This window comes from Lentibacillus saliphilus (assembly GCF_019093865.1).
GTDB classification, from domain to species: Bacteria; Bacillota; Bacilli; order Bacillales; family Amphibacillaceae; genus Lentibacillus_B; species Lentibacillus_B saliphilus.
This window is the reverse complement of record NZ_JABJXD010000013.1, coordinates 1-48,810: the sequence shown is the minus strand read 5'-3', so window position 1 is coordinate 48,810 and position 48,810 is coordinate 1. Positions and strand designations below refer to the sequence as shown.

Here is a 48,810-nt window from a genome sequence, read left to right as displayed (position 1 = left end):
TTTTCCCCACCAACGTCATTTATTGTACAACCGTTTTTACATACATACAAAAATGCATTTATGCGGTTTTGGCTTCGCGTTTTTCCTCTGATGAATCGATCACAACACTTGCAGACGCGTCACCAATGACGTTAACAGAAGTTCGCATCATATCTAGTATTCTGTCAATACCAGCGACGAGTGCAAGTCCAGCAATCGGTAGGTCGATTGCAGTTATAACCATTGTCAGCATAATCAAACCAGCACCTGGTACACCTGCTGTACCAATCGATGCAAGTGTCCCAATCAAAACAACGGTAGCGAGGTGGGCAAATGTTAATTCCATACCAAAATATTGGGCAATAAACACAACCGTAATGCCTTGATAAATTGCTGTGCCATCCATGTTAATCGTTGCGCCAAGCGGTAGGACAAAGCTACTCGTTTCTTGAGACACCTTCAAATTTTCCTGAGCGCATTTCATCGTGACCGGTAATGTGCCTGAACTGCTACTCGTACTAAAGGCGACAGCCGCCGCTGGGAATATCCCTTTTAGGAATGTAATGGGGCTCATCTTGCCGAGTGTCTTGACGGTAATGGAATAAACGATAATAACATGAATTAAACAAGCAATAAGCATGGCAATAATGAGCTTGATTAAAGGGAGGAGCACTGAGGCACCATATTTACCAACGACCGGTGCAAGCAATCCAAAAATCCCAATCGGTACAATTGTCATAATCATAGTCGTTACTTTGTACATCACTTCCGCAAATCCATCAAAAAATTGTTGTACAGGTTTAGCACGTTCGCCAACGAGGGTAATCGCAATCCCGATAAAAATAGCGAAAAAGATAATTTGCAGGATGTTACCAGTTGCGAGTGCCTCGAGTGGGTTTGTCGGAATGATGTTCAAGAGTGTTTGGACAACACCTTCTGTTTCAGTAGGTGTGACGTCATTTGCACCATCGAGTGTCAGTCCTGTTCCTGTTCCGGGTGAAAATACATAACCGGCCGCTAAGCCAAGTGAAATGGCAATGAGACTCGTTGCCAAATAATACGTGATCGTCTTACCGCCGAGCCTTCCAAGTTTTTTGACATCACTCGTACTTGTGACACCGACGACAAGTGTTGCTAAAATTAACGGCACGATAATAAACTTGATCAACCGTAAAAATAAATCTCCAAGTGGTGCAACGACTTCGATTTTTTCACCAAAGATGATACCAGCGATAATTGCAAGAATAAAAGCACCGATAATTTGCCAGACTAAACTCTTTTTCATAATATCCTCCTTCGCGTTAAAAGATACTGTACGGTCCTCCTTTTTTATTGGCATTCGTATCAAGTAGGCACGAATAAGCGCGACCGCTTTCAACGCAAGCAAACATTTTTACATATATGACTATCCTATTAGAAACGGCATAAAAACTCAAGAGTTATTTTTTTGCTTTTCACTGTATTGCAAAAATAGCGCTTTCGTTGACTTTGCCAGCATTCAATAATAAACTGTACGTAAGATTAATAGCATAGAGGTGATACTTATGGTAGAAACGACGCTTATGGTAGGCGCTGTGATGCTAGCTATTTTACTTGTACTTGCATTTATTATGAATAAAGCTACGTCAAAAACGAGCTACGTAGCGTATTATCCTTCTTTTGTACTGTTTGCCACTGGATTAATTTTTCTGTTGATGGCAACGTTGACAAAGGTTGACATCATGGGCATGGGAGCCGGCTATGGTGGATGGGGCATCGCAGCTCTATTTGCATCAGCCATCACAATGATCGTGTTATCAATTATGCAAGTCGAGCCCGATGCAAAAGGGTAATGAAAAAAAGAGCGGCACACCGCTCTTTTTTGTTTGGGGCAATTGTTGTTTCAAGGTGCTTAAGGCGCTTGAAACGTATAAAATGCAATTCTCCCGCATATATCAGGAAACTCCCGCATATATTCCGAATGAGCCGCATAAATTGAAAAAACGCCGCATATATTCAATTCTAGCCGCATACCCGTTTATCCGACCGCATAAAGCCAAAATCAGCCGCATAAAATGCCTCTCCCATCCGTCTTAAAATCCCGAAAGAGCGAATTACACCTGTACGGCATAATAATACCTCTCACGCGTCGCTCAGCTCCACCGAAAAACGCGACATTGCCTAATAAAACGATGTTTGCAACGCTATTTCAAAAACGTCCAGCCATCACGCTGTTCGATGTATCCATCCTTCAGCAACTTACCGAGTGCTCTTTTAAAAGCCGCTTTACTAATGGAAAATGTGCCACGAATATCATCGGGGTCACTTTTGTCACCGAACGGCATTTGCCCGCCATTGTCTTTAAGATAAGCAAGAATCTGTTCAGCATCGTCACTCATACTATGCTGTTTTAAAGGACGAAGTGAGACATTAATCGTGCCATCTTCTTTGACTTCAATCACGCGTCCAGTTACAAATTCGCCTAAACGCGGCTCGTCTTTTCGCTCTGTATGATGAATGAAACCGCGATAGTGATCACCCGTAATAAGGGCTGTACCTTCTCGACTCGTATGGTAAACGTATCCGGAAACTGTTTCGTTGAGAAGGTCTTCAGGTGCGTATGCCATCATGTTCTGGATAACACCTTCAGTCGCTGGCAAAGCCAATAGCCGTCCTTTACGATCAAGACCGAGCGTAACATATAATTTATCGTCTGTTTTTGGCCAAGCACGTTCAAATAACGGCAAATCGTCTTTGGATACGAGCATATCCTTTGTCGTTCCAATATTAACGAAAGCACCGAGATTTGGAATAACTTCAACGACGTTACACCAGCCATACGCATCTCGAGTAATTTTAGGCAGTGTCGTAGTTGCCGTCAATTGTCCTTTTTTATCAATATAAAGAAAGACGTCGACTGCATCATTTTCGGAGAGTTCTTGATCGGATTCAGCAAGATGAAGCAGGGCTTCAGTGTCCTCATGATAGAGCACGTATCCGGTATCAATTACACGTTTAACTGTCATAGTTTGAATAAATCCAGCAAGTGTTTGAGTCATATTATGCCTTCTTTCATTTTAAAATTTATGAGCGTCCTTTCAAAAACGCTTATGTATTGGAAAAGAGGTACCCCATTAATGAGCGTACCCCTTTGATTGGTAAAGTAACATATAAGTTTTATCTTTTTTCCTATAATATAGGATGGGAAATTTTAAAGTTATTAGGGCAGATCACCGATGCCCTTACGTTGTCTGTTTGTTAGTGCTCAAGATATCGAGCACACTCATTTCCTCTTGCCGCTGCACTCACTCCACTGTAAGCCCTCTAACCTAAACAACGCAAGCCCTACCTGCTCTTGCGTCCTTGCGACTCTGTAATCGCGCCAGTGTGAATAAGCATCGTCAAAAACTTTGCAGAATGCCAGCATCTTAAATGTTACTTTATGCTGCAACGCTCTTTATCATCTCACACATACAAGTAATTGTCAAATTTATACTGAAATACGTGTATTATGACCGCTCAGGAGACCGCTTTTTCCCTCTGAAGAACATATAAACCATGGCACTTAAAATGACCACATAGCCGATGAAGCTGTATATGTCTGGTACCTGTTCAAAAAAGACGATACTGATGATCGTTGAATACAACACAGTCGAATAGAAAAAGATTGAAATATCTTTTGCTGGGGCGAATTTGTATGCGAGTGTAATCCCGAACTGGCCCAACGTTGCAAACACACCTGCTAAAAGAAGAAATGTTAATTGCTTTCCTGTCATTGGTTCAAAAAAGACAATGAGAAATGGTAGCAACACAACTGTTGAAAAGAATGAAAAATAAAATACAACCGTATAATATTTTTCGCGATTTCCTAGAACACGGAGGAACGTGTAAGCTGCTGCCGCAAAAACAGCAGATGAAAAGCCCATTAAATAAGGGATAATATCAACGGAAAACGCAGGTTTAATAATAAATAACATACCAATAAAAGCAATGACAACTGTTACAACTTGAAATGGCATAACCTTTTCCTTTAAAAATACGGCCGAAAAAATAATGAGCAAAAATGGACTCATTTTATTCAGCATATCTGCATCAGACAAGACGAGATGATCAATCGCATAAAAGAAGAAAATGATGCCGAGCGTTCCGAAGAAAGCTCTAAGCAATAGAATCGGTTGATTTTCCTTTTTACCGAATAGACTTTCACGGTTGTACATAACGAAGCCAAATGCAATAATAGCTGAAATTAAATTACGGAAAAATGTTTTTTGAATTGAAGGCAAATCGCCTGCTAGCTTAACAAAGGCCGCCATCACAGAAAATCCAAAAGCAGAGATTAATAAAAGCATAATCCCCTTCATCGTGTTGTTCATATAAAAACCACTCCTAGATGCGTAAACTCAATCTAACTATTCATTATGCCATGTGCATAGCGAGATTACCAAGAAAAGGATCAACACGAGTCGGTTGAAAGACTGACCATAAAAACCTCCGAGTCTTTAGAGGACTCGGAGGGAGATAACAATCTAATGATCCTGACGAACAAACCGCCACTCAGTCAGCTTCATAGACAGGAAAAACAAGGTAAATGATATGACAGAGAGCGTTATAAACGGAGAGAAGGGAATATATGCTTCAACAAGCTTGACGTAGCCCTGGTCAATTTCGTTAAATGTAAAGCCCCCATCTGGCATAACTGAAAAGAGCGCGATAGAGCTAACGAAAACGAAGCTAAAAAACAATACAAATATAATGATAGTCGATAAGTTGAAAGAGCGAATAAAGTGGAAAAATGGAATGATTACCGCTGTAACAATCGCCACACCACTCAAAACAACAATCATATCCTTCCATGTATAAACGAAATAGGTAGAAGGATATTCAGCAAATTGAATGATTAATATTGAGACCCCCCATTGGTATAACATGGCTACAGCACTTATGAAGAACAAATATATGAAACGGCTTCTAATGACGTGCTTTGGAGAAATGGGAAGACCGTGCAGAAACTGATAGATTTGCGCCTTATGATCATTATAAAATAAATTAAATGCTAATGGCAGATAGATAATAGCCCACAATGTATATATTGGCGGGAATGTGATGAAGAAAAGAAAAGGAACCCCAATCACAATTAAAAACAACTGTGGCTGCCAATTTAATCTCAAATCACGCTTGATAAGCTGCATCATGATGCATGCCTCCTAATGCTCGTTTTTTCGATAAGTAGAACATGATGTCTTCAAGAGTTGCTTTCTCAACAACAATATCGTCCCCAAAATCAGTAAATAGGTTAGAATCTCCTTCATACAACGCCTTAAAGCCAACATCAGTTATCTCTATGCCACTAAATAACCCTTTCGTATCAGCATCAATCATTTGACGTCTACCTTTAATAATGTGAAACGATTCGCTAATCTCATCCATGCTTTTGTTAAGTATAAGATCACCGTCATTCATAAAAATAACATAATCTGCAATTCGGTCGAGATCAGATGTGATGTGGCTCGAAACTAAAATCGTTCGGTTTGTTTCGGTCATTAATTGCTGCAGCATGCCAAATAGCTCACGTCGGAATACCGGATCAAGACCTGCTGTCGGTTCATCCATAATAATAAGCTCTGGGTCATGTGACAGGGCGAAGAGGAGGCTACATTTCATCTTCATGCCTTTAGAAAATGTTTTGAGCTTTTTCTTTAACGGAAGATCAAAAGCCTGTAAATACGTTTGAAACACATCTTCGTTCCAAGTGTTATACAGTGGGGCGATAAAGGCTTTCATCTTTTTAATGTTAAAGTGCTCATACATATATAAATCGTCATGGACAAAGCCAATTCGTTGCTTTTGAGTCGCATCCTCGTTTGGATTACCGAATAAACGAATACATCCTGAATCTGCTTTAATAATATCCATTAACATATGTAGTGTCGTCGTCTTGCCACTTCCATTCGGTCCGATCAGTCCGGTAATATAACCGGTCGGCACTGTGAAACTCATATTTTCGATAGAAAAGTCCTTGCGTTTTTTAGATACGTGCTGAAGCTCGATTGCATTCATGTTATTCGTCTCCTTCATAAAAAAATGTTAGACGTTCGATCATATCAGCTTTTGTTAAACCGATCTGTTTTCCTTTTGCAATGACGGCTTCAAGCTGGTTTTCAAATTCGCGTATCTGCCATTCTTTTAAAACATGGGGCTGCTGCCCTGCAACAAACGTTCCTCTGCCAATAGCAGATACGAGATACCCTTCCTGTTCTAGATCTTCGTATGCTCGTTTCGTTGTAATGACACTCACCTGTAACTCTTTTGCCAAAGCTCTCATAGAAGGAAGAGCATCACCTTCCATTAATGCGCCGGAAAATATGTGTGATTTAATTTGTGTTTTGATTTGACTAAATAACGGCTCTTTACTTGTGTTAGAAAGTATAATATCCATTATTTACCTCGTTTCTTGTATTTGTGTATATACAATATATACAATATATACATAAGCGTCAAGAAAAAGCTCGTCTTTTATATTTGTTTTTCGATTAAAAGGGATAGGTTTAAGCAAACCGAGGTGTCGACAGTGACATCTATATACAATTTCTGCTATTCTTGTTTTTATGGAATATAAATCGAAGGAGTTTAAAATATGAGACAAGAGCTACATTTACGTGTAATGGAAAAAGATGATTTGGAGTTTCTTCATCAATTGAACAATGATCCAAACGTTATGGATTTTTGGTTTGAGGAGCCATATATGTCCTTAGAAAAATTGAAGGATTTCTATGAAAAAAACCTAGAAAATGATAGACATAGACAGTTTATCCTAACAGAAAACGGAGAAAAAATAGGTTTTGTTGGGCTGTTTAGTATGAATCAACGTGACCGCAATGCTGAGTTTGCAATTATGATAGATCCGGCACAACAAGGAAAAGGGTATGCAAAATCAGCGACCCGCCTAGCGCTTGATTACGCATTTAGCAGACTAAACCTTCACAAAGTCTATTTAATCGTTGATAAAGCAAATGAAAAAGCTGTTCATATTTATGAGAAAGCAGGTTTTCAAGTTGAAGGGGAGTTGAAGGAGCATTTCTACGTGAATGGAACGTATCATGATGCATATTCAATGTACATGTTAAAAGATGCGTTTTTTAATAGAGGTTAACGTTCAATCATTTCTGTGAATAAGATAGCCCGGTGCCTTGCTGGCACACGGGCTATTATATAACTATTATGCGACAATGCATCTCCATTTAAGCATCATCACGTTTTATTGAATCTTCATAGGAGCTGTTATTATGGGGTTGTTTTTTTCTGTTATTTTACCAATCGTTTCGGTCTTTGGAGCAGGCTATGTATTGCAGCGTATTCGCATGCTAGATGTAAAGTCAATCGCGCCATTGTCGATTTATATTTTTTTACCAGCACTCGTGTTTACATCTTTGTATGAATCAACATTCAACCAAGGCTATTATATCATTCTTGTTTTCGGTTTCTTTATTTTGTTTGCCATCATTTTAATTAATAAAGTATTAGCTAAGCTGTTTCACTGGTCCCCTTCTGTTGAAAGTGCATCGATATTAACGACAGCCTTTATGAATGGTGGCAATTACGGTGTGCCGGTCATTTTGTTTGCTGTCGGTTCTGAGGCAATGCCTTATGCCATCTTTTATATGGTTGTGATTACGTTACTGATGAACTTCTTTGGTGTTTATTATGCATCCAGAGGTGTGAACGGTGCGCTGTATGCGCTCAAAAAGGTATTGAAGATGCCGACGACGTATGCGACCATTGCGGCTTTCGTGATGCAGCAAATTCCTTGGACGATTCCAGAGTCCGTCTACGGTATGCTCACAATGCTAAGCGATGCTGCAATTCCAATCATGATGGTTTTGCTCGGGATGCAGCTGGCATCAATCACATCACTGAAATTAAATTGGCAAGTGATCTCATCCGCGGTTAGTATTAGAATGATCATTTCACCATTGCTCGCTTTTTTATTTATTTCAGTTCTAGATGTTTCACCGATCATTGGTTCAGTTTTGTTAATTAATGCTGCGATGCCAAGTGCAGCAACAACGACAATGCTGGCGATCGAGTTTGATACAGAGCCTGACCTTGTATCGAGCATTACTTTAGCAACGACACTGTTTAGTGTTGTGTCTGTGACGGTCTTATTACAGTTTATAGCTTGATATAGAGAAAAGGAGAGCGAGATCTTGTATAGTTATCCTAAATGCTGCGCAAAATTAATATAAACCGAAAGCAAGGGTGTGGCGTATGGATATACAAGAGCTGCTTGTTCGATTAACGCTCAGTTTTTTTATAATGCTTCTTTTAACACGTATTATGGGACGAAAAGAAATTAGCCAAATGACCTTTTTTAATTTTGTGTCGGCGATTGCACTTGGCTCGTTAGGGGCGAACTTGGTCGTCAGTGACAATTTGTCGATCAGAAATGGCGTCATTGCGCTCGTTGGTTGGAGTGCATTTACATTAATAATGGGCTTTATTGACATTAAATCGCGGCGAGGAAGTCAAGTCATTAAAGGAGATCCATTAATCGTCATCAAGGGTGGTCAAATTATTGAACCTGCATTAAAGAGAAGTCGCCTTGATATAGAATCATTAAAAACAATGCTTAGAGAAAAGCAGGTTTTTTCTATGGCGGACGTAGATTATGCGATTTTTGAAACGAACGGCAAGCTGTCTGTAATGAAGAAACATGTGAAGCAGCCGGTGACAAAGCTTGATATGAATATTGAACTTGGAAAGCAGCATAAAGTTCCCATTGCGACTGAGGTTATTTCAGACGGTGAAGTCATCAAAGACAATTTGACCGCTTTAAATATGACTGAAGGCTGGCTTGTTCGCGAGCTACATAAACAAGGCATAGAACATATTACTGATGTCCTCTATGCTGAAATTCAACAAAATGGAACGCTATATATATCGCAAAAGGCACACGCTCATGAGTAGAGTGGGTACCTTTTGCTTTTTAATAGGATCGCCGTTGACTTCATATATTATTTTATATATGATCAACGTATGATGAAAGAGAATAAAACGCAAATGGCTTATCGCATTATTAAATCAAGAATTATTGAACGTGTATATGCACCTGGGCAGCGGCTCGTCATTGATCAGCTGGCAAAAGAATTGCAGACGAGTTCAATTCCTATTCGCGAAGCAGTTAGACAGCTTGAAGCTGAAGAACTCGTTGTTTATCAACGGAATATTGGTCCAGTCGTTGCAACCGTCCATGAAACGGACTACACAGATACGTTGAAGACATTAGCTGTATTAGAAGGCTATGCAACTGCATGTGCTTCATCTGACTTTCCGCGGGAACGGATAGACTCATTAAAAGAGAAGCAATCACTCATGAAGGAGGCTTTGGAAAACTTTGATATATTGGCGTATGCGAAGCTGAATGCCGAATTTCACCGACTTATATCCGATGCATGTGGTAATGCACACTTAATAAAAATGATCAGAGAAACATGGCAGCGCCTTGATTCGATTCGTGGTCCAGGCTCAATGATGTATTCAGGCCGCGTAAAGGCGTCAATTGCCGAGCATGATCAGCTTATCACTTTGTTGGAAACAGGAGCATCTCCTGGAACGCTAGAAAATTTGGCGCGGGCACATAAGCTTCGTACAGCAGAAGATTTTGAAGAACGTCGAATGAAGCATCAAGAGAACAAACACGTTTTTGATAGCTGATTCACTATGGAAAGCATGAGTGGATCAGCTATTTTTGTTTGGACTTTTAGCGGGTATGATGACTGAAGATGATAGCAATCTACAGCTCTATTAGGGTCAAAGCTTAGTATAAAAAATATACATCACGAGGTTGACATCATATCTGAAATCATATATGATCTACCTAAGTTTGTATTATCAGAATATTAATATAGCCATAAAGGTTAAAAATGTTTGAAAGGAGGCAGTCAGGATGAATATGTCTGATGCAAAACAGCGGCTAAGAGGGTCCATTGCGCCTGTCATAACGCCTTTTCATGAGGAAGAACAGATTGATTTTGAAAAGTTTACGGAGTTGATCAATTGGCAGATCGATCAAGGGAGTCATGGCATATCTGTTACAGGGACATCTGGTGAGCCAAGTTCGATGACTGTTGAGGAGCGAGAACAGGTGATGGAGGTTGCTTGTAAAACAGTCAATAAGCGAGTTCCATTTGTGCCGGGAACTGGTTCAGTGAATCATAATGAGGCGTTAAGACTGACAAAAGCAGCTCAAGAAATGGGGGCAGACGGTGCACTTGTTATCGTGCCGTACTATAACAAACCGAATCAGCATGCATTGTACAAACATTTTAAAACGATTGCTGAAGCTGTTGATATACCGCTCATTTTATACAACATACCCGGTCGTACAGCGATTAATTTGGAAGCGGATACAATTGCGGCACTCGCAAAGGATTGTCCGAATATTATTGGCGTCAAGGAATCAAACAAGGACTTTGAACATGTGAACAAGGTGCTCCTTAAAGCAGGACGTGATTTTAACTTGTATTCGGGTATTGAAGTGTTGTGCTACCCGATGCTTGCCATTGGAGGCGCGGGTCATGTGAGTGCAACAGCGAATGTCGCACCGGCCGAAGTAGCTGATCTATTTAATAAATGGGAGGCTGGTGATGTAGAAGGGGCGCAGGATTTGCATTATCATATGATGCCACTCAATGATGTTTTATTCCGTGATACAAATCCGGCTCCCGCGAAAGCGGCTCTTGGCATGATGGGCAAAATACAACCAGTCTTACGTAAGCCGCTCGATGTGCCTTCAGAAGCGATACAAGATGAAATTCGCACCGTCCTTCAATCCTATCATTTACTTGATTTAGCAAAAAGGTAGCGTAAATTTTTCAAAAAAGCAGGTGATCATTTGACGTCTATCGAAATGGAAAATATCCAGCTGTATGTGAATGGTTCATTTGTACCGGCTGTCGATGGCCGCACGTTTGACAATGTCAATCCTTTTACGAAAGAAGTCACCAATCAAGTGGCTGCTGGTGATCAAGCTGATGTAGAACAGGCATGTGAAGCAGCTGATTCGGCATTTAAGACTGGACCATGGGGCCACATGCCGCTTAAAGAACGCATGACTTACATTGAACGAATCGCCGATTTAATTGATGAATCTGTTGCAGACATTGCCGTAATGGAATCACTTGATACGGGACTACCAATCTCTCAAACCAAAAAGATGGTCGCACGTGCGGCTGAGAATTTTCGCTTTTATTCCAGAATGGTGCAAACCCATTTGCATGGGGATGCGTATCAAGTTGACGATGCTTTCATTAACTATACGGTTTATCAACCGCTAGGCGCTGTTGGGCTGATCACACCGTGGAATGCACCGTTTATGTTAACGACATGGAAGGTTGCTCCTGCGCTCGCATCAGGCAATACAGTTGTATTAAAACCAGCAGAATTGTCTCCTTTATCCGCAAATAAACTGGCACAAATTATTGATGCGGCTGGCGTACCTAAAGGCGTGTTCAACGTTGTTCATGGGTATGGTGAAACAGCTGGGGCAGCACTCGTTCAAAACGATAAAGTGAAAGCGATTTCATTTACAGGTGAAACTGTTACGGGTAAGACGATTATCAAAAACGCTGCAGATTCATTAAAGAAAACATCTATGGAGCTCGGGGGCAAATCACCGATCATCGTGTTCGACGATGCGGATTTTGAGCGGGCGCTTGATGCAGCGGTTTGGGGAATATTTTCATTTAACGGAGAACGGTGTACCGCTAATTCTCGTCTGTTCGTGCACACGTCCATTAAGCAAACATTTACTGAAGCCCTCAAAAAACGTGTTGATCAAATAAAGATGGGCGATCCAATGGATAACCAAACGGAGCTGGGGCCACTGATTGATCAAGCTCATTTTGAAAAGGTATCTCGTTATATTGAAATGGCTGAGAAAGAAGGGTGTGACGTGTATCAGGGGCAACAGCCGTCTGGAACGTCCGACGGGTATTTTGTGCCACCAACTCTATTATTAAACGCAACGAACGATATGCGCGTATCACAAGAGGAGATCTTTGGCCCTGTAATGTCTGTTATTGAATTTTCCACTGAACAAGACGTTATTGATATGGCTAACGCGGTTGAATATGGCTTAGCAGGGTATGTTTGGACGAATGATATAAAACGAGGACATCGGGTGGCGCAGGCTGTCGATGCAGGTATGCTTTGGATAAATGCACAAAATGTCCGTGATTTACGCATTCCGTTCGGAGGCATGAAGTCAAGTGGCATAGGTCGTGAAGGTGGCCATCACGCGATACTTGAGTTTTATACCGAGCCGAAAGCGATTCATGTTGCACTTGGTGATCATCCAATTCCTCAATTTGGTAAACATGATTAAACGATTGAACACACTCATATATTTTCAAGGAGGGACCATTTATGCCGGCTAAAACAGGAGCGGAGTATATTCAACGGTTAAAAGAGGCACAGAATAATGTGTACATTCATGGTGAAAAGGTCACAGACGTTACAACACATCCAGCCTTCAAAAATGTTGTGCAGTCTATGGCTGTGCTTTACGATTTGCAGCATGAAAAGAGGGACAAGATGCTTTACACCTCACCGACGAGTGGTGAAAAAGTCGGCATCACGTTTATGCAGCCTAAAACGATTGATGACCTCATTAGACGCAGAGAAGCGATGACTGAATGGGCTAAAACGAGTGGCGGTATGATGGGGCGTTCGCCCGATTATTTAAATGCTGACGTCATGGCCATGGGGACGAACAACCGAATTTTTGCTGAAGCAAGTCCTTATTTCGCTGAAAATGCCCGAAATTATTATGAATACGCCCGGGAAAATGATATCAGCTTAACCCACACACTCATCCACCCTCAAGTTAACCGGGCCAAAATGCAGCATGAACAGAAGGATGCAAACGTCGCACTCCACCTTGTTGAAGAACGCGAGGACGGCATTATCGTCGATGGCATCCGGCTGCTTGCCACACAAGGTGCCATCACCGATGAACTGCTCGTATTTCCATCAACTGTTAAAAAATCAGGAGAACAAGATGACCCATATTCATTAGCATTTGCCATTCCAAACAACGCCCCAGGACTTAAATTTATTAGCCGGGAGTCTTTTGACTATGGAAAAAAACCTTGGGACCATCCGCTCGGTGCGCGTTTTGAAGAAGGCGACACAATTGTGTCATTCGATCACGTCTTCGTTCCATGGGAGCGCGTATTTGTATGTGGTAATTCATCTGTTTGTAACCGTACATTTACCGAAACAAACGCTGTCGTTCATATGGCCCATCAGGTTGTTGCTAAAAATATTGTCAAAACAGAATTTGTCCTTGGTGTCGCCTTAAGCATGATGGATGCAATCGGCATTGATCAGTTCCAGCATGTGAAGGATAAAGGCACAGAAATTATGCTGACGCTTGAAACGATGCGCTCTCATTTATATCGCGCTGAGCATAACGCCAGTATAGACGCGTCTGGCACGATGACACCTGACTTTACGGCCTTGAATGCTGCTCGCAACTGGTATCCACGCGTTTACCCCCGACTTGCAGAGATTATCCGAATTCTCGGGGCATCCGGATTAATGGGGATCCCGACAGAAGCAGATTTTCAACATGAACAGATTGGTCCGATCATCCACCGTGGTTTACAGGGGAAGCATCTTGAGGGCTATGAACGTGTCCAATTGTTCCGCCTTGCTTGGGATATGACGTTAAGTGCTTTTGGATCTCGCCAAACACACTATGAATATTACTTTTTCGGTGATCCGATTAAAATGGGAATGGCTTATTTTGACAGCTATGATAAAGAACCGTTTAAGGCGTATATTCAGGACTTTTTGCAACAAACACGGGTTAAAGTATGATGAATTGTTTGTATAAAGAAGAAAACAGGAGAGTGGAGAATGCTGGCTTGCCACTCTCCTTTAAAACAGGGGGATGTTATAGATGGACGTAAATATTATCCGCTGTGCCCGGGCGGTGTTGTATGTGACGGATCTTGAGGCGTCACGCCGATTTTATGTTGATGCCCTCGGATTTATTGAAACCGATTCAGATGACACACACCTATTTTTGAGAGGCCTTGAAGAACATACACATCATAGTTTGGTGTTGAAGAAAAGCGCTCAGCCAGCTGTTGAGACACTTGGATATAAAGTGTCATCTGATGCTGACCTTGATCGGCTAGCCGCGATATTTTCTGAAAAAGGCTACGCTGTTAAATGGCTTGAAAAAGGGCGTCAACACGCGTTAGGACGGACGCTTCGTGTGATGGATATAAGCGGCATGCCTCTGGAGTTTTTTTCGGAGATGGAAAGCGTCGAGCGCATGCTACAACGGTACGACATGTACAAAGGGGCACGTGTGCAACGGATTGATCACTTTAATTGCATGGTTCCTGATGTGGAAGCGGCGTATGACTTTTATCAAGATGTTCTCGGCTTTGCCTGCTCGGAATATACCGATACACCTGAAGGAGATATTTGGGCTGCTTGGCTTCATCGTAAGCAAACCGTACATGATGTGGCGTTTATGAATGGGCTCGGTCCTCGTCTTCACCATGTTGGCTTTTGGCTCCCTGACCCGCTTGCCATCATACATGCATGTGATGTTCTTGCCTCAATGGGCTATGGGGCGCACATTGAACGTGGCCCGGGACGACACGGTCTTTCAAATGCGTTTTTCCTTTATTTACGTGATCCTGACGGCCATCGGATTGAGCTTTATAACGGAGATTATTTGACGAGTGATCCTGACTTTAAACCGATACGTTGGGATATTAATGATCCGATGCGACAAACGTTTTGGGGGCATGCGGCACCAGACAGCTGGTTTGAAGAAGCAGCGCATGTCTTAAATATTGAGACAGAAGAGCCAGTAGAGCAGAGTCCAGGTAAATTGAAGCAACACAAGCCGACATTTGTCATATAAAAGATGTCTAACTTAAGCACGTAAGAAAGGAGCGGTTGACTGGTGGATGACCGATTATTTAGAAAGGCGATGGGACAATTTACGACTGGGGTAACAATTATAACGGCTCAGGTCGGTGAAGAAGTGCGCGGAATGACGGCTAATGCATTTATGTCGGTATCGATGAATCCGAAGCTCGTCCTCATTTCTGTTGATGAAAAGGCAACGTTAAATCAATATATTCAAGGCTCTGGACAATTTGCTGTCAATATTTTAAACGATCATCAGCGAGATATGTCTGCTTATTTTGCTGGACAGAGTGACAATATCCGTTCAATTGATTTCCAATGGTTTGCAGGAATGCCAACGATTGAAGGGGCAATCGTTAAACTAGCATGTGATGTATATGACATGAAGACTGCGGGAGATCATCTGTTATATATCGGACAGGTGAAGGATATCTGCCTCAATGACGGTGATCCTTTAGTGTTTTATGGCGGACAGTATCATCAGGTGACAGAATCCGTTCAAGCGAAGTCATCTGATGTGTAATCAAAGGGGGGAGATACATGCAGCTTGAGACGTTACGACCACAAGAAAGTACGCGTGATATTTTTAAAATGATTGCTTCCCATGAGCAGATCGTCTTTTGCAACGATCCTGCCAGTGGGCTTCAAGCGATTATTGCCATTCACGATACGACACTTGGTCCGGCACTAGGTGGAACACGGATGTATCCTTATAAGACTGTTGATGATGCTTTGGTCGATGTTTTACGACTTTCAGAAGGGATGACGTATAAATGTGCAGCCACAGATATCGATTTTGGTGGCGGAAAAGGTGTCATTATTGGTGATCCTAATCAGGATAAAACCCCAGCTATGTTTCGTGCCTATGGTCAGTTTGTTGATTCTTTAAATGGCCGTTTTTATACAGGGACAGATATGGGCACAACGATGGATGATTTTGTTCATGCTGCTAAAGAAACGCCATTTATTAACGGATTGCCTGAAGTCTATGGCGGTGGCGGTGATTCATCTATTCCGACAGCAAAAGGCGTCATTTATGGATTAGAGGCGACCAATATGTTCTTGTATGGCACGAAGGATTTTGTGGGACGTACCTATGCGATTCAAGGACTCGGTAAAGTCGGTTTTAAAGTCGCAAAGCATCTGCTTAAGACTGGGGCAAATATATACGTTACGGATATTTATGAGGAAACGGTAGCTCGGCTTCAAGAACAGACGAAGGATTTGCCAGGGGTTGTGTATGCAGTAGAGAAAGATGCCATATATGACGTGGCAGCTGATGTGTTCGTTCCCTGTGCAATGGGTGGCGTTTTGAATGATGAGACAATTAATCGGTTAAATGTAAAAGCGGTCGTCGGATCAGCTAATAATCAGTTACAAGCGAAAGCACAAGCCGATCAGTTGGACAAAAAAGGTATATTATACGCACCTGACTATATTGTAAATGCTGGCGGTTTGATTCAGGTTGCGGATGAATTGTACGGTCCGAACCCCGAGCGTGTCATGGCAAAAACAGAATCAATCTATGATGCAGTTCTCGCCATTTATGATACAGCGCGGCGCAAAGGGATTACGACGAATGAGGCAGCAGATATGAATTGTCAACAGCGCATAAAAGAGCAGCAGGCCAGAAATAACTTTTTCACGCGTGGCCGCAGTCCGAAGTGGACGATTAAGTCATAAAACGTAATAAGGAGTGTTGCTAAACATGTACCGGGCTATGGCACGATTCAATGGTAGCCAGCATAATGAAGAAATTTACATTGATGCTAAAAACTCTATTGAATGGAATGGAACACACTATAATCAAAAGGCATTTAACTGGACATCCCCTATAGATGGAACGGTATACGGGACATTGTTTAATTTTCATGGTGACAGGATGGATGCGCGTTGGGAACAGCCGCCTTACACGAAGCCGCCTGAGCATGTCGTCATGTTCATTAAGCCTCAAAATACATTGAACGGGCATATGCAGCCGATTTCACTGCCAAAGGACGTTGATACGGTTGAAGTTGGTGCAGGCCTTGGGGTTGTGATCGGCCAGACGATGTCATGTGTATCGGATGCTGTGGCACTCGATTACGTGTCAGGTTACACGATTGTCAATGATGTAACGGTTCCACACGATAGCTTTTACAGACCTGATATAAAAAATAAAGTCCGTGATGGCTTTTGTCCAGTAGGCCCTTGGGTGATGGATAGATCTGCTATCGAAAATCCTAATCAACTAGATATGTACGTGTATGTCAATGAAGAGCAGGTATATACAAACAATATGTCTAACCTTGATAGGCCTATTGAGAAACTGCTCGCTGATATTACAGAATTTATGACCTTATATCCCGGTGACGTCATCATAGTAGGGCGCCCACTTCAAGCCCCCCTTGCTAAAGCTGATAATCATGTGGTCATTGACATTCCTGGTGTAGGACGACTCGAAAACACAATTATCGAGACCGCAACTATATCAACGGGAGGTGGTCGCAAATGAAGCACGCACGTGTTGCTTGCTATGGTGCCGTTCATGATGCAATTGAACAGAAAGGTCAGTTGAAGCTGGCTGATGGACGTCTCGTCAACTATGATGATGTCGTTTGGCTGCCACCGATTCACGTACGCACCATGTTTGTCCTCGGCCTCAACTATGCCGATCATGCCAGTGAAATTAGTTTTAATGCGCCCGAAGAACCGCTCGTCTTTTTAAAAGGACCGAATGCTGTCGTTGGTCATAATGCCTATACCCGTAGACCGAAAGACGCTACCCATATGCATTATGAGTGTGAACTCGCCGTCGTTATTGGCCGTACAGCGCGCAACGTGAGCCGCAGCGATGCTTATGAATACATTGCTGGATACACGATTGCGAATGACTACACGATCCGAGACTATTTAGAAAATTATTATCGCCCCAATTTACGTGTGAAAAATCGGGACACACTGACGCCGATCGGACCTTGGTTTGTTGATGCGGCCGACATCTCAGATCCAATGAATCTTACACTAAGAACCTATGTAAACGGAGAGTTGACACAGGACGGCTCTACAAAAGACATGGTATTTGATATTCCTTATCTCATAGAATACTTAAGTAGCTTTATGACGTTGAGCCCTGGTGACGTCATTTTAACCGGGACGCCGAAAGGAACCGTTCATGTTTACGAGGGAGATGAAGTTGTGACAGAGATAGAAGGTATTGGTGCACTGAAGAGCACGATTGTTGGTGATGACGCTTTTGCCAGGATTTAATTCATCGTAAAAAATTGATTTGGCGAGAGGGGAGGATGGACTTAAATGCCTCATATCATTGTTGAATATACAGATAATCTAAAAGCAGACGGACACATCCCTGAGCTGCTGAAAAAAATAAATGCAGCTTTAATTCATGAAGGCAATGTATTTCCGACTGGTGGCATTCGATCGCGGGCCATTGAACTGAGAGATTATGAGATTGCAGATGGGCAAGGACAGGATGATGCATTCGTACATGTGACCATTAAAATGGGCGCAGGAAGGCCCGATCACGTTAAAAAAGCGGTATGTGACAACCTATTTAAGGAGATCGAGCAGCATTTCGAACCTGTATTTAACGCACGTCCTCTCGCCCTATCGATGGAACGGTATGAATTTAGCGTTGGGACGTATAAAAAAAATACCATTCATGAACGGTATCGATAAGTTTTATCTCATGCTTCAGAGACATACGTTTCTGAAGCATGAGATTGTGATGCACGCATATATCGCAGAGGGCCCGCATAAATTGAGAACGAGCCGCATATCCGCCCGCCGAGCCGCATAAGTCATAATCTAGCCGCATATCCGCCCAACGGCACGCATAAGTCAGAATCCAGCCGCATACCCGCTCACCGAGCCGCATACATCATAATCCAGCCGCATATCCGCCCGCCGAGCCGTATACATCATAATTCAGCCGCATATCCGCCCACCGAGCCGCATAAATAAGACAGCAGCTTGCCCTCCTATCCCACCCATCTTCATTCGTCACTCACTTTCCAAGAAATACCCCTTCTTTGTCGGCCGGAACACATTGAATACGATCAACAATGCGACGATTAACATACTACTTGCCAAACCAATGATCGTACTACGAAGCGGTATGATATCTGCTAGCGCTCCGACAGCTAAGACAAATATGATTTGCAACAGACTTTGTAGTAGTTGCAAAATGCTCGTCACCCGTCCCATGAGTTTAACAGGGATATTATTTTGATAAAAGGTTGTAATTCCTGCATTCAAAAAAGCGTTGAAAAATCCGAGAATCGTAAACCCTACTGCAATTGACCAAAAGGACCAAGAAAATGCGTAAATGAGGTATCCTGTCGTCTGCATCAAAATCCCAACAGCAATTAAGCTCCGTAACGATGTTTTTTGAAAAAAGACGGCTAATAAAAACGCCCCCACAATAGAGCCAATCCCTGTAATACTAATGAGCAAGCTGTAATCTATTTCTGATAATCCGATGACACGCTGAGTAAAGACAACTTCCTGTGCATCCATCGTAAAGGAAAAGATGGTCGTGCCTAAATAGGCAACATAAACAAGGGTTACATATTTCAAGTCATGCAATAACGTCAATACAATTGACCAGTCTTGTTTGATTTGTTTAATGGATAAAGTCGGAATCGCCTGTTTATCCAATACTTCCTTTTTAGGCAAAAAATAAAGCAATAAAGCCGCAATAAAAAATGCGAATGCTGTGATGATAAGTGTCATCGTTAAATCCGTTAGCATAATGAGTGTTCCAGCAATTGAAGGACCGATGATAAAGGCACCAGACGTCGTTAATGATTGAATTGAATTGTAACGTTTTCGAATGTGGCGTGGCACTAATTGTGTCATATATGTCATGGAGGAAGGGATGAAAAATGCTTTCGCTGTACTTAACAAAATTAAAATGCCATAAACAAACGTAATATGAGGCAAAAACGGTATTACAAAAATGAGGGTACCACGAGCAAGATATGTCGTCATCATGATGTTTCGTTTACTGCGGTAATCAATAAAACTACCTGTCCAAAATTTGGTCAACACATTAACAAGTGGACCAATCACCCATAAAGCCGCCACAGCCGCAGCTGATCCCGTCATTTGGAAGACAAGTATGTTGATCGTAACCAAATAAATAAAATCACCAACGCCAGCAATGCCAACAGATACAAGAAGAACTGACGGATCCTTCCAAGTTGGCGACAGATTTGGAGACATTCAGTAACCCCCTCGAATACAGAAATCACACTTACGTACGTTAAACAAAATGATTCACTGTGTAATGGTTAAGAAGTACATTACATTATTCGACAAATACACTAAAAATTCCTGCTTATATACCTGATGTGGCCGTTATAGTAATTTTTAAAACGATCCGTCAAACCCAACAAACGCATAAAACTAAAACACCACGCATATCCCCTTAATTACACGCAAATATCGCAGAACCACCGCATATATCAGGGTTCCGCCGCATATATCGAAATCGAGACGCATATCACAAAAAACAGCCGCATATCGAAGTCGAGAGCCGCAAAATCGAAGAGAGGTTGAGTGGTGAACAACTCCCCTTTCTTAGATGGAAGGCTTATTCTATTGCTATAATGTAAACAAGCCTGACATACGTGTGAAATACACCACAAACAATAAATAGTAAACCAATCGAAACCCGCTCCCCCACCCTCCTCCTATCGCTGTCTTGAAACACCATGAGTTCTCCTCGTTGACATGTGATTCCCTTCATTTTATAATTTTTCCATATTTGATTATTTTTTCATCACATGTTTTACATGCATTGAGTATTTTCGAGCATCATAATGAGACGAGCTTAGGAGTGAGCAACATATGTTTGATGCATTATTGAAATATGATCCTATTATACTGGCACTGATCGCGACACTTTTTACGTATGGCATGACAGCACTTGGTGCGGCAGTTGTGTTTGCTAAAAAACAGATGAGCCAAAAGTTTTTAGACAGCATGCTTGGCTTTGCTGGTGGTGTTATGATAGCTGCGAGTTTTTGGTCACTGTTAGCACCAGCGATCGAAATGGCAGAAAAAGGCCCTGTGCCATCATGGATACCGGCAGCGGTCGGCTTTTTACTCGGTGGCTTTTTCCTAGCTGCTGTTGATAAAATATTACCGCATCTGCACCCTGGTTTATCAATTGATGAGGCTGAAGGGATTAAACCGAATCAAAAAAAACGTAGCACCTTGCTTGTTTTGGCCATTACGCTCCACAACATTCCTGAGGGACTTGCTGTCGGCGTCGCATTTGGAGCCGTTGCGGCTGGATCTGAAACGGCGTCACTTGCTAGTGCGGTCGCATTAGCAATCGGAATTGGTTTACAAAACTTGCCTGAGGGCGTGGCTGTGTCACTCCCATTAAGACGAGAAGGCATGTCACGTCGTAAAAGCTTCATGTACGGGCAATTCTCAGGAATGGTAGAGCCATTTGCGGCGATTGCAGGCGTGTTAGCGGTGACTTATGTGGAACCTATTTTGCCATATGCCCTTAGCTTTGCAGCGGGCGCGATGATATTCGTCGTTGTTGAGGAAGTTGTGCCAGGCTCACAGGAGGAAGGCCATAAAGACCTAGCCTCCATCGCCTTAATGATTGGATTTACCGTGATGATGATTTTAGATGTTGCCCTTGGATAAAGCCAAATTCAAAATAACTATTTAAAAACATTGATCACACCTAGCATCACTAATAACACTGGGGGCACGTAAGTTAAATGCTTTAACACCCTTTTCTGCGATAAGATGATGCCAACCGTGATGCCTGCGTAAACAAAAAGGCCACTCATCACACCGATCAGTGTAGCTGTCAACCAAGGGGAATAGCCGATAATGGCTGCACCAAGTCCTGCCCCGAACGCATCAAGCGCAAGTGCAGCACCTAACAAAAGCGCTTCATTGGGTGATATAGAGCCTGATTGATCAAGATCCGCATGACTCGGTTCCTCTAAAATGGACCGAATCATATGCGGTTTTTTTTTCGATTCAGTCCGTTCGGATTTTGGTTTGCATCGCAAAATGTTAAATAAGGAAAAAGAACCAAGGGTAATGAGGATAAATCCGCCCAATACTTTTGTATAGCTTGGAGGAATAAAAGAAGCAAGCACATCACCAATGGTCATGGATAAAAGAACGGTCAGTCCTGAGCATAGCATAATAATCACTGTTCCAAGAAAAGGCAGGCGAATTTTTTGCATGCCATAAGTGATACCAACCCCAAAGCCATCAATGCTAACAGCGATGACTAAAAATAGTAGACCAGTGAAAGAGAGCATTGCGGATCATCCCTTTGCATGTATTCTCAATTATTGTATGGTTAAGCAGACTATGTGTGAGAAAAAAGCTTGTGGACGTCGAATAAAGTCAAACTGTGGAATGACTGTTTATTCTCCGATGGTCCATCTTATGTTAAAGTGGAGAGAGGAACTTTTGAAAGGAATGTCATAAATGAGTAAAACAGTCGTATTAGCCGAAAAACCTTCTGTTGGTCGTGACCTGGCACGTGTCTTGAAATGCACGAAAAAAGGAAATGGCTACATGGAAGGCCAACAATATATTGTGACGTGGGCGCTTGGACATCTCGTCACCCTTGCAGACCCAGATATGTATGATGATAAATATAAAACATGGAAGCTGAATGATTTACCGATGCTGCCGAACCATTTAAAGCTTGTCGTCATTAAACAGACAGGCAAACAATTTAACACCGTAAAAGCACAGTTGAATCGGAAGGACGTTAAGGATATCGTCATTGCGACTGATGCTGGTCGAGAAGGCGAGCTCGTTGCCCGTTGGATTTTAGAAAAAGCACGTATTCAAAAGCCTGTTAAACGGTTATGGATATCGTCCGTAACAGATCAGGCTATACGAGATGGCTTTAAAAAGCTGAAGCCTGGTAAAGCTTATGAAAACTTGTATGCATCCGCTGTTGCTAGATCTGAAGCGGATTGGTACGTTGGCTTAAATGCAACTCGCGCCCTTACGACCAAATACAATGCACAGCTTTCGGCAGGCCGGGTGCAAACGCCAACTCTAGCAATGATTGCTACCCGTGAAGAAGACATTAAGACGTTCAAACCGAAGACGTTTTACGGCTTGAAATTAAAAGCACAAAAAGGCCTAACATTTACATGGCAGGACAGCAAAAACAACAGCAGACTTTTTTCAAAAGAACAAGCAGACGAAAAAATGGCTGCAGTACAAAATAAGCCTGCAAAAGTTGCCGCCGTTCATAAAAAACATAAAAAAGCATTTGCCCCTCAGCTTTATGACTTAACAGAGCTGCAGCGAGATGCGAACCGTATTTTTGGTTTTTCTGGAAAACAAACATTGTCCTTAATGCAAAAATTGTATGAACAGCATAAGGTTCTTACATACCCGCGGACAGATTCACGAGTTTTAACATCAGATATCGTCCCAACTTTAAAAACGCGTGTAAAAGCATGTGGCATTGATCAATATGCTAAATACGCCACGCCTATTTTAAATAGGGATTTAAAGCTGGGCAAGGCTGTCGTTGATAATGCGAAGGTGTCTGATCACCACGCTATCATTCCGACAGAAGAGCCTGTGCGACTTGCGGAACTTGGCAGCAACGAACGCAAAATTTATGATCTCGTCGTGAGCCGCTTCCTAGCAGTGTTATCCGATCCTCAAGAGTACGAAGAAACGAGTGTTACGGTTACAGTCGCTGGTGAAACATTTACGACCAAGGGCAAGGTTGTTCTAAAGCAAGGCTGGAAGGATATATATCGTCATACGAACTTTAACGATGACGACGATAAGGGCGACCAGCTCCCGGTTATGAAAGAAGGCGATGTGCTTAAAGGTGTTCAAATCGAAATGACGCAAGGAGAAACGCAGCCACCTGCAAGGTTTACAGAAGGGACGTTGCTCCAAGCGATGGAAAACCCTGTCCGCTACATGGCGTCCGATGAGCGTCATCTAGCCGGAACGTTATCTGAGGTTGGCGGACTCGGTACCGTTGCGACCCGTGCCGACATTATTGAAAAATTGTTTAACACGATGTACATCGAAATGCGCGGCAAGTACATTCACCTGACTTCAAAAGGCAAACAGCTTCTTGAATTGGCACCAGAAGCATTGCGCTCACCAGCATTGACAGCCGAATGGGAGCAAAAACTGAGTGCAATCGCGAATGGACAGTTGAAAAAAGATCACTTTATCAAGGATATGAAAGACTATGCCAAGGAAATCGTCCAAACTGTTAAAGGCAGTGATGCAACCTTCAAGCATAATAATTTAACCGGAACGAAATGTCCTGAATGCGGTGAACTGATGCTGGAAGTTAAAAATAAAAAAGGCCGCATGCTCGTCTGCAAGGACCGCTCATGTGGTCACAGAAAAAACATTGCTAAACAAACAAACGCCCGCTGTCCGAACTGCCATAAGCGAATGGATTTGCGTGGGGAAGGCGAGGGACAAATTTTCACGTGCTCATGTGGTCACCGTGAAAAACTGTCGACCTTTAACGCCCGTAAAGACCGGGAGAAGAAGCATAAAGTATCGAAAAAAGACGTTAATAAATATTTAAAGAAACAAGACGATGGCTTTAAAAATAATGCCCTAGCTGAACAACTGGCGAAATTGAAAAAATAGGGTAAACAATAAATCCCATGCTGAGATAGGCATGGGATTTATTTTAAGCGTGTATAGTTACCGGTTACCCATTGAAACTATGCATGAATTTCCTTATACTGTAATTAAGATTTAATGAGAGGGTGACACTGGGCGGATGGACAACTAATCCTGTTTTAAACGTGTATTGATAAAAGTGCATCAACGGGCATAGGCCTGTTTTATTAGAGATGCATGATGTTATCGGACACAAAGAATAGGATTTGCTCTGCCTTGTTTGTCATAATGAGATCATTAAAAACAGACGGAACCCTAAACGCTATCTATAGGCCATGGTTCAGTTTAGTTTGTTTTTTCTCATTCTCTGTACGACAAGCGATCCACTTCCTATTCTTTGAATGGGGAGTTTTTTTTATTGCCCCAACTTAACGATTAAAGGAACGGGGGCTTATGATGTCTATCATGTATATTGACAATGTTACTTACGATATTGCTGAGAAAAGTGTGCTCAGCATCGATCATCTCCAAATTAATAAGGGTGATCGAATAGGTGTGGTCGGTAAAAATGGGAGTGGCAAAACAACTCTTATTCGCTTGTTATCCGGGGACCTTAAGCTACAATCAGGCGTCATTAAATCATTCGGAAGTCGTAAATTGCTGCCACAAATAAAAAAAGACCATCCTTTTAAAAGTGGGGGTGAAGTCACACAACGTTATATAGACGAAGCGTTAGCGGAAAAACCAGACATTCTTTTCGCTGATGAACCGACAGCAAATCTGGACACCGATCATATTGAAACATTAGAACAACAATTTTCACGCTGGCCAGGTTCTCTCGTAATTGTCTCACATGACCGAGCGTTCCTCGACACGGTATGTCATAAAATTTGGGAAGTGAAAGATACCGAGGTCATCGTGTATAAAGGCAATTATTCAGCATATGAATCCCAACGAGATCTTGCCATTGCGACACAGGAACATGCTTATCAAGACTACGTAAAGAAGAAAAAACAACTGGAGCAAGCGCTAGAACTCAAAAAAAGGAAGGCTGCCCGTGCGACTAAAAAACCACTTGAAAAGGGTGATTCGGAATACAAAATAGGTGAGGACTATTTCGCCAAAAGGGGAAAAAAGCTCGAAGCGACTGTGAAGGCTATGGAATCACGCATTGATAAATTGGATAAAGTAGAAAAAGTTAAAGAAGAACCACCTTTAAAGATGAGCTTGCCAGGTGCTGACACATTACAAAAACGCATCATCATACGCATAACAGATGTGCCGGGTATGGTTGAAAAACGAAAGCTCTGGTCAAAAGCGACTCTGCACATTAATGCTGGTGATAAAATAGGCATCATTGGTCATAATGGCTCGGGAAAAACGACATTTCTAAAGTATTTACTCGATGACGTATCAGGTATTCAAATTTCCCCTGCTGTTAAAATCGGTTACTTTAGCCAAAACCTAGACATATTAGATCCACACCAATCAATTCTCGAAAATGTTAAAGTGACCTCACCTCATGCTGAGGCACTTATTCGCACTGTATTGGCTAGACTGCATTTTTTTCGTGATGATGTCTTTAAGTCCGTTTCAGTGTTGAGTGGCGGTGAACAGGTTAAAGTCGCCTTCGCAAAGATTTTTTTGAGCAATATAAATACGCTGATCCTTGATGAACCGACTAATTTTCTTGACATTCAAGGTGTTGAGGCTTTGGAATCATTGTTAAAAGCATTTCCCGGAACGGTGTTATTTGCGAGTCACGATCGGCGGCTCTTAGACAAGGTTGCCAAACAACTGATTGTCATTGATCAACAGAGGCTGGTGCTATTTAATGGTTCATATAAAGATTATCAAACCAAAAATCCTGATAAAGAACAAGATTCGACGACGGAACAAAGAATGATCATCGAAAATAAAATAACAGAGGTGCTTGGCAAGCTTAGTCTTGAGCCAACACCAGAATTAGAAGAGGCGTTTCAAAAATTGTTAGAGCAGAAGAGGAAGTTGAAAGACAGAGGTTAGCTTTAGTTGAAACGAATCACAATTGCAAACGGTTTACTTGTATTGCCTATATCATGTATCATTTATATGAATGTATTATTTCATTTACATGTATAAGGAGGTTTCATATATATGGCATTTGTAATCTTAGATCCGTGCAGGAGTGAAAAATCAGGTGAATGTGTGACTGTTTGCCCGGTTGATTGCATAGAGGAAGGTCCAGATCAATTTTATATAGATCCAGATATTTGTATTGACTGTGCAGCATGTAAGGCGGTATGCCCAGTTGATGCAATTGAAGAAGAATATGACCTGACACCAGATCAGGAAGTATTTCTTGAAAAAGCGGAAGAATTTTTTGCGAATCGATAACATGATCAAAACGTCCTCTCTTATACACATAAGTGAGAGGACGTTTTTAGTTTTCCTTAGAAAAAGCATTATAATAATGTCTGTAGCTATTTATTCCGCTGCTTCTTCATTTACTTCTTCAGCGAGTTTCGATGTAATCCATTTCTTAGCGGTTGCTTCATCAATTTCATATACTTTACCAGCACGTAATAAATCGCCATGATAAGCGGTTTGCACGTTCATTTTCACCTTAATCATATAAAGGACTCCTCTTCATTAAAGATCTCCGTTTCATTATAATATAAACGAAGGGAGTCTGCTTGAAAATTAGCAATTACTTTAAGGGGGAATTTTCATAGGCATAAGCATGTATAGTTTACCGTTAAAACAGTCTATGAAACGACATGCCCGTCATATTTTAGACACATTACACCCTATTAATCCATCATTTTATTGATCATCACAAGCAATTTGACTATGATATATAAGAAAACTATACGAGAAGCGTGGGATAGATATGGCCGATATATTAATGATTTATGCCAGTACGACTGGTAATACAGAAATGATGACGCAAATAATAGCCGACTATTTGGAGGCTCATTATCATACAGTTGAAATTCGTACATTTGACTTTGATCCAGTTGATGTTGAGGACCTTTCGCAGTACGACGCGGTATTAATTGGGACACATACATGGGATAATGGCAGTCTGCCTTATGAAGTAGAGGATTTTGATGAAGAACTAGATGATGCCGATATTTCAGGACCTGTTTATGGAGTTTTCGGATCTGCCGACTCGTTTTACGAAACCTACGGAGGTGCCGTTGATACGATATGGCTGCATCTTGAAGAACTTGGTGCTACCCTCGTCCCCCAGCGGCTAAAGGTAGATTTGACACCTGACGACGAGGATGTCGAACGGTGTAGAACTTTCGCCGCGGAACTATGTCAAATGCTTGAATAAAAAGCATATAGGAAAATGAATGCTTTTTATAAAGGTATTCCCACTAATTCGTCCGTTGTAGCCTAACGCTCAATTAAATTGACTGACACTCTTTTTCTTGTGCTTTATGTAGAAACGATACTTTGCATTCGAATTTTTGTGGACGTCTATTAATTTAAAAGCTCCTCTTCTCAAAAGAAAAGGAGCTTGAGATATTCTATTTTTTTATTTAGATTCGTTTTCCAGCGCATCCTCTTGCTGGTCTGACGCTTCGGGAGTTGCAGCAGTTTCTTCATCAGCAATCATTTGTTCCTCAGTCTTGACTTGCTCCTGAATAACTGTATGTGTATTGCCCCTGTTAACCAGGTCTGTCAATAACTTGGATACATCGATGCCAGTTGTTTCTTTGAGTGTTTCTTGAACCTGAGCCATTGTATTAACAGATGTTCCGTTGTACGAACCCAATCCTTTTCCATTGCCGGTATCAATTACTTTAACCGAATCAATGTTTGCGAGTGGTGCAGAGATCTGCTTAGCATATTCTGGAAGCATATCAATCAGCTTTTCAATAATGACGACTTCTCCATGTTCAGCAATCGCTTCGGCTAACTTCTTCTTCGCTTCTGCTTCAGCTTCACCTTTACGGCGAATAACGTCAGCTTCCGCAAGACCTTGTTCACGTTGAACTTTTGCTTTTGCCTCACCCTCGATTTGGGACTTACGCGAATCAGCCTCAGCACGCTTCGTTGTTTCGTAGTAATCAGCATCGGCCTTTTCTTTTCGAACCTTAGCCTCTTCTTGCTCTAGTTGAACCAAGCGTTCTCGCTCAAGGTGCTTCAAGCGAAGTTCTTCTTCTTTTTGTTGGGCGATCAGCTCGAGTTCGCGTTCCTGGACTTCTTTTTCCAAAGACGCTTTTTCAAGATTATACGACTGTTCGGACTTAGCTCGAGCTCTTTCAGTTTCTTCTTTAATCGCTGCATCTTTTAAATCTTTATTTTTTCTTGATTCTGCAATTTCACTCTGGCGGATAAACTCTTGTTCCATTGCTTCCTTATCGTTATTTGCTTTATGGATACGGGTTTCTTTGTCAGCATCAGACTCAGCGAGTTCCGCGCGTTGTCTCGCTTCAGCAATACGCGGGCGGCCTAAGTTGTCTAAGTAGCCATTTTCTTCATCGGCGTCCCTAAGGTCTTGGAGTCCCAAAGAAGTGATTTTAAAACCCATTTCATCCAACTGTTGTTGTGCGACTGAGGTTACCTGACGATTAAACTCTTCGCGGTCCTCATTAATTTGTTCCACAGTCATTTTTGATAAAATCGCACGGAGATTAGCATTTAAAACCTCGGAAATTTCTTCTTCTTGTTCTGATTGTTTTTTACCAAGGAATTGTTCGGCGTAAAGCGCAATACCTTTTAATGTATCAGCCACTTTCACCATCGCAACCGCATCCGCAACAATTGGTACACCACCATTCGTATAAACACGAGGTGTGGTTAATTTTAATTGGAACGCATTAAGGTCGACCGGTGTAGCTGTCTGGTGCATGCGCAGCAAATGTCCACCGCCACGAATAATTTTCATTGAACGGCCTTCTTCATCGGTAAATATGTTTGTTTCTTTTTCCGGATTACCGAGCTTAGGACCAGCAATGATGAGTGCTTCATTCGACTTAGCTGTGCGGTATCGGAACTTCATCCATACCCACCAAACTAACCCAAGAATAGCTGCGACAATTAATACTGGAATAAGAATTGTCAAAAAAACCATAATTTCCACATGCATTTCCCCTTTTCTTATTATTCTATGTCTATGTTAACAAGAAAAAAGTATTCTGAGTGAATTTTTATTAAAATTTTTACATTTATTTACTTTTGTGAGGTAATAAAAGCTAAAAAGATAGCTTATCGACCGATTTATACTAAATATCGTCTGCTTCTTAGATTGACGGAAGTTCTGTATCGAATGAAGAAGATGTTTTGTACCAATCATTTATTGTACTTAAAGTAAAAAGGTGCATATCAGCACCTTTTTACAAATTATTTCTTATGATCACCTTGTTTCTAACTGAATTCCTTGATAATAATGCTTTAAAATGTTGTCATACGAATATCCCTTTACAGCCATACCCATCGCTCCTGTTTGAGACATGCCAACACCATGTCCCCATCCACCACCGTAAACTTTATAGCCTTCCAATTCCTTCGTTTTCTTGTTTTCTATCGGTTCAATATAGAATAGTGTACTCAATAGAACACTTTGTGATCCAGATGCATTGATATATTTTAAGGCCCAACGTATTCTGTCTTTATACTCATAAAATGTTCCTTTATCAGTGATAAATTCAATCTCTAAAGCTCTTCCAGAATCAGATCTCCTCGTAACATTAATATCATAAACCGTTTCTATATCTTTATTAAAGTATGTTCCAACAACGTTACTGATCTCATCCATTGACCATTCAAATGTCCATCGGTGATATTTAGACCAGTCAGCTTCAAAATCCCCTTTTTTTATTGCACGTAATGATTTCGGGTTTGCATGGTTTTTAAAGACGTTAAGATTTGGAACATAATCAAACGCTTTGCCATTTTGCGAGTCAGGGACCCCTCTCAGATAAGGGACGGGAGGAGCGTTCCATACATCTTCATTATTCGCTGTGTATCCGCCACTAGTAGAATGATAGACAGCTGTAATTAAGTCACCATTATAAGTTGCGACGACACCAAATGTATCTTCAACAGCCTGCGTAGAAACAGGGTGTTCTCTCTCGAATCCGCCATAAACCTGATCAGATGTCGTTGGCAAAAGATCGTACCCGTCAGCATTTCTCTTTCCAAGGTTTGCATATGCATAAGTTCTTGCCGCAACAGCTTGGGCCTTTTGAGCTTCTAATTCACCATAGGGAACAGGGGGGAGCTCTAAAGGAACAACACCATATAAGTAGCTTTCTAACGACAGTTCATTAATACCGACTAATGTTCCGCTACTGTTAAAAGCAATTTCTCCTGAACCTCGGTATGTCTTGCCGTTTAACTTCACCAATCCATCATCTGAAGTTATTAATACAGGACTGGACGTAATGATATCTCCATGAGGGGTTAGCACTTTTATTTGTGATTCACCAGAAGCAACAGTAACGAGCTTCCAAAAGGAATCATTTTCCGCAAGGCCATTGGCAATTACTTCATTTCTAAATGCGTTTCGCTCTGACCAAGACGCATCTTCAGGGAATTCACCTAAAAACAATCGATAACCATCATTAAAAGGCTTAACATAAGTCGTGTATCCACCGATCTGAGCACGATTAAGCCAATCCTCGATGTAAGCATTACTCGTTGTATAGGCAACCTGGAGTCTATAATTGGTTTGAATTTCAGCTGTTGATTCTAACGTGACTTCAATGCTGTCATTGAATCCGGTGAATAAAACGTCTCCACTTTCCTTATCATGAAGTTTAAATGCTGAATCGCTACCAATCATAATCGTTTCTGCAGAAGGAACAACACCAATTCTGATCATTTGCTCTCCCTGTGTATCGGCATAACTTGGTTTAATGCTTGTAAAAGCCATCGTCAAGAGCAGGATCAAACCTATTGATAATGCTTTCTTAAACAACGATACCACCTCCGAATATAATAAATGCTACATCAATAGATTCGACAAAGGGGTAAAAAAACCTTTTAATTATATAAAAAATTATTGAAATTTAGTTTCAGAAAGCAATAATGAAATTAAAAAACATTTTTTTGTATAAATTTATGATTTTATATTTCATTTTATTGTTTTTGTTGTATAATGAAGATGTTCACATAAAAGCGGTTACATTTTCTTGGTTAATAAGAATTGATAATGTGAGCGGCTTCTAAAAGATGAGAGGTGAGCATAATGGCAAATAAAGTCCATGTGATGATTGTAGGTGCGCATTGTGGTGATGGTGAAATTCAAGCAGGCGCAATAGCTCACAAATACGCAAAAGCAGGGCATGAAGTGACATTCTTACATTTAACGGCTGGGGAAAAAGGAACACCTCCACAAATGTCTGTAGAAGAATATAGAAAGCAAAAAGTGGATGAGGCTGAACAAGCAGCAAAGATTTTGGGAGGTAGAAGTATTACGTTGAAATATAAGGATGCAGAGTTAAAAGCAGATGATGAAACGATATCTACTGTTGCTACTTTGTTTCGTAAGCTAAAGCCAAATGTTGTTATTACACATTGGATAAATAGCATGCATCCAGATCATGCGCTATGTCCGAAAATTGTAGAGGGTGCATGGTTAAAAGCAGCATTACCAGGTTTTGATCTTGAAGGATTACCACCACATTCATTAAATAGAATGTTTCACAGTGAAAATTGGGAAGACATGGAGGGTTATGAACCAGATGTTTTTGTAGATGTATCAGAGGAGTTTGACACCTATTTAAAAGCGTTGTCAAAGTACTGGTTTATTAAGAACTCGTCAGATTTTCGCTATTACGATTATTATCAAGCACTTGGAACCATGAGAGGTTGCGTCTCAAAGCATACATATGCACAAACCTTGAAATTTGCCACAGGCATGAATGTGCGTAAAGAAACAGCTATACCTGGGTTTGAATTATAGATTTAGAATATATGAGTTTAATATAAAAGGGAGGGATAAGATGCAAATAACTGATGTAAAAAAGCAGATTGGGCAGCTAATGGTTTGTGGTTTTAAAGGAAAGACAATTACACCTGAAATCAAAAAACTAATACGAGAGCACCATGTAGGCGGAATTATCCTTTTTGCGAGAAATATAGGTACACCCCAGGAGGTGTACCAGTTAACGACAGATTTACAGCGAGAGGCAAAGGTGGCTGGTCATGAGCAGCCATTACTGATTTGTATTGACCAAGAAAATGGTGTCGTCCGACGTCTGGGAGAGGGAACAACGATTTTTCCTGGGTCAATGTTAATCGGTGCTACAGGGCGGTATGAAAATGCATATATTGCTGGTTTAGCGACAGGCAGAGAATTAAAAGCGCTCGGTATCAATTGGAATCTCGCACCGGTGCTTGATGTTAATAATAACCCTGATAATCCGGTTATAGGTGTACGTTCTTTTGGAGAAGATCCCGATAAGGTTTCAAAATTTGGCTTGGAATCAATGAAAGGTATGCAAGCCGCGGGAGTGATTACCACCTTAAAACACTTCCCGGGGCATGGTGATACAAGTGTCGACTCACATTTGGATCTTCCTGTTATTTCTCACGACATGAATCGTCTAAAAAATATTGAATTAAAGCCTTTTATTAAATGCATTAATGAAGGCGCGGATACAATTATGTCGGCCCACGTTTATTTTCCAGCTATTGAAGGAGAAGCAAATGTACCAGCTACGCTCTCCAATAAAGTCATAACGGGACTATTACGGGAACAGTTAGGCTACAAAGGTGTTGTAACGACAGATTGTATGGAAATGAATGCAATATCTGAGACGATCGGTACAGCAGGAGGAGGCGTTGCTGCTCTGAAAGCAGGTGTTGATTTGATTATGGTATCTCATCTTCAATCAAGGCAGTATGAAACGATGGATCAAATTGAAAGGGCTGTCATTTCAGGTGAAATTAAAGAAAACACTTTAAATGAAGCCTTTAATCGTGTGATGCAACTTAAGAAAAAGTATTTATCATGGGAAGATATTTCGTTTGAAAGCCATTTAAGTAAATCCACAAATTTAAAGAGCAAGCATCATGAAGCTGAGGCAACAGAAATTTATAAACAAGGCATAACTGTTGTGAAAAATGAACATAAGCTCTTGCCTCTTAATATACAGCCAGAGGATAAGGTGCTAGTGCTTTATCCTGAAAACAAGTATGCCATGCAGGTTGAGGATAGCAGGTATGCGACATTTTCACTAGGTGAGTCTATAAAGCGCTATCATTCGTCGACAGATATTTTACAATTATCGAATCCGCCGACTAAAGAGGAAATTGACCAAGTTGGTGTTGCATGTAAAGGTTATAAAGCTGTCATCATCGGTACACTATCTGTTCAGCCAGGGGATGCGCAAGCAGAACTCGTACATACGGTTACACAACATCACAAAACTGTTATCGTTGTTGCGACGCGAAGTCCTTATGATTTGGCATATCTTCCAGATGTTCAAGCCTATATAGCAACCTATGAATTTACCAAACCAGCACTGGAGGTTGCGACACAGGCTATTTTCGGAATAACACATGTTAAAGGTCATTTACCGGTGACACTCCCACGACGAGAGGAGGGGTAAGATGGATTTGGATCATCAATCCGTATATGCGGTCGGACTTATGTCAGGAACGTCCTTGGATGGTGTTGATGCAGCGATAGTAAAAATAACTGAAACTGATACTTTTGACATGCAGCTCATCCATTTTGAGACGGTTCCATATGATACAACATTAAAAAAAATTATTCTCGAACAGTGTAACCCGGAGACGTCGAGTGTCGATCAACTGTCATCATTAAACATGCACTTGGGATATGTGTTTGCTGAGACAGCTTTAAGAGCGATTGATCATGCAGGCTTAAAGCAAGACGATATAGAATTTATCAGCTCTCATGGTCAGACCCTTCATCATCAACCAGTACCAGTTCCTTTAGGAAATGTTGAAGTGTCATCGACACTACAGGTTGGAGATATTAGTGTTATTGCAGGCTTAACTGGAATTACGACGATTGGTGATTTTAGAACTAGGGATATGGCTGTTGGAGGGCAAGGAGCGCCTTTGGTTCCGTATGCGGACTATCTATTATTTAAAAAAGAGACTTATGGCCGGGTACTTGCGAACATCGGAGGTATTTCCAATATAACTGTCTTACCTAAAAATTGTACGGAAACAGAAGTTCTTGCGTACGATACCGGCCCAGGAAACATGATAATAGATTATTTTACTGAACGCGTGACTAAAGGAAAACAAGCCTATGATAAAAATGGGTTATTGGCGAAGCAGGGTAAAGTCCACGATCAGTGGTTGAAAAGCCTACTCGAGCATCCATACTTTATAAAACGGCCACCTAAGAGTACAGGTAGAGAAATGTTTGGCGTTGATTTTGCTAAACATCTTTGGAACGAAGCAAATACTATGTCAATCGATCATTATGATCGATTGGCCACTTTAACGGAATTAACGGCGGTTACCTTAGCTGCAGAAATAGAACGCTTAATCAAAAAGGCAAATATAGAGGAAGTGCTAATTAGTGGAGGTGGGAGATACAATCCAACATTAATGGCCCGTATAAAATCTAGATTGCCAGCTGATGTCATAGTTGATGGAATTGACAAATATGGTATGTCTGCTGACGCAAAGGAAGCGATGATTTTCGCACTCCTTGGCTATCAGTGTTTGAATAAACGTCCAAACAATTTGCCTGCAGCAACAGGTGCACAAAAGCATGTTGTTATGGGCAAAATAGCTTGGTAGTTTTCTGAAGGAGGTGACGCATCAACCACGTCCATCATTGTTTACCATTTATTACATTTTAGGGGGTAAGAAAGTGAAAGGTCAATTTAAATTAGTTTACGTATTGATGTTGGTTATGTTTGCCGGGATTTTGAGTGCATGTAGCGACGATGCTGGTAGCAGTAATTCAGGTGAGGAATGGACGGGGAAAATCACCATATGGGATGGACCACGTTGGGCTGAAGAAGGTGATGATTCGGGTGAAGATGGCGAAGGTAATAAATACTTCTGGCTTGAAGAAAAAATAAAAGAATTTGAAGAAAGTCATGAAGGTGTTGAAATTGAACTTGTTCAAGTACCTTGGGCAGAAATGCCTGATAAGTTAGGTGTATCGATCGCTGGTAAATCATGGCCTGATATTGCGCCAGTAGACATTAGTGGAAGTGCTGTTAGCATCGAACATATTGAACAAGGTGTGATCGAATCCGTAGATGAATTTTTTACAGACGATGAAATGAATGACTTTTATGAAAATGCTCGAGAAGCATATACGTTCGATGGTGAGCTGTATGGGATTCCTAACTCAATTACAGTGCATAGTATGCTATTAAACTTAGATTTATTTGAAGAAGCAGGCGTTGAACCACCGGAAAACGGTGAATGGACTTGGAATGAATTCGCTGATGCAGCCGAAAAATTAACGTTTGACCGAGATGGTGATGGCGAAATAGACGTTTATGGCTTCTCAACTTATATTCTTCCAGGCTATTATGAAGCTTGGCCATTCTTCTACATTAATGGCGGACAGCCATTGAGTGATGATTTGTCTGAATTTACCTTTGATGATCCTGCTGCGGTAGAGGCCATTCAGCAATTGGCTGATATTAAGCTAGAGAAAGAAGCAGCACCTGTTTCGATGGGGGGAGCCGATGTTGGTGGTACGTTCCAAGCATGGGCTAGTGAAGAACAAAGAACAGTAGCGATGGAGCCTTGGGCAACTTGGGCTATTACGTCCGCACAGACCGCTTATCCAACCAACTTTATGGTTGCCAACTATCCAACCGGCGAGAGTGGTGAGCCAGTCACGATTGGTGGTGTAGGAGGATGGACAATGTTCCATCAGGATAATGATGCTAAAAAAGAGGTCGTTGCAGAGTTTATGAAGCACATTTCTTCAGCAGAAGAACAGTATGTTATGTCTAAAGAATATGGTATTTTCCCAGCACTCAAAAGCGCTGCGGACAAAGACCCATTTGCTGATAATCCGGAAATGGCTCGGGCACAAGAAATGTCTTCACAAGTGGTCATGCTACCACGTCATCCAGAATGGAAAAAAATTGATGAAGTGATTCAAAGAGAGCTTCAACTTGTCTTTAACGGAGAAAAAACCGCCAAAGATGCTATGGATGCTGCTAAAGCAGGCGTTCAAGATTTACTTGAGTAGAAAATAAATGATAATTATGCTGGCTGATGGATCCTGATAAAGCACATACGAAAAATCGGTGGCTGTTTGCTCAAAGTAAACTGTCAGGATCCGCTTGGTCAGCTTTACTATTTCTTTAAAATTGAATCAAGAGTATTGGAAACAACACAATATTAATAGATTTTTAACGATCGGGAGGTATTACTGTGAAAACGTCTACTGGAGTGAAGAAACACGGGACGCTCTTTTTAATTAAAAAGAACTACTCTGCCTACCTCTTTTTGCTTCCCAAATTAATTCTATTCATTACATTTATAGCAATTCCCGTTGTTTGGGCATTTATTCTATCATTTCAAGAATATAAAGTTTTTGGAAGTGTATGGGCAGGGCTAGATAACTATAAGGCTGTCTTTGAAAGCGAAGCTTTTAGAAAAGCACTCTACAATACAGCGATCTATACAGTAGTTACAGTACCATTTAATGTGGTGAGCGCGCTGGTTATTGCTTCATTAATTCACTCTGTTTCGCGTACGGCCCAGAATTTCTTTCGAGCCGCCTTTTATTTGCCTACAGTCGCATCGATGGTGATTATCGCGATGGTATGGAGATGGATGTATAATTATGAATTTGGATTATTCAATTATATTATAGGGTGGTTTGGTGCCGATCCGATTAACTGGCTGGGACAAACAGACTCCGCACTTTGGGCAATTATTATTATGCAATGCATGATTCCGTTTGGGGTTGGCATTATTTTATATTTAGCTTCAATGGGTTCAATATCGGAATCATTATATGAAGCAGCAACCATTGATGGTGCGAGTTCTTTTCAAAAATGGGCACGGATTACAATCCCTATGCTTAAACCATCTACATTGTATTTAGTGCTGTTAAGTACGATCGGTTCCTTCCAAGTATTTACTCAAATTATATTAATGACAGGTGGAGGACCAGGATTTGCAACTGAGACAATCGTCCACTTAATCTATAAAACAGGCTTCCGAGACTTTGAGTTCGGACTAGCAGCAGCTCAATCCGTCATATTGTTTGGGATTATTCTCATTGTATCTATTTTCCAATTTAAAGTCTTACAGCATGATGAATAGGAGGGAAATACGTGAAAACTACAAGTTTTAAAATGAAAAAACCGATTGTCTATACACTACTCATCGTATTCTCGGTCGTTTCCCTTTTGCCACTTTATTGGGTATTCAGCACATCATTACAGCTCAGCAACTATCAGGATGAGGAACTTGACAGGCCAGTCTCATATGTAAACTCCAATCCACCGAAAATGTATCCAATGGGGATACCGGAGTATTTTGAGCATTGGAAGAAGGCACGTGATGCTGAAGAACAGAACGATATGGAACAGGCTGCTTACCACCGTGAAACAATGAGTCATATTGTTGATAATACATTTTCAGGCTTTAAAACATTATTTGAAAAAAATAATATGGGCCGATGGTTTTTTAATAGTTTTTATATCGGAGTTGTTGTAACAGTAGGTATTCTACTGTTTGATTCCATGGCTGGCTACGTCCTAGCTAAAAAACGCTTTCCGGGACGGAATCTCATATTTTGGCTGATCATTTCAACGATGATGATCCCAGGTCAGGTTACGCTTGTCCCAATGTTTATAATGATTCGGGAGTTAAATTTGATGGATACGCATTGGGCCTTAATTTTCCCTGATTTATCAATGGTGTTCGGTGTGTTTCTCATGAGACAATTCATGTACTCTATTCCGAATGAATTATTAGATGCTGCTAAAATAGATGGTGCGAGCGAATGGAAGACATATTGGAAAATCGTTATGCCATTAGCAAAGCCAGGATTGGCAGCACTAGGTATTTTTACATTTATGAACGTTTGGAATTCCTTTTTATGGCCAATTATCGTATTGAACAACTCTGATTTATATACATTACCAGTTGGCTTGAAAACATTGCAGGATGCAAATCTTGCCAGCTTTAAATTACTGATGAGTGGTGCTGCAATAGCGGCAATTCCTATGATTATCGTATTCCTCATATTCCAGCGTCATTTCGTCAAAGGGCTGACCCTTGGCGGTGTCAAGGAATAAAAATGATGCAATAAGAAGGGAGTACCATGATGAAACTTGGTCTCGACATCTTTTTAGAACGCGCGTATAAAAGCTTTGAAGGTAAGCGTATTGGTTTAGTGACGAATATGACCGGCGTTAACCAAGTGCTTGTGCCTTCTATTGATCTTTTTTATGAACATTCGGGTGTGTTCCTAACTGCGTTATATGCACCAGAGCATGGTATAAGAGGAGATGCAAAGGAAGGCGAAACAGTCAAGTCGACAACAGATCCTTATACAAACCTTCCCGTCTTCAGTCTGTATGGAGAGACAAAGAAACCTACCGAAAATATGCTTGATATGGTTGATGTCCTTGTGTTCGATTTACAAGATATTGGCGCCCGATATTATACGTTTATTTATACGATGGCGTATTTAATGGAAGCCTGTCAGGACCACGGAAAACAGTTCGTTGTTCTTGACAGACCAAATCCAATATCGGGTGAAGCCCTGGAAGGTAATTTAGTAGAAGAAAATGTTCGATCATTTGTTGGTCTTTTACCTATTCCTAATCGTCACGGAATGACAGTCGGAGAATTGTCATTACTTTTCAAGTATGAATTCGGATATTCGTGTGATTTAACTGTTATTCAGATGGAGGGATGGAGAAGACATATGTATTTTGACGATACAGGGCTTTTTTGGGTATCTCCTTCACCAAATACAACGAACATTGATATGACAACCTTATATCCTGGTACATGTTTATTTGAAGGGACGAATCTATCAGAAGGAAGGGGCACAACGAGACCATTTGAAGTTGTAGGCGCACCTTTTATGGATGGTTATAAGTTAGCAAGAGCCTTTAATGAAAAGAACGTACCTGGAATATTGGCACGTCCCACGTCATTTATACCGACATATCAAAAATATAAAGATGACGTTTGTAATGGCATTCAGCTTCATATAGCCAATAGATATGAGGTCAATGCGTTTAAGACAGGTGTTTTGTTATTGGAGATCGTTGCACAATTGTATCCAAATCAATTCGAGTTTACGCAACATACAAATGGTAAGTATTTCTTTGATCTTTTGGCTGGAACAAAAAAACTAAAGGACGATATTGTGAATGGTCGTTCAACCGCGTTTTTCAGTGAATGTAATGAACAACTGAAAGGGTTTCAAGAAAACAGAGAACCATATCTTTTATATAAATAGGATGGGGAAAATATGAACAAACTATCGACATTGACAACGGAAATGCGTAATAGCAATTCCAGTAATATAGACACCAAGTCTACAATGGAAATATTGAAAGTGATTAATGCTGAAGATATGACAGTTGCTCAAAGTGTGCAGGCTGTTCTTCCGCAAATTGGTGATGTCGTTGAAGCAGTTTATGAGTCTTTAAAACAAGGTGGTAGACTATTTTATGTAGGCGCTGGCACGAGCGGTCGCATAGGTATACTAGATGCTGTGGAGTGTCCACCGACCTTTAGCACAACGCCTGATGTTGTTCAAGCTGTTATGGCAGGTGGCACACAAGCTTTTATAGAAGCGGTTGAAGGTGCAGAAGATGACGAAGGCTTGGGAGCAAAGGATTTAGAAGAGCGCGGTTTAACTGAGTTGGATGTCGTTATAGGCATTGCTGCAAGTGGCAGAACGCCATACGTAATCGGTTCATTAAATTATGCTCGACAGCTCGGTGCTAAAACAGTAAGCCTTTCAAGCAATACGGGTTCTGAGATTTCCAAATGTGCAGATATAAGTATTGAAGTGATGACTGGTCCAGAAGTGTTAACGGGATCTACACGTATGAAGGCTGCGACCGCTCATAAAATGATATTAAATATGGTGACGACCGCATCTATGATTAAAATAGGTAAAGTATATGAGAATTTAATGGTAGACTTAAAGGTAAGCAATCAAAAACTAAAGGAACGCGCTAAAAATATTGTTGCGACAATAACACATATTTCATATTTTGAGGCGGAACATATACTTGAACGATCAAATTATGAAGTGAAGCCAGCTATTGTTATGATTAAAACTGGTGTACCCTATAAACAGGCTGTTGCAGTGATAGATGAAGCAAAAGGGTTCGTTCGTCAGGCTATAGAATTGGCTGAGAAAGGCAGCAGACGGTAATGATCACCTACAGAACGTACCAAACAGGAGATGAAAAAAGGATTGTACAGCTGTGGAATGCAAGCTTGCCAAAAGATCCTATCATGCCAAACCGATTTAGAAATGTAGTACTGTTAGATGGGAATTTTGATCCAAAAGGCATGTGTCTTGCCTTCGATGGAGAGCGTCTTGTCGGTTGTGTTTTTGCAATTAGAAGGTTAACACCGATGACAGGAAATGATCTTGAGCCTGAAAATGGCTGGATGACATTCTTTTTTGTTGACCAACAGTATAAACGGTGTGGAATTGGTAGGGAGCTTTTACAGAATGCCACAGCGTTTTTGCACTCACATGGCATAAAGCATGTTTTTTTTGCATCTTATGCACCGAATTATATATTGCCGGGCATTGATGAAGAAACCTATTCAGAAGGGTATCAATTTTTACTTGCACATCAATTTGAAAAATTATATTCACCAGTGGCAATGGATTACAATCTTGTCTCTTATGTACGACCTGAATCCATTTTACATTTAAAAGAGAAAAGAATGTTAGAGGGCTATACATTCACCCAATGTCATGATAAGGATTTATATGAAGTCATTCAATTTGCCAATTTGACATTTAATCCTGATTGGGGTCGAGCTATTCGAGAAGGTATTCTTCAAGGTTTACCGTTACATCGTATTCTCGTTGTCAGAAAGAACGAGAAAATTGTTGGATTTTGTATGTATGGCGGTTATGAGGGTGTCCCTGATCGCTTTGGACCTTTTGGTGTCGATCCCGATCAACAAGGAAAAGGACTTGGGAAAATCATCTTGCATGAGTGCTTGTATCAAATGAAAGCAGAAGGCTTACATGGTGCATGGTTTTTATGGACGGGCGAGGCAAGCTCTGCAGGCTATTTATATAAAAAAACAGGCTTTAAAACGACTAGACGTTTTCATGTGATGAGAAAAGATATTTGAAATTTTAAAGGAAGAGAGCTGAACATCATGGCTTTTATGACTGGTGGACTTGTTATGTTACAAGAAATGTTGCCTTTACTTCCACCTTCAGAAAAAAAAATCGCCACATATATTATTAATCAACCGCATGAGGTCATATCATTAACCGCTAATGAATTAGGTAAAAAAAGCTCAACAAGTGGAGCTGCGGTGATTAGATTATGTAAGTCACTTAATTTGAAAGGTTTCCAAGACTTGAAATTGAGAATTGCAGGTGACCTTCAAAAAACACCTAGCCACGGATTTCGGGATATTGAGCCTAATGAATCAACGTTGTCTATCATAGAAAAAATGACGAACAACAGCATCCAAACCATACAAGAAACCGCTGATTTGCTTAATACAGATGAATTGGAGGAAGCCGTCAGTGCTTTAAGAGATGCAAGGCGTATTCATTTTATTGGTGTAGGTGCTTCAAGTATTATTGCACAGGATGCTCAACAGAAGTTTTTGAGAATCGATAAAACGGCATATGCATTTGAGGATATGCACATGGCTGCTACGTACGTTGCTAATGCAAAGGAAGATGATGCGGTTGTCGGTATCTCCTTTTCGGGTGCGACACCTGAAGTGGCTAGGATACTTCAACTTGCCAAAGAAAACAATGCGAAAACAATTAGTCTTACAAAATATGGGTCATCTCCTGTAATGGAACAAGCCGATTTTAAACTATATACATCGGCTACTAGAGAGCCAACATTCCGAAGTGGTGCCACCTCTTCGCGAATTGCACAACTTCAAGTCATTGATATTTTATTTATGTGCGTAGCCTCAAAGCAGTATGAGGAGACAGTGAAGCATCTTGATGCAACAAGAGCCGCAGTCGACTTTTTAAAACACAATGGGAAAAAGTAAGTTTTTGATAGCCGTGACAACTAGAAGCTGACTCTCCAAAGGTGAGTCGGCTCATTTTATAAAATCGTCAAGGGGATGAAATACGATGACATATGTACTTGGAATTGACGGAGGCGGAACAAAAACAACAGGTACCGTAGTACATGAAAGTGGCAAAATTATCGCTCGCTCAACAGTCGGTGCATGTAATCCTAATACCATTGCTTATTGTGACATAAGAAAATCACTATTAAATCTCCTCTTGAATCTCCAGCATCAGGCCAATGACATTTGGTCAGAGATTACATATGCTTTTGCAGGAATATCGGGAGCTGGGAACAGTGCAGAGCAACAAAAGTTAAAAGAATTATTAACGGAATTATTGCCTAATCAAATGATCATATCGGTTGATCATGATGCTGTTATAGCTTTGTATTCGGGTACGTTAGGTGCCCCAGGAATTGTTCAAATATGTGGAACGGGATCAATCACATATGGGATTAATGAGCGATCTTCTTTCGCCCGCGTTGGAGGGTGGGGGCATTTGATCGGAGAGAGTGGCAGTGGATATGCTCTAGGAAGCAAGGCTTTACAAGCTGCTTTTCTTGCCTACGACAACATTGCGCCTCCAAATGACTTATCTGAAATTATCCTTCATCATTTTCAGGTTAGAACTTTGCCTGATATTATTCCGATTATTTATCAAGCAAAAAATCCAAAAGAGGTGGTCGCTTCTGTCAGTAAACTTTTATTCCAGGCAGCTGATAATGGAGATAAAACGGCCATTAATATGCTATATGAAAGTGGCACCGATATTGGGGCGTCCATTGCAGCGCTTATCAAACACCTCTTTAATCATCAGCTCGTGTCTGATGTACCGGTTGTATTAGCTGGAGGCATCTTTAATAGACTAGATCTCTTTAAGGAGAGTATAAAAGCATACTTAAACCAAATGAATATTCCTTATACACTTGTGAAGCCTAAACTAGATCCAGTTGGTGGCGCAGCTGTTGCTGCCTTCATAGAAGCAAATATCGCTATTAATCATCAATTTTCTGATGTATATGTTCAATCATATAAGTCGAGGTGAATAGATAATGAAATTAATAGAGTTGGATATGAGAAGAAGTCAAGAACTTGTCTCTTTATGGAATCAAGAATTAGGACAATTATTTCCAATGCGTCGAGCGCTTTTCGAGCAAAATAGTTTCGCGGATGAAAATGTCTGTCACGCAAGCTCTCGTATCGCTGTTGATCATAATGGAAAGTTAATCGGTTTTGTTGTCGTTAAAAGATGGCAAGAGCAGATTGATGTTGGGATGGATCCTGAAAAAGGATGGATACAAGCTATACTTGTTGATGCGTCTTACAGGCATCAAGGAATTGGTAAAGCTCTATTAAATAACGCTGAACACGCTCTAAGTCTTATGGGCATTAAAGAGATTTGGTTAGGTCGTGACCCGTGGCATTATTTTCCTGGAATACCGAAAGAATATGAGCAAGTCGCAAAATGGTTTAAAATGAAAGGCTATCTTCAACAAGGCTTTGACTATGATATGCTTTGCACTTATGACATATCTGATCGGATTACAGTTCAGGAACACTTTGGCATAGAATTTTCGGTATTAAATATTGCAGAAAAAGAGGATCTATTAAAATTTATGCATCGGTGTTTTCCAGGCAGATGGGAATATGAAACAATAAAATATTTTCAAAAAGGCGGTACGGGGCGGGAATTTGTTGTCCTGAAGAAGGATAACCGTATAATTGGCTTCTGCCGGATCAATGATGATCTAACACCCATTATTTCTCAAAATGTATATTGGGCACCGTTGTTTGATGAAAAACTTGGTGGAGTAGGTCCGCTAGGAATAGATGCTACAGAAAGAAAGCGGGGGTTTGGTTTGGAAATTGTTAAAGCGGGAATTGCTGAGTTGCGAAAAAGACATATTCAACGGATCGTGATTGATTGGACTGGTCTTGTTGATTTCTATGGAAAGCTTGGATTTGATGTGTGGAAAACATATCAATCATATAAAAAGACGATCTCATAAGGGGGTACTGACATGGAAAACAAGGTGAAGCAATTTTTGCAAAGGGAAATTGATAACCTACATATCCCCGGAGCTGTCATTCGCGTCGTTTACAATGGTGAGGATATTTTAAATGAAGTAATTGGTTATAGAGCGGTTTATCCTGAGAAGAAACCGATGCAACATAACACAGTATTTGATATTGCCTCATTGACTAAGATTGTTGCCACACTGCCCTCTGTGTTAAAGCTATTAGATGAAGGTGAATTTCGGCTAGATGACCCTGTTGGATTTTTTTTGCCACAGTTTAAACACAATAATAAATCAGACATTAGTGTGAGACACTTACTCACACATACATCGGGGTTACCAGCTCATAAACCGTTTTTTCGTGAACAATTATCTACCGACAAGATCATGAATTGTATTTTTGAAGAGACGCTCGTAGCGCCAGCAGGCAATAAAGTTATATATAGTGATTTAGGATTTATAACATTATATAAAATAATAGAGACTATAACAAATGAAGACTTTACGTCGTTTGTTGACCAACACTTTTTTAAGCCGATGAATATGCAGGAAACGTCCTTTGAACCGGGTTTCCCTAAAGCACGCTATGCTGCAACGGAATATAGTGAACGACTTCAAGACTATAAGCATGGCGTTGTCCATGACGATAATACAGAATTTATGGGAGGCATCAGCGGACATGCGGGCTTATTTTCTACCATTGACGATTTATCTAAGTTTGCTTCAATGGTTGAAAATAGTGGTACATACAATGGTAAACAGATATTATCAGAAAGCGTTATAAATTTATCGCGGCAAAATCATACGCCATTTGATACTGAATATAGGGGACTAGGCTGGATTTTGAAAAGCCCTAGTCATTCCTCCTGTGGCGATTTATTTTCAAATCGTTCTTATGGACATACGGGCTTTACAGGTACAAGTATTTGGTTTGACCCTGAAGTCAATTTAAGTGTTATTTTATTAACAAATCGTGTTCATTTTGGAAGAAAACCGCCAATTATTCGATTGAGACCGCGATTACACAATATTATTAGAGCACATCTCTAAGTTGTGAAAGTTACTTTAAAATAAACTATTAAACTATGTTATACTTACCCCAACTCGTAGAAAGGTGTGATGGAGATGAACTCAATGAACGAACGCTACTCATACACAAAAGGAGCACGAACGAACGGATAAACCTATGGGTACATAGTGTCCGTTTTAGCTAGGAGGGCATGTATGTTAAATAAACATGGATTTGATTTATGGGCAGACAATTATGATCAAACTGTTCAATTACACGAAGAACGTAACGATTATCCTTTTGCAGGGTATAAAGAGATTTTGAATGTGATTTTTAATGAAGTCATGAAGGAAGATCACGCTCACGTTTTAGACATGGGTTTTGGAACAGGCGTCTTAGCGGCAAAATTATATGAGCATGGACACACCATCTCCGGCATTGATTTTTCGGAAAAAATGCACGGTATTGCTCAAGCAAAAATGCCGAACGCCAATTTGCTTGCCTGGGATTTTTCAAATGGACTACCTGATTTCGTGTAGCAACACTCATATGATTCAATTATTAGTACGTATGCACTACACCATTTAACAGAAGCAGACAAGGTGGAATTCATTAAAGAACTCATACCATTACTTAAACAAGATGGACAAATTATGATTGGTGACGTCGCATTCAAGACACGCGCTCAATTAGAGGCATGTCGTCATGCGAATCTCAAAATCTGGGATGATGATGAATTCTACTTTGTTTTTGAGGAATTAACCAAAGCATTGGAACATATTTGTCAGTGTCATTATCATCAAGTATCACATTGTGGCGGGATTATAATTCTAACGCCGTATAAGTAATCTATCGTAGAGGACGCCTATGCTATTGGTATTCTAAGCTAAGCATCGGTTAAATATCAAGCAATGAAGCGTAAACAGGAATCCTATATGAAGAAGTTAATAAGCCATACATTATAAGGAAAATCCCATGAGTCAGCCAATGATAACTCATGGGTTTTGCTGGAGGTTAAAGTGATGAATTCACCCGTTAAGATTGCTGCACCTAGAACAGACGATACTTTTCCTGAAATAGATATTATAACGATGTTGGAGGATGAAGCACATCTTCGTGTAGGTATTATAGAGGATTGTGAAATTGCCAACGTGACAATTGAAAAGCTGTCGCTCGATAAACTCATTTTTAAACAGACGTCATTTGTGAATGTTGCGTTTCCAAATGTTGAAATGACAGACATCGTCTTCGAAAAATGTGATTTGTCTAATGTTGAATTTAGTGATGGTATTTTTCATAGGGTTGAAATGAAGCAGTCGAAACTGATAGGGGCTAATTTTTCGGGATCGTTCATGAGAAATATCGTATTTGATTCGTGCTTAGCTGATATGGCTATGTTCGGCTTTACGAATCAAAAGTATGTTCGTTATTCGGACACGTCTATGAATCAAGTAGATTTTTGTGAGAGTGAATTAAAACATACAGAAATGGATAATTGCCGTATGAATCAAGCAAATTTTGGTGGAACACATTTATCCGGTATTGATTTGAGAAGCTCTCATTTTGATCAGTTAACGATATCGGTTGAAAAAATTACTGGATGTATTGTAACCCCAAATCAAGCAGTTGGCTTTGCTAGAGCAGTGGGTTTAATTGTCCCTGAAGATTAGAATAGGTATGAGATTCATGTAATGTATTGTTGTAGTGGGTTTAGCTTTTGAGAACTTAATGTGGAGAAACTAGCATAGGTTATATCAAAATTAATTCATTCAGCTTTCAAGAATAAACATACTAAAAATAGTAAGGTAAAGTCATCCGTCGATGACCTTACCCACTAATCTTAGTATGTTTATTTTAAATTTATCATCGCAAATTAACGAGCTGTAAAACTCACACTAGTTGAGTATCACTCTATATGTTTTTCTGCTTCTACTTTTACGGCTACAGCAATCAAGATACAGAAGTGTTGGTTAGTTTGTAAACGGATTGATGTTAATAATTTTAATGAATTGCTGTAACATCGTTTGATCGAATCGATCCTTATCATTTATTAAAATCGCAAGCGCGTCCTGTGCTGACATCGCTTGTCGGTATGGCCGATCAAGGGTAAGTGCAGAATAAACGTCAACTAATTGTAAAATACGCATTTCTGGAGATAACTGTTCTGCAAACAACCCATCAGGATATCCGGAACCGTCTAGTCGTTCATGATGTGATCGAGCGTACTTGGCAATATGGCTTTGCTTCAATGCATATAAAATGGCCTCCCCGTCAAATGTATGGGCTTTAATTGTGTCAAATTCAGCAGGGGAGAGCTTGTCTGGTTTGTGTAAAATATGTTGAGGCGTTTTAATCTTTCCAATATCGTGAAAAAGATATCCGAGAGCAATTACCTCTAAATTTTTTAAAGAAAGGGCTTGTGCTAAACATGTGCCGAGTATAAACACATCAAAAGAATGCGAGTAGGCATAATGGTCCCAAGATCGAAGTGCATATAACGTATCAGTAAAAGCATATTTTTGGTGGATCGTTGTGTAAATGTTTATTAATTGTTCAACCCGCTTATCATCTTGCAATATATTTCCATAACGCTCTTTATGGCCGATGGTACTTAAAATTGAAAAAAACGATTCTATGTCGTGATGGACTTTCGTTAAATGCCTTGCATGTCCGATTTGTTTGTTAATGCCATTTTTATTAGTCGTCCTGTGAGTGAAAGGTATATTTTGTTTAAGAAGCATGGCGTCTCCAAAGCTGAGCGATTCCCCTATTTTGTTAAAAGGTAACACGTCATTTATGCGTTTATATTTCATGTATGCTTCCTTCCTTCAATTCAAGTAACTTATAACAGGCTGTCGTGCCATGTGATGTTGTTCTAAATAAAAGAACATTTAAGCGATAGCATGTGAGAAATGAACAACAGACTTCTTTGTAACCTAATAAAGGGTGATACAGAAAGAGATCCCCCGCCTTATACGGTAGGTGATCTCTTCAATTTATGACCAATTAAAGCTTAAACTGACCAACCAATTCATTTAACTGTTCAGCTAGCTTGGC

At 40.7% G+C, this 48,810-nt stretch carries 47 protein-coding genes; 35 read left to right on the top strand and 12 right to left on the bottom strand.

Translation table 11 applies throughout. The annotated features are described in order from the left end of the window. Positions 1-58 precede the first annotated feature (58 nt). The gene (locus tag HPC67_RS14725) at positions 59-1,264 is read right to left on the bottom strand and encodes a dicarboxylate/amino acid:cation symporter (RefSeq protein WP_217589435.1); all 1,206 of its coding nucleotides are present in this window, start codon (positions 1,262-1,264) and stop codon (positions 59-61) included. A 259-nt stretch (positions 1,265-1,523) separates the two neighbouring features. On the opposite strand from HPC67_RS14725, the gene HPC67_RS14720 reads away from it, so the two are divergent. Further along, positions 1,524-1,811, top strand: a complete 288-nt coding sequence (locus tag HPC67_RS14720; RefSeq protein WP_217589433.1) for a hypothetical protein — start codon at positions 1,524-1,526, stop codon at positions 1,809-1,811. Positions 1,812-2,162: 351 nt separating this feature from the next. Here the strand turns inward: HPC67_RS14720 and HPC67_RS14715 are convergent, their stop codons facing one another. From HPC67_RS14715 to HPC67_RS14695, 5 genes are all read right to left on the bottom strand, one after another. Further along, positions 2,163-3,017: a CvfB family protein gene (locus HPC67_RS14715; protein WP_217589431.1), complete on the bottom strand. Its 855-nt coding sequence runs from the start codon at positions 3,015-3,017 to the stop codon at positions 2,163-2,165. 450 nt (positions 3,018-3,467) lie between these two features. Beyond that, a complete protein-coding gene (locus HPC67_RS14710) occupies positions 3,468-4,331 on the bottom strand; it encodes a DMT family transporter (protein WP_217589429.1) in 864 nt (287 codons plus the stop codon). Between the two features lie 153 nt (positions 4,332-4,484). Next, positions 4,485-5,150, bottom strand: coding sequence for an ABC-2 transporter permease (locus HPC67_RS14705; protein WP_217589427.1), 666 nt, complete (start codon positions 5,148-5,150; stop codon positions 4,485-4,487). Further along, entirely contained in the window at positions 5,128-6,015 is an 888-nt protein-coding gene (locus tag HPC67_RS14700; RefSeq protein ID WP_217589425.1) for an ABC transporter ATP-binding protein, read from the bottom strand. Before HPC67_RS14700 ends, HPC67_RS14705 begins: the two co-directional genes overlap by 23 nt. Position 6,016: 1 nt before the next feature. Further along, positions 6,017-6,394, bottom strand: coding sequence for a GntR family transcriptional regulator (locus HPC67_RS14695; RefSeq protein WP_217589417.1), 378 nt, complete (start codon positions 6,392-6,394; stop codon positions 6,017-6,019). Between the two features lie 198 nt (positions 6,395-6,592). On the opposite strand from HPC67_RS14695, the gene HPC67_RS14690 reads away from it, so the two are divergent. From HPC67_RS14690 to HPC67_RS14630, 13 genes are all read left to right on the top strand, one after another. After that, positions 6,593-7,108, top strand: a complete 516-nt coding sequence (locus HPC67_RS14690; protein WP_217589415.1) for a GNAT family N-acetyltransferase — start codon at positions 6,593-6,595, stop codon at positions 7,106-7,108. Positions 7,109-7,241: 133 nt separating this feature from the next. Next, complete coding sequence (locus HPC67_RS14685; protein ID WP_217589413.1) at positions 7,242-8,138, top strand: AEC family transporter; 897 nt, start codon at positions 7,242-7,244, stop codon at positions 8,136-8,138. 85 nt (positions 8,139-8,223) lie between these two features. Then, positions 8,224-8,922, top strand: coding sequence for a YetF domain-containing protein (locus HPC67_RS14680; RefSeq protein WP_217589411.1), 699 nt, complete (start codon positions 8,224-8,226; stop codon positions 8,920-8,922). Positions 8,923-8,994: 72 nt separating this feature from the next. Then, positions 8,995-9,669, top strand: coding sequence for a GntR family transcriptional regulator (locus HPC67_RS14675; RefSeq protein WP_246570169.1), 675 nt, complete (start codon positions 8,995-8,997; stop codon positions 9,667-9,669). Positions 9,670-9,907: 238 nt separating this feature from the next. Beyond that, entirely contained in the window at positions 9,908-10,819 is a 912-nt protein-coding gene (gene hpaI, locus HPC67_RS14670; protein ID WP_425514324.1) for a 2,4-dihydroxyhept-2-ene-1,7-dioic acid aldolase, read from the top strand. Between the two features lie 45 nt (positions 10,820-10,864). Next, positions 10,865-12,340 carry a 5-carboxymethyl-2-hydroxymuconate semialdehyde dehydrogenase gene (gene hpaE / locus HPC67_RS14665; RefSeq protein ID WP_217589449.1) on the top strand — a complete coding sequence of 492 codons (1,476 nt, stop codon included), beginning with the start codon at positions 10,865-10,867 and terminating at the stop codon, positions 12,338-12,340. A 41-nt stretch (positions 12,341-12,381) separates the two neighbouring features. Beyond that, complete coding sequence (gene hpaB / locus HPC67_RS14660) at positions 12,382-13,839, top strand: 4-hydroxyphenylacetate 3-monooxygenase, oxygenase component (protein ID WP_217589407.1); 1,458 nt, start codon at positions 12,382-12,384, stop codon at positions 13,837-13,839. Between the two features lie 82 nt (positions 13,840-13,921). Beyond that, a complete protein-coding gene (gene hpaD / locus HPC67_RS14655) occupies positions 13,922-14,905 on the top strand; it encodes a 3,4-dihydroxyphenylacetate 2,3-dioxygenase (RefSeq protein ID WP_217589405.1) in 984 nt (327 codons plus the stop codon). Between the two features lie 42 nt (positions 14,906-14,947). After that, entirely contained in the window at positions 14,948-15,436 is a 489-nt protein-coding gene (locus HPC67_RS14650; protein ID WP_217589403.1) for a flavin reductase family protein, read from the top strand. 17 nt (positions 15,437-15,453) lie between these two features. Beyond that, complete coding sequence (locus HPC67_RS14645; protein ID WP_217589401.1) at positions 15,454-16,596, top strand: Leu/Phe/Val dehydrogenase; 1,143 nt, start codon at positions 15,454-15,456, stop codon at positions 16,594-16,596. A 25-nt stretch (positions 16,597-16,621) separates the two neighbouring features. Then, positions 16,622-17,407: a fumarylacetoacetate hydrolase family protein gene (locus tag HPC67_RS14640; protein WP_217589399.1), complete on the top strand. Its 786-nt coding sequence runs from the start codon at positions 16,622-16,624 to the stop codon at positions 17,405-17,407. Further along, the gene (locus HPC67_RS14635; protein ID WP_217589392.1) at positions 17,404-18,162 is read left to right on the top strand and encodes a fumarylacetoacetate hydrolase family protein; all 759 of its coding nucleotides are present in this window, start codon (positions 17,404-17,406) and stop codon (positions 18,160-18,162) included. Before HPC67_RS14640 ends, HPC67_RS14635 begins: the two co-directional genes overlap by 4 nt. Positions 18,163-18,207: 45 nt before the next feature. After that, a complete protein-coding gene (locus HPC67_RS14630; RefSeq protein ID WP_217589385.1) occupies positions 18,208-18,591 on the top strand; it encodes a 5-carboxymethyl-2-hydroxymuconate Delta-isomerase in 384 nt (127 codons plus the stop codon). Between the two features lie 324 nt (positions 18,592-18,915). Here HPC67_RS14630 and HPC67_RS14625 read toward each other — a convergent pair whose 3' ends face one another. Continuing rightward, complete coding sequence (locus HPC67_RS14625; RefSeq protein WP_217589383.1) at positions 18,916-20,139, bottom strand: MFS transporter; 1,224 nt, start codon at positions 20,137-20,139, stop codon at positions 18,916-18,918. A gap of 627 nt (positions 20,140-20,766) precedes the next feature. On the opposite strand from HPC67_RS14625, the gene HPC67_RS14620 reads away from it, so the two are divergent. Then, on the top strand, positions 20,767-21,582 hold the full coding sequence (locus tag HPC67_RS14620; protein WP_217589381.1) for a ZIP family metal transporter: 816 nt from the start codon (positions 20,767-20,769) through the stop codon (positions 21,580-21,582). A 17-nt stretch (positions 21,583-21,599) separates the two neighbouring features. Here the strand turns inward: HPC67_RS14620 and ytaF are convergent, their stop codons facing one another. Continuing rightward, entirely contained in the window at positions 21,600-22,217 is a 618-nt protein-coding gene (gene ytaF / locus HPC67_RS14615; RefSeq protein ID WP_217589379.1) for a sporulation membrane protein YtaF, read from the bottom strand. 172 nt (positions 22,218-22,389) lie between these two features. On the opposite strand from ytaF, the gene HPC67_RS14610 reads away from it, so the two are divergent. The 3 genes from HPC67_RS14610 to HPC67_RS14600 all read left to right on the top strand — a co-directional run bounded on the left by HPC67_RS14610 (position 22,390) and on the right by HPC67_RS14600 (position 26,913). Further along, positions 22,390-24,561 carry a DNA topoisomerase III gene (locus HPC67_RS14610; RefSeq protein ID WP_217589371.1) on the top strand — a complete coding sequence of 724 codons (2,172 nt, stop codon included), beginning with the start codon at positions 22,390-22,392 and terminating at the stop codon, positions 24,559-24,561. Between the two features lie 432 nt (positions 24,562-24,993). Further along, entirely contained in the window at positions 24,994-26,562 is a 1,569-nt protein-coding gene (gene abc-f, locus HPC67_RS14605) for a ribosomal protection-like ABC-F family protein (RefSeq protein WP_217589369.1), read from the top strand. A gap of 111 nt (positions 26,563-26,673) precedes the next feature. After that, a complete protein-coding gene (locus HPC67_RS14600) occupies positions 26,674-26,913 on the top strand; it encodes a ferredoxin family protein (RefSeq protein WP_217589362.1) in 240 nt (79 codons plus the stop codon). A 90-nt stretch (positions 26,914-27,003) separates the two neighbouring features. Here HPC67_RS14600 and HPC67_RS14595 read toward each other — a convergent pair whose 3' ends face one another. Beyond that, positions 27,004-27,150 (bottom strand): hypothetical protein, encoded by a 147-nt coding sequence (locus HPC67_RS14595; protein ID WP_217589360.1) that lies wholly within the window; start codon positions 27,148-27,150, stop codon positions 27,004-27,006. A 259-nt stretch (positions 27,151-27,409) separates the two neighbouring features. On the opposite strand from HPC67_RS14595, the gene HPC67_RS14590 reads away from it, so the two are divergent. Next, on the top strand, positions 27,410-27,859 hold the full coding sequence (locus HPC67_RS14590; protein WP_217589358.1) for a flavodoxin: 450 nt from the start codon (positions 27,410-27,412) through the stop codon (positions 27,857-27,859). Positions 27,860-28,063: 204 nt separating this feature from the next. On the opposite strand, the gene HPC67_RS14585 is transcribed toward HPC67_RS14590, so the two are convergent. Next, the gene (locus HPC67_RS14585) at positions 28,064-29,614 is read right to left on the bottom strand and encodes a flotillin family protein (RefSeq protein WP_217589357.1); all 1,551 of its coding nucleotides are present in this window, start codon (positions 29,612-29,614) and stop codon (positions 28,064-28,066) included. A gap of 273 nt (positions 29,615-29,887) precedes the next feature. Next, complete coding sequence (locus tag HPC67_RS14580) at positions 29,888-31,453, bottom strand: SpoIID/LytB domain-containing protein (protein WP_246570168.1); 1,566 nt, start codon at positions 31,451-31,453, stop codon at positions 29,888-29,890. A 270-nt stretch (positions 31,454-31,723) separates the two neighbouring features. Here HPC67_RS14580 and HPC67_RS14575 point away from each other — a divergent pair, with 270 nt between their 5' ends. From HPC67_RS14575 to HPC67_RS14505, 16 genes are all read left to right on the top strand, one after another. Then, complete coding sequence (locus HPC67_RS14575) at positions 31,724-32,440, top strand: PIG-L deacetylase family protein (protein WP_217589355.1); 717 nt, start codon at positions 31,724-31,726, stop codon at positions 32,438-32,440. A gap of 40 nt (positions 32,441-32,480) precedes the next feature. Next, complete coding sequence (gene nagZ / locus HPC67_RS14570; protein ID WP_217589353.1) at positions 32,481-34,091, top strand: beta-N-acetylhexosaminidase; 1,611 nt, start codon at positions 32,481-32,483, stop codon at positions 34,089-34,091. Between the two features lies 1 nt (position 34,092). Beyond that, positions 34,093-35,265 carry an anhydro-N-acetylmuramic acid kinase gene (locus HPC67_RS14565; protein WP_217589351.1) on the top strand — a complete coding sequence of 391 codons (1,173 nt, stop codon included), beginning with the start codon at positions 34,093-34,095 and terminating at the stop codon, positions 35,263-35,265. A 73-nt stretch (positions 35,266-35,338) separates the two neighbouring features. Next, positions 35,339-36,688, top strand: coding sequence for an extracellular solute-binding protein (locus HPC67_RS14560; RefSeq protein ID WP_343327855.1), 1,350 nt, complete (start codon positions 35,339-35,341; stop codon positions 36,686-36,688). Positions 36,689-36,873: 185 nt separating this feature from the next. Further along, positions 36,874-37,773 carry a carbohydrate ABC transporter permease gene (locus HPC67_RS15830; protein ID WP_343327854.1) on the top strand — a complete coding sequence of 300 codons (900 nt, stop codon included), beginning with the start codon at positions 36,874-36,876 and terminating at the stop codon, positions 37,771-37,773. An 11-nt stretch (positions 37,774-37,784) separates the two neighbouring features. Further along, a complete protein-coding gene (locus HPC67_RS14550) occupies positions 37,785-38,753 on the top strand; it encodes a carbohydrate ABC transporter permease (protein WP_343327853.1) in 969 nt (322 codons plus the stop codon). Positions 38,754-38,779: 26 nt separating this feature from the next. Then, entirely contained in the window at positions 38,780-39,931 is a 1,152-nt protein-coding gene (locus HPC67_RS14545; RefSeq protein ID WP_246570167.1) for an exo-beta-N-acetylmuramidase NamZ family protein, read from the top strand. A gap of 12 nt (positions 39,932-39,943) precedes the next feature. Continuing rightward, positions 39,944-40,861 (top strand): N-acetylmuramic acid 6-phosphate etherase, encoded by a 918-nt coding sequence (gene murQ / locus HPC67_RS14540; protein ID WP_217589349.1) that lies wholly within the window; start codon positions 39,944-39,946, stop codon positions 40,859-40,861. Then, positions 40,861-41,808, top strand: coding sequence for a GNAT family N-acetyltransferase (locus tag HPC67_RS14535; RefSeq protein WP_217589340.1), 948 nt, complete (start codon positions 40,861-40,863; stop codon positions 41,806-41,808). Before murQ ends, HPC67_RS14535 begins: the two co-directional genes overlap by 1 nt. Before the next feature lie 27 nt (positions 41,809-41,835). Then, entirely contained in the window at positions 41,836-42,702 is an 867-nt protein-coding gene (locus tag HPC67_RS14530; protein ID WP_246570166.1) for a MurR/RpiR family transcriptional regulator, read from the top strand. Positions 42,703-42,787: 85 nt separating this feature from the next. Further along, entirely contained in the window at positions 42,788-43,771 is a 984-nt protein-coding gene (locus HPC67_RS14525; RefSeq protein WP_217589333.1) for an N-acetylglucosamine kinase, read from the top strand. A 7-nt stretch (positions 43,772-43,778) separates the two neighbouring features. Further along, on the top strand, positions 43,779-44,735 hold the full coding sequence (locus tag HPC67_RS14520) for a GNAT family N-acetyltransferase (protein ID WP_217589331.1): 957 nt from the start codon (positions 43,779-43,781) through the stop codon (positions 44,733-44,735). Positions 44,736-44,747: 12 nt separating this feature from the next. Further along, positions 44,748-45,794 (top strand): serine hydrolase domain-containing protein, encoded by a 1,047-nt coding sequence (locus HPC67_RS14515; RefSeq protein WP_217589324.1) that lies wholly within the window; start codon positions 44,748-44,750, stop codon positions 45,792-45,794. Positions 45,795-45,968: 174 nt separating this feature from the next. After that, a complete protein-coding gene (locus HPC67_RS15825; protein WP_246570165.1) occupies positions 45,969-46,292 on the top strand; it encodes a methyltransferase domain-containing protein in 324 nt (107 codons plus the stop codon). 63 nt (positions 46,293-46,355) lie between these two features. Further along, a complete protein-coding gene (locus HPC67_RS15820; protein ID WP_246570163.1) occupies positions 46,356-46,601 on the top strand; it encodes a hypothetical protein in 246 nt (81 codons plus the stop codon). Between the two features lie 174 nt (positions 46,602-46,775). Beyond that, positions 46,776-47,423, top strand: a complete 648-nt coding sequence (locus HPC67_RS14505; RefSeq protein WP_217589322.1) for a pentapeptide repeat-containing protein — start codon at positions 46,776-46,778, stop codon at positions 47,421-47,423. 300 nt (positions 47,424-47,723) lie between these two features. Here the strand turns inward: HPC67_RS14505 and HPC67_RS14500 are convergent, their stop codons facing one another. Continuing rightward, positions 47,724-48,566: an HD-GYP domain-containing protein gene (locus HPC67_RS14500; RefSeq protein WP_217589321.1), complete on the bottom strand. Its 843-nt coding sequence runs from the start codon at positions 48,564-48,566 to the stop codon at positions 47,724-47,726. Between the last annotated feature and the right edge of the window lie 244 nt (positions 48,567-48,810).

What these genes read in the sequence shown, in the direction of transcription:
- HPC67_RS15825 (WP_246570165.1), top strand. Translation starts at nt 45,969, where the DNA reads ATGTTAAATAAACATGGATTTGATTTATGGGCAGACAATTATGATCAA.
- HPC67_RS14630 (WP_217589385.1), top strand. Translation starts at nt 18,208, where the DNA reads ATGCCTCATATCATTGTTGAATATACAGATAATCTAAAAGCAGACGGA.
- HPC67_RS14695 (WP_217589417.1), bottom strand. Translation starts at nt 6,394, where the DNA reads ATGGATATTATACTTTCTAACACAAGTAAAGAGCCGTTATTTAGTCAA.
- HPC67_RS14700 (WP_217589425.1), bottom strand. Translation starts at nt 6,015, where the DNA reads ATGAATGCAATCGAGCTTCAGCACGTATCTAAAAAACGCAAGGACTTT.
- HPC67_RS14520 (WP_217589331.1), top strand. Translation starts at nt 43,779, where the DNA reads ATGAAATTAATAGAGTTGGATATGAGAAGAAGTCAAGAACTTGTCTCT.
- HPC67_RS14645 (WP_217589401.1), top strand. Translation starts at nt 15,454, where the DNA reads ATGCAGCTTGAGACGTTACGACCACAAGAAAGTACGCGTGATATTTTT.
- HPC67_RS14535 (WP_217589340.1), top strand. Translation starts at nt 40,861, where the DNA reads ATGATCACCTACAGAACGTACCAAACAGGAGATGAAAAAAGGATTGTA.
- HPC67_RS14530 (WP_246570166.1), top strand. Translation starts at nt 41,836, where the DNA reads ATGGCTTTTATGACTGGTGGACTTGTTATGTTACAAGAAATGTTGCCT.
- HPC67_RS14725 (WP_217589435.1), bottom strand. Translation starts at nt 1,264, where the DNA reads ATGAAAAAGAGTTTAGTCTGGCAAATTATCGGTGCTTTTATTCTTGCA.
- HPC67_RS14635 (WP_217589392.1), top strand. Translation starts at nt 17,404, where the DNA reads ATGAAGCACGCACGTGTTGCTTGCTATGGTGCCGTTCATGATGCAATT.
- ytaF (WP_217589379.1), bottom strand. Translation starts at nt 22,217, where the DNA reads ATGCTCTCTTTCACTGGTCTACTATTTTTAGTCATCGCTGTTAGCATT.
- HPC67_RS14680 (WP_217589411.1), top strand. Translation starts at nt 8,224, where the DNA reads ATGGATATACAAGAGCTGCTTGTTCGATTAACGCTCAGTTTTTTTATA.
- HPC67_RS14610 (WP_217589371.1), top strand. Translation starts at nt 22,390, where the DNA reads ATGAGTAAAACAGTCGTATTAGCCGAAAAACCTTCTGTTGGTCGTGAC.
- HPC67_RS14685 (WP_217589413.1), top strand. Translation starts at nt 7,242, where the DNA reads ATGGGGTTGTTTTTTTCTGTTATTTTACCAATCGTTTCGGTCTTTGGA.
- nagZ (WP_217589353.1), top strand. Translation starts at nt 32,481, where the DNA reads ATGCAAATAACTGATGTAAAAAAGCAGATTGGGCAGCTAATGGTTTGT.
- HPC67_RS14715 (WP_217589431.1), bottom strand. Translation starts at nt 3,017, where the DNA reads ATGACTCAAACACTTGCTGGATTTATTCAAACTATGACAGTTAAACGT.
- HPC67_RS14590 (WP_217589358.1), top strand. Translation starts at nt 27,410, where the DNA reads ATGGCCGATATATTAATGATTTATGCCAGTACGACTGGTAATACAGAA.
- abc-f (WP_217589369.1), top strand. Translation starts at nt 24,994, where the DNA reads ATGTCTATCATGTATATTGACAATGTTACTTACGATATTGCTGAGAAA.
- HPC67_RS14710 (WP_217589429.1), bottom strand. Translation starts at nt 4,331, where the DNA reads ATGAACAACACGATGAAGGGGATTATGCTTTTATTAATCTCTGCTTTT.
- HPC67_RS14675 (WP_246570169.1), top strand. Translation starts at nt 8,995, where the DNA reads ATGAAAGAGAATAAAACGCAAATGGCTTATCGCATTATTAAATCAAGA.
- HPC67_RS14640 (WP_217589399.1), top strand. Translation starts at nt 16,622, where the DNA reads ATGTACCGGGCTATGGCACGATTCAATGGTAGCCAGCATAATGAAGAA.
- HPC67_RS14515 (WP_217589324.1), top strand. Translation starts at nt 44,748, where the DNA reads ATGGAAAACAAGGTGAAGCAATTTTTGCAAAGGGAAATTGATAACCTA.
- HPC67_RS14525 (WP_217589333.1), top strand. Translation starts at nt 42,788, where the DNA reads ATGACATATGTACTTGGAATTGACGGAGGCGGAACAAAAACAACAGGT.
- hpaB (WP_217589407.1), top strand. Translation starts at nt 12,382, where the DNA reads ATGCCGGCTAAAACAGGAGCGGAGTATATTCAACGGTTAAAAGAGGCA.
- HPC67_RS14565 (WP_217589351.1), top strand. Translation starts at nt 34,093, where the DNA reads ATGGATTTGGATCATCAATCCGTATATGCGGTCGGACTTATGTCAGGA.
- HPC67_RS14595 (WP_217589360.1), bottom strand. Translation starts at nt 27,150, where the DNA reads ATGATTAAGGTGAAAATGAACGTGCAAACCGCTTATCATGGCGATTTA.
- HPC67_RS14505 (WP_217589322.1), top strand. Translation starts at nt 46,776, where the DNA reads ATGAATTCACCCGTTAAGATTGCTGCACCTAGAACAGACGATACTTTT.
- HPC67_RS14600 (WP_217589362.1), top strand. Translation starts at nt 26,674, where the DNA reads ATGGCATTTGTAATCTTAGATCCGTGCAGGAGTGAAAAATCAGGTGAA.
- HPC67_RS14705 (WP_217589427.1), bottom strand. Translation starts at nt 5,150, where the DNA reads ATGATGCAGCTTATCAAGCGTGATTTGAGATTAAATTGGCAGCCACAG.
- HPC67_RS14625 (WP_217589383.1), bottom strand. Translation starts at nt 20,139, where the DNA reads ATGTCTCCAAATCTGTCGCCAACTTGGAAGGATCCGTCAGTTCTTCTT.
- HPC67_RS14500 (WP_217589321.1), bottom strand. Translation starts at nt 48,566, where the DNA reads ATGAAATATAAACGCATAAATGACGTGTTACCTTTTAACAAAATAGGG.
- HPC67_RS14575 (WP_217589355.1), top strand. Translation starts at nt 31,724, where the DNA reads ATGGCAAATAAAGTCCATGTGATGATTGTAGGTGCGCATTGTGGTGAT.
- hpaI (WP_425514324.1), top strand. Translation starts at nt 9,908, where the DNA reads ATGTCTGATGCAAAACAGCGGCTAAGAGGGTCCATTGCGCCTGTCATA.
- murQ (WP_217589349.1), top strand. Translation starts at nt 39,944, where the DNA reads ATGAACAAACTATCGACATTGACAACGGAAATGCGTAATAGCAATTCC.
- HPC67_RS14690 (WP_217589415.1), top strand. Translation starts at nt 6,593, where the DNA reads ATGAGACAAGAGCTACATTTACGTGTAATGGAAAAAGATGATTTGGAG.
- hpaE (WP_217589449.1), top strand. Translation starts at nt 10,865, where the DNA reads ATGGAAAATATCCAGCTGTATGTGAATGGTTCATTTGTACCGGCTGTC.
- HPC67_RS14545 (WP_246570167.1), top strand. Translation starts at nt 38,780, where the DNA reads ATGATGAAACTTGGTCTCGACATCTTTTTAGAACGCGCGTATAAAAGC.
- hpaD (WP_217589405.1), top strand. Translation starts at nt 13,922, where the DNA reads ATGGACGTAAATATTATCCGCTGTGCCCGGGCGGTGTTGTATGTGACG.
- HPC67_RS14620 (WP_217589381.1), top strand. Translation starts at nt 20,767, where the DNA reads ATGTTTGATGCATTATTGAAATATGATCCTATTATACTGGCACTGATC.
- HPC67_RS14720 (WP_217589433.1), top strand. Translation starts at nt 1,524, where the DNA reads ATGGTAGAAACGACGCTTATGGTAGGCGCTGTGATGCTAGCTATTTTA.